57 protein-coding genes and 1 tRNA gene (2 of these 58 cut by a window edge) are annotated in these 57,671 nt (G+C 39.5%); 51 read left to right on the forward strand and 7 right to left on the reverse strand.

Annotated elements, in window-relative coordinates; all coding sequences use genetic code 11:
* The 19 genes from PYW30_RS01475 to PYW30_RS01565 form a co-directional block, all read left to right on the forward strand.
* On the forward strand, positions 1 to 675 hold the 3' portion of the coding sequence (locus PYW30_RS01475) for a head maturation protease, ClpP-related (RefSeq protein ID WP_042217539.1). It extends 30 nt beyond the left edge of the window; 675 of the gene's 705 nt are visible here — the last part of the coding sequence; its start codon lies beyond the left edge, outside the window; the stop codon is at positions 673 to 675.
* 12 nt (positions 676 to 687) lie between these two features.
* On the forward strand, positions 688 to 1,941 hold the full coding sequence (locus PYW30_RS01480) for a phage major capsid protein (protein WP_042217537.1): 1,254 nt from the start codon (positions 688 to 690) through the stop codon (positions 1,939 to 1,941).
* A gap of 10 nt (positions 1,942 to 1,951) precedes the next feature.
* Positions 1,952 to 2,287, forward strand: a complete 336-nt coding sequence (locus tag PYW30_RS01485; RefSeq protein WP_042217535.1) for a head-tail connector protein — start codon at positions 1,952 to 1,954, stop codon at positions 2,285 to 2,287.
* A complete protein-coding gene (locus tag PYW30_RS01490) occupies positions 2,280 to 2,627 on the forward strand; it encodes a phage head closure protein (RefSeq protein WP_042217533.1) in 348 nt (115 codons plus the stop codon). The genes PYW30_RS01485 and PYW30_RS01490 overlap by 8 nt, the downstream gene beginning before the upstream one ends.
* Positions 2,628 to 2,629: 2 nt before the next feature.
* Entirely contained in the window at positions 2,630 to 3,040 is a 411-nt protein-coding gene (locus PYW30_RS01495) for a phage tail protein (RefSeq protein ID WP_042217532.1), read from the forward strand.
* Entirely contained in the window at positions 3,040 to 3,423 is a 384-nt protein-coding gene (locus tag PYW30_RS01500; RefSeq protein ID WP_042217530.1) for a DUF806 family protein, read from the forward strand. The genes PYW30_RS01495 and PYW30_RS01500 overlap by 1 nt, the downstream gene beginning before the upstream one ends.
* A gap of 1 nt (position 3,424) precedes the next feature.
* Complete coding sequence (locus PYW30_RS01505) at positions 3,425 to 4,081, forward strand: phage tail protein (protein WP_042217529.1); 657 nt, start codon at positions 3,425 to 3,427, stop codon at positions 4,079 to 4,081.
* A gap of 24 nt (positions 4,082 to 4,105) precedes the next feature.
* The gene (locus PYW30_RS01510; RefSeq protein WP_042217527.1) at positions 4,106 to 4,519 is read left to right on the forward strand and encodes a phage tail tube assembly chaperone; all 414 of its coding nucleotides are present in this window, start codon (positions 4,106 to 4,108) and stop codon (positions 4,517 to 4,519) included.
* A 206-nt stretch (positions 4,520 to 4,725) separates the two neighbouring features.
* Positions 4,726 to 8,598 carry a tape measure protein gene (locus PYW30_RS01515; RefSeq protein ID WP_052370169.1) on the forward strand — a complete coding sequence of 1,291 codons (3,873 nt, stop codon included), beginning with the start codon at positions 4,726 to 4,728 and terminating at the stop codon, positions 8,596 to 8,598.
* Between the two features lie 20 nt (positions 8,599 to 8,618).
* A complete protein-coding gene (locus PYW30_RS01520) occupies positions 8,619 to 8,849 on the forward strand; it encodes a Thoeris anti-defense Tad2 family protein (RefSeq protein WP_042217525.1) in 231 nt (76 codons plus the stop codon).
* A gap of 372 nt (positions 8,850 to 9,221) precedes the next feature.
* Positions 9,222 to 10,058 (forward strand): phage tail domain-containing protein, encoded by an 837-nt coding sequence (locus PYW30_RS01525; RefSeq protein WP_042217524.1) that lies wholly within the window; start codon positions 9,222 to 9,224, stop codon positions 10,056 to 10,058.
* On the forward strand, positions 10,051 to 11,553 hold the full coding sequence (locus PYW30_RS01530) for a phage tail protein (RefSeq protein WP_042217521.1): 1,503 nt from the start codon (positions 10,051 to 10,053) through the stop codon (positions 11,551 to 11,553). The genes PYW30_RS01525 and PYW30_RS01530 overlap by 8 nt, the downstream gene beginning before the upstream one ends.
* Entirely contained in the window at positions 11,550 to 12,587 is a 1,038-nt protein-coding gene (locus tag PYW30_RS01535; protein ID WP_052370168.1) for an SGNH/GDSL hydrolase family protein, read from the forward strand. Before PYW30_RS01530 ends, PYW30_RS01535 begins: the two co-directional genes overlap by 4 nt.
* Before the next feature lie 10 nt (positions 12,588 to 12,597).
* Positions 12,598 to 13,257: a phage baseplate upper protein gene (locus PYW30_RS01540; RefSeq protein WP_042217520.1), complete on the forward strand. Its 660-nt coding sequence runs from the start codon at positions 12,598 to 12,600 to the stop codon at positions 13,255 to 13,257.
* A gap of 13 nt (positions 13,258 to 13,270) precedes the next feature.
* Positions 13,271 to 13,810, forward strand: a complete 540-nt coding sequence (locus PYW30_RS01545) for a hypothetical protein (RefSeq protein WP_052370167.1) — start codon at positions 13,271 to 13,273, stop codon at positions 13,808 to 13,810.
* Between the two features lie 21 nt (positions 13,811 to 13,831).
* Positions 13,832 to 14,098: a hypothetical protein gene (locus PYW30_RS01550; RefSeq protein ID WP_042217518.1), complete on the forward strand. Its 267-nt coding sequence runs from the start codon at positions 13,832 to 13,834 to the stop codon at positions 14,096 to 14,098.
* A gap of 19 nt (positions 14,099 to 14,117) precedes the next feature.
* Complete coding sequence (locus tag PYW30_RS01555; RefSeq protein ID WP_042217517.1) at positions 14,118 to 15,173, forward strand: LysM peptidoglycan-binding domain-containing protein; 1,056 nt, start codon at positions 14,118 to 14,120, stop codon at positions 15,171 to 15,173.
* A gap of 760 nt (positions 15,174 to 15,933) precedes the next feature.
* Positions 15,934 to 16,938 carry a DUF4868 domain-containing protein gene (locus PYW30_RS01560; protein WP_042217515.1) on the forward strand — a complete coding sequence of 335 codons (1,005 nt, stop codon included), beginning with the start codon at positions 15,934 to 15,936 and terminating at the stop codon, positions 16,936 to 16,938.
* A gap of 43 nt (positions 16,939 to 16,981) precedes the next feature.
* Positions 16,982 to 17,608: a KwaA family protein gene (locus PYW30_RS01565; RefSeq protein WP_143467445.1), complete on the forward strand. Its 627-nt coding sequence runs from the start codon at positions 16,982 to 16,984 to the stop codon at positions 17,606 to 17,608.
* Between the two features lie 367 nt (positions 17,609 to 17,975).
* Here the strand turns inward: PYW30_RS01565 and PYW30_RS01570 are convergent, their stop codons facing one another.
* From PYW30_RS01570 to yycF, 3 genes are read right to left on the reverse strand one after another with little or no spacing between them, the layout of a single operon-like run.
* Entirely contained in the window at positions 17,976 to 18,788 is an 813-nt protein-coding gene (locus PYW30_RS01570) for an MBL fold metallo-hydrolase (protein ID WP_003133892.1), read from the reverse strand.
* Positions 18,785 to 20,203 (reverse strand): ATP-binding protein, encoded by a 1,419-nt coding sequence (locus PYW30_RS01575; RefSeq protein WP_042217511.1) that lies wholly within the window; start codon positions 20,201 to 20,203, stop codon positions 18,785 to 18,787. Before PYW30_RS01575 ends, PYW30_RS01570 begins: the two co-directional genes overlap by 4 nt.
* Positions 20,196 to 20,897, reverse strand: a complete 702-nt coding sequence (gene yycF / locus PYW30_RS01580) for a response regulator YycF (RefSeq protein WP_003133894.1) — start codon at positions 20,895 to 20,897, stop codon at positions 20,196 to 20,198. Before yycF ends, PYW30_RS01575 begins: the two co-directional genes overlap by 8 nt.
* Positions 20,898 to 21,107: 210 nt before the next feature.
* Between yycF and tmk the strand changes: the two genes are divergently transcribed.
* The 6 genes from tmk (at position 21,108) to PYW30_RS01610 (ending at position 25,613) form a co-directional block, all read left to right on the forward strand.
* On the forward strand, positions 21,108 to 21,737 hold the full coding sequence (tmk, locus tag PYW30_RS01585; RefSeq protein ID WP_042217509.1) for a dTMP kinase: 630 nt from the start codon (positions 21,108 to 21,110) through the stop codon (positions 21,735 to 21,737).
* A 25-nt stretch (positions 21,738 to 21,762) separates the two neighbouring features.
* Positions 21,763 to 22,626, forward strand: a complete 864-nt coding sequence (locus PYW30_RS01590; RefSeq protein ID WP_042217507.1) for a DNA polymerase III subunit delta' — start codon at positions 21,763 to 21,765, stop codon at positions 22,624 to 22,626.
* Between the two features lie 12 nt (positions 22,627 to 22,638).
* Entirely contained in the window at positions 22,639 to 23,412 is a 774-nt protein-coding gene (ricT, locus tag PYW30_RS01595) for a PSP1 domain-containing protein (protein WP_003133900.1), read from the forward strand.
* Between the two features lie 24 nt (positions 23,413 to 23,436).
* A complete protein-coding gene (locus PYW30_RS01600; protein ID WP_016171014.1) occupies positions 23,437 to 23,778 on the forward strand; it encodes a DNA replication initiation control protein YabA in 342 nt (113 codons plus the stop codon).
* Positions 23,775 to 24,641, forward strand: coding sequence for a 16S rRNA (cytidine(1402)-2'-O)-methyltransferase (rsmI, locus tag PYW30_RS01605; protein ID WP_042217504.1), 867 nt, complete (start codon positions 23,775 to 23,777; stop codon positions 24,639 to 24,641). The genes PYW30_RS01600 and rsmI overlap by 4 nt, the downstream gene beginning before the upstream one ends.
* 129 nt (positions 24,642 to 24,770) lie before the next feature.
* Entirely contained in the window at positions 24,771 to 25,613 is an 843-nt protein-coding gene (locus PYW30_RS01610; RefSeq protein WP_003133905.1) for a transporter substrate-binding domain-containing protein, read from the forward strand.
* A 30-nt stretch (positions 25,614 to 25,643) separates the two neighbouring features.
* On the opposite strand, the gene PYW30_RS01615 is transcribed toward PYW30_RS01610, so the two are convergent.
* Positions 25,644 to 25,823 (reverse strand): hypothetical protein, encoded by a 180-nt coding sequence (locus tag PYW30_RS01615; protein WP_016171013.1) that lies wholly within the window; start codon positions 25,821 to 25,823, stop codon positions 25,644 to 25,646.
* 164 nt (positions 25,824 to 25,987) lie between these two features.
* Between PYW30_RS01615 and mvk the strand changes: the two genes are divergently transcribed.
* A complete protein-coding gene (gene mvk / locus PYW30_RS01620; protein ID WP_042217500.1) occupies positions 25,988 to 26,920 on the forward strand; it encodes a mevalonate kinase in 933 nt (310 codons plus the stop codon).
* Positions 26,921 to 27,024: 104 nt separating this feature from the next.
* Here the strand turns inward: mvk and PYW30_RS01625 are convergent, their stop codons facing one another.
* Entirely contained in the window at positions 27,025 to 27,249 is a 225-nt protein-coding gene (locus PYW30_RS01625; RefSeq protein WP_080719661.1) for a tyrosine-type recombinase/integrase, read from the reverse strand.
* A 206-nt stretch (positions 27,250 to 27,455) separates the two neighbouring features.
* Between PYW30_RS01625 and PYW30_RS01630 the strand changes: the two genes are divergently transcribed.
* The 21 genes from PYW30_RS01630 (at position 27,456) to PYW30_RS01730 (ending at position 48,746) form a co-directional block, all read left to right on the forward strand.
* A complete protein-coding gene (locus tag PYW30_RS01630; protein ID WP_042217498.1) occupies positions 27,456 to 28,766 on the forward strand; it encodes a hypothetical protein in 1,311 nt (436 codons plus the stop codon).
* Between the two features lie 117 nt (positions 28,767 to 28,883).
* Positions 28,884 to 29,432 carry a hypothetical protein gene (locus PYW30_RS01635; RefSeq protein WP_042217496.1) on the forward strand — a complete coding sequence of 183 codons (549 nt, stop codon included), beginning with the start codon at positions 28,884 to 28,886 and terminating at the stop codon, positions 29,430 to 29,432.
* A gap of 423 nt (positions 29,433 to 29,855) precedes the next feature.
* Complete coding sequence (locus PYW30_RS01640) at positions 29,856 to 30,269, forward strand: universal stress protein (protein ID WP_017370470.1); 414 nt, start codon at positions 29,856 to 29,858, stop codon at positions 30,267 to 30,269.
* A gap of 262 nt (positions 30,270 to 30,531) precedes the next feature.
* Positions 30,532 to 30,681 carry an adenine methyltransferase gene (locus PYW30_RS01645; protein WP_131485535.1) on the forward strand — a complete coding sequence of 50 codons (150 nt, stop codon included), beginning with the start codon at positions 30,532 to 30,534 and terminating at the stop codon, positions 30,679 to 30,681.
* A 151-nt stretch (positions 30,682 to 30,832) separates the two neighbouring features.
* Positions 30,833 to 32,434 (forward strand): hypothetical protein, encoded by a 1,602-nt coding sequence (locus PYW30_RS01650; protein WP_042217478.1) that lies wholly within the window; start codon positions 30,833 to 30,835, stop codon positions 32,432 to 32,434.
* 324 nt (positions 32,435 to 32,758) lie between these two features.
* A complete protein-coding gene (gene mvaD, locus PYW30_RS01655) occupies positions 32,759 to 33,706 on the forward strand; it encodes a diphosphomevalonate decarboxylase (protein ID WP_042217476.1) in 948 nt (315 codons plus the stop codon).
* Entirely contained in the window at positions 33,693 to 34,634 is a 942-nt protein-coding gene (locus PYW30_RS01660; protein ID WP_042217473.1) for a mevalonate kinase family protein, read from the forward strand. The genes mvaD and PYW30_RS01660 overlap by 14 nt, the downstream gene beginning before the upstream one ends.
* Entirely contained in the window at positions 34,627 to 35,682 is a 1,056-nt protein-coding gene (gene fni / locus PYW30_RS01665; RefSeq protein ID WP_042217471.1) for a type 2 isopentenyl-diphosphate Delta-isomerase, read from the forward strand. The genes PYW30_RS01660 and fni overlap by 8 nt, the downstream gene beginning before the upstream one ends.
* Before the next feature lie 52 nt (positions 35,683 to 35,734).
* Positions 35,735 to 36,343 (forward strand): superoxide dismutase, encoded by a 609-nt coding sequence (locus PYW30_RS01670; RefSeq protein ID WP_014024256.1) that lies wholly within the window; start codon positions 35,735 to 35,737, stop codon positions 36,341 to 36,343.
* A 117-nt stretch (positions 36,344 to 36,460) separates the two neighbouring features.
* The gene (locus tag PYW30_RS01675; RefSeq protein ID WP_003133916.1) at positions 36,461 to 37,801 is read left to right on the forward strand and encodes a DEAD/DEAH box helicase; all 1,341 of its coding nucleotides are present in this window, start codon (positions 36,461 to 36,463) and stop codon (positions 37,799 to 37,801) included.
* The gene (locus PYW30_RS01680) at positions 37,801 to 38,385 is read left to right on the forward strand and encodes a YdcF family protein (protein ID WP_042217467.1); all 585 of its coding nucleotides are present in this window, start codon (positions 37,801 to 37,803) and stop codon (positions 38,383 to 38,385) included. Before PYW30_RS01675 ends, PYW30_RS01680 begins: the two co-directional genes overlap by 1 nt.
* Before the next feature lie 19 nt (positions 38,386 to 38,404).
* The gene (locus PYW30_RS01685) at positions 38,405 to 39,145 is read left to right on the forward strand and encodes a MurR/RpiR family transcriptional regulator (protein ID WP_014024258.1); all 741 of its coding nucleotides are present in this window, start codon (positions 38,405 to 38,407) and stop codon (positions 39,143 to 39,145) included.
* 213 nt (positions 39,146 to 39,358) lie between these two features.
* Positions 39,359 to 39,685: a PTS sugar transporter subunit IIB gene (locus PYW30_RS01690; RefSeq protein ID WP_003133922.1), complete on the forward strand. Its 327-nt coding sequence runs from the start codon at positions 39,359 to 39,361 to the stop codon at positions 39,683 to 39,685.
* A 24-nt stretch (positions 39,686 to 39,709) separates the two neighbouring features.
* A complete protein-coding gene (locus tag PYW30_RS01695) occupies positions 39,710 to 41,050 on the forward strand; it encodes a PTS sugar transporter subunit IIC (protein WP_014024259.1) in 1,341 nt (446 codons plus the stop codon).
* Between the two features lie 198 nt (positions 41,051 to 41,248).
* Entirely contained in the window at positions 41,249 to 42,751 is a 1,503-nt protein-coding gene (locus PYW30_RS01700) for a 6-phospho-beta-glucosidase (protein WP_003133925.1), read from the forward strand.
* Positions 42,751 to 44,187, forward strand: coding sequence for a glycoside hydrolase family 1 protein (locus tag PYW30_RS01705; protein ID WP_042217464.1), 1,437 nt, complete (start codon positions 42,751 to 42,753; stop codon positions 44,185 to 44,187). The genes PYW30_RS01700 and PYW30_RS01705 overlap by 1 nt, the downstream gene beginning before the upstream one ends.
* A gap of 91 nt (positions 44,188 to 44,278) precedes the next feature.
* Positions 44,279 to 44,599: a PTS sugar transporter subunit IIB gene (locus PYW30_RS01710; RefSeq protein ID WP_003133928.1), complete on the forward strand. Its 321-nt coding sequence runs from the start codon at positions 44,279 to 44,281 to the stop codon at positions 44,597 to 44,599.
* A gap of 34 nt (positions 44,600 to 44,633) precedes the next feature.
* Positions 44,634 to 44,966, forward strand: coding sequence for a PTS lactose/cellobiose transporter subunit IIA (locus PYW30_RS01715; RefSeq protein ID WP_014024262.1), 333 nt, complete (start codon positions 44,634 to 44,636; stop codon positions 44,964 to 44,966).
* A 141-nt stretch (positions 44,967 to 45,107) separates the two neighbouring features.
* A tRNA-Cys gene (locus PYW30_RS01720) sits at positions 45,108 to 45,178 on the forward strand.
* Positions 45,179 to 45,588: 410 nt separating this feature from the next.
* Positions 45,589 to 46,701 (forward strand): glycoside hydrolase family protein, encoded by a 1,113-nt coding sequence (locus tag PYW30_RS01725; protein ID WP_042217461.1) that lies wholly within the window; start codon positions 45,589 to 45,591, stop codon positions 46,699 to 46,701.
* Positions 46,702 to 47,000: 299 nt separating this feature from the next.
* Positions 47,001 to 48,746, forward strand: a complete 1,746-nt coding sequence (locus PYW30_RS01730; protein WP_042217459.1) for an ABC transporter ATP-binding protein — start codon at positions 47,001 to 47,003, stop codon at positions 48,744 to 48,746.
* Positions 48,747 to 48,790: 44 nt separating this feature from the next.
* On the opposite strand, the gene PYW30_RS01735 is transcribed toward PYW30_RS01730, so the two are convergent.
* Both PYW30_RS01735 and PYW30_RS01740 read right to left on the reverse strand, forming a co-directional pair.
* Positions 48,791 to 50,932, reverse strand: a complete 2,142-nt coding sequence (locus tag PYW30_RS01735) for a transglycosylase domain-containing protein (protein WP_042217457.1) — start codon at positions 50,930 to 50,932, stop codon at positions 48,791 to 48,793.
* Entirely contained in the window at positions 50,932 to 52,053 is a 1,122-nt protein-coding gene (locus tag PYW30_RS01740; protein ID WP_042217456.1) for a PASTA domain-containing protein, read from the reverse strand. Before PYW30_RS01740 ends, PYW30_RS01735 begins: the two co-directional genes overlap by 1 nt.
* Positions 52,054 to 52,162: 109 nt before the next feature.
* Here PYW30_RS01740 and ligA point away from each other — a divergent pair, with 109 nt between their 5' ends.
* From ligA to nifJ, 4 genes are all read left to right on the forward strand, one after another.
* Positions 52,163 to 54,124 carry an NAD-dependent DNA ligase LigA gene (gene ligA / locus PYW30_RS01745; protein ID WP_180752994.1) on the forward strand — a complete coding sequence of 654 codons (1,962 nt, stop codon included), beginning with the start codon at positions 52,163 to 52,165 and terminating at the stop codon, positions 54,122 to 54,124.
* Positions 54,121 to 55,122: a diacylglycerol kinase gene (locus tag PYW30_RS01750; protein ID WP_042217451.1), complete on the forward strand. Its 1,002-nt coding sequence runs from the start codon at positions 54,121 to 54,123 to the stop codon at positions 55,120 to 55,122. Before ligA ends, PYW30_RS01750 begins: the two co-directional genes overlap by 4 nt.
* A 113-nt stretch (positions 55,123 to 55,235) precedes the next feature.
* On the forward strand, positions 55,236 to 56,372 hold the full coding sequence (locus PYW30_RS01755; RefSeq protein ID WP_042217449.1) for an ABC transporter ATP-binding protein: 1,137 nt from the start codon (positions 55,236 to 55,238) through the stop codon (positions 56,370 to 56,372).
* A 254-nt stretch (positions 56,373 to 56,626) separates the two neighbouring features.
* Positions 56,627 to 57,671: the beginning of a pyruvate:ferredoxin (flavodoxin) oxidoreductase gene (gene nifJ / locus PYW30_RS01760; RefSeq protein WP_096822668.1), read on the forward strand. It continues 2,603 nt past the right edge of the window; the window shows 1,045 of its 3,648 coding nt (coding positions 1–1,045); its start codon is at positions 56,627 to 56,629; the stop codon falls past the right edge of the window.

A 57,671-nucleotide genomic window follows, 5' to 3' on the forward strand; every position in this document is an offset into this window, starting at 1 on the left:
GTCGATAATAGCTACGGCATGATGTATGATTGGTTTGGTCTTGACTATACGAGCCCCTCGAAAGTGAATAGTGTTCTAGCAAACGCCCAAGATGAAGAAATTGTTTTGAATGTTGCTTCTAATGGTGGAGATGTGTTTGCAGCTTCCGAAATATATACAGTGCTCAAAGCATCGGGAAAGACTATTACCGTAAATATTCAAGGCATCGCCGCCTCGGCAGCTTCGGTCATTGCGATGGCTGGAGAAGTTGTCAATATTTCACCTACTGCTCAAATCATGATTCACAAAGCATGGACACAACTTGCTGGGAATGCGGATGATTTAGAGCACGAAACACAAGTCCTAGATGGCATTGACGAATCTATTGCCATGGCCTATGCCTTAAAAACAGGCATTCCTCAACCGGAATTATTACAGCTGATGTCTAATGAAACTTGGCTCACTGCACAAGATGCCGTGGACAAAGGATTTGCGGACAATATCATGTTTGTAGATCAAAATAAGTCAGTCTTTACAAATTCTCATAGTCATTTGCCAAGCGCTGATAAACTTAATGAATTTATGAATTTCATAAATTTTAAAAATCGGAATAACCCTCCGAAAGAAGCACTGATTAAAGAAAACAAAGCAGCCGATTTACGTTCTCGTAAGTTGGCTATTTTATTAGAAAAATAAAGGAGACTCAAAATGGGAGTTAAATTAACAGTCAATCAATTGAACGAAGCATGGATTGCTTCTGGAGACAAAGTCACAGACTATAATGACCAACTGAACATGGCGCTTAATGATGACAATTTCTCGGCAGAAGCGATGACAGAACTTAAAAACAAACGTGATAATGAAAAAGTTCGCCGCGATGCATTGAAAGAACAACTTATTGAGGCACAAGCTGAACAAGTTGTGAATATGCGTGATGAGGAACGAAAACCTCTTACAAATAAAGAAAAAAATCTTAAAGACCAATTCATCTCAGATTTTAAAGCGATGATTGTTGGAGATCCTAAGGTGGTTAATTTAGTGACTTCATCGACAGATGAGTCAGGGAACGCGATTGGATTGACTATTCCTCAAGATATCCAAACTACCATCAACACTCTGAAGCGTCAATATGACCAGTTAGAGCAATATGTGAAAGTTGAGGGCGTCAGTACACAAACAGGTTCTCGTGTTTATGAAAAATGGTCTGATGTGACAGAGCTTTCTGACCTCGATGATGAAACAGCAGTGATTGGTGATAATGACGATCCTAAATTGACACTCATCAAATACGCCATCCATCGCTACTCTGGAATTACAACTGCGACCAACTCTCTTTTGAAGGATAGTGCAGACAATCTCTTAGCTTGGCTTTCCAGCTGGATTGCCAAAAAAGTCGTTGTTACACGTAATAAACAAATCATTAAAGCAATGGAAGCAGTGCCTAGCAAGGTCACGCTGAAAACTTTCGATGACATCATTACGATGATTAACACAGCTGTAGACCCAGCGATCAAAGGGACGTCATTTATCATGACGAACACGTCCGGCATGAATGAGTTAGCGCTTGTGAAAAATGCCATTGGTGATTATCTTCTTCAACCAGACCCTAAACAGCCAGACCAATATTTAATCAAAGGCAAACGAATCGTGGCAATTTCAGACCGTTGGTTACCTAGTGCTGGAACTGAGAAAGCACCAGTGTACCCACTCTATTATGGTGATTTGAAAGAAGCGGTAACCTTGTTTGACCGTGAGAATCTTTCTCTATTGTCTACAAACATCGGTGGTGGAGCATTTGAAAAAGACCAAACTAAAATCCGAGTGATTGACCGTTTTGATGTTCAAGCGACAGATTCAGAAGCTTGGGTTGCTGGTTCATTCACTAAAATTGCAGACCAAAGCGGAAATCTCACTCCTCCAAGTGCTCCAACTACAAGCGTAGCGGAATCAAAAACTAAATAAGGGGTGACAGATGAGTGGTAATCAAGAACTTCTAGAAAGATTCAAAACGTCATTGAGGGTCGATCTGGACAATGACGATGATTTGATTTTATCTTATATTGAAGCGGCGGCGTCATTTGTAACAAATGCGATTACAGAGCATCAAGATGAGATTGATTTTTTCTCTCTTCCAACCGTCAAACCCCTTTATGAAACAGCGGTTCTTGCTTTATCCGGCGCTTATTACACCTATCGGGTGGCGCTTGTGGATGTTCAGCACTTTAACGTCGATTTAGTATTGAACAGTATTATTGGTCAACTCAGAGGGAAATTTGACTGCTACAAATACGGAGACGGTGATGAATAGAACTAAACTTTTTAGCGACTTTAATAAGCGCATTACCATTGGTACTATAGAGAGCGTCCCAAATAAAAATACGGGGGACAACGACGCCGATTTCGTCCCTCAATTTAGTTTGTGGGCGAAAGTTCAAAGACGCACGGCGAATCAGTCGAACACGATTTATGGTACGGCATTAGAAGATAGCTTAGTGCTTGCGGTACGTCATGATGACCGCCTCTCAAAAGCGCTTAAAGTGCAATATTCAGGCGATGTCTACGATATCGTCATTCATAATAAAGATGAAAGCAATAACTATTTACTCTATGATTACCTCACCGTACGTCTCTTCAAAAAGAAAGGGTGACTATGGATTTCAATACACAAATCGAGTCGTGGCTGGAAGGCGTCAAGTCATTGAGTCCATCAACTCAAGTCAGAGCTAAGATGACCAAAGCACAAGCAGAGGTTTTTAAGGAAGAGTTAACGAAGGTCACTAAAGAGAAGCACTATTCTACCCACAACGACCAAAAGAGTGGTCATATGGCTGACAACATCGATTTTGTAAATGGAGAAATTGATGGTACGTTTACTGGGAATTCAGTGGTAGGTTGGAATAATGCCTATCATGCGAGAAATGCCCGACGCTTGAACGATGGGACGAAAAAATATCCCGCTGACCATTTTGTGGATGAGGTCAGGGAATCCCCCGAAGTCCAAGAAAAAATGATGCGGGCACAACAGGAGGTCTATGAAAAGCAAGTGAAAGGTGAGAATTAATGGAGATGCCTACTTATCAGGCTGTTTCCTTGCTCGAAGAACAAGGCTATACTTGGTTAGACCATATCTATCAAGGGTCTGTTCCAGCAGAGGAAGTCAACGATACCAGTCACACCGTGGCAGTCGTCACAGAAACCATCAGTCGTCCGACAGACTACGCCAACAACACTTTTAAAGGGTGGGAAATGGGTGTGGAAGTCCAAATTTTCTATGCCCAAAAGTTTCAGCACCCCCTTTGCGATGTTGAAATCGAGTTGGCAACTGTTTTTAAAAAAGAAGGATGGCTGATTTCACAATCAAAAGCACACAAAAAAGACCCAGATACAGGTCAAATAACAAAGGTCTTTTATTTCAAAAAAAAATTAATTTTAAAGGAGCATTAAAATGGCAGGTTCAGTAAGCTACAACGGTATTAACTATATCACCGTGGGTCTCATCGATGATGAGGGGAAAATCATTAAAGGGGCAGACGGAGTAAGCGCAGATGGAATTTTAAAAATCGACGGTGATGGTCAAGGCTCAACAACCGCGAATATTACAGGTTTAGAGGCCGAAGGGACGGCAAAATACGCCAACAATGTCGTCAAACGTATTTCTCATGGTGCTCAAAGCCCCAAGGTGGCTTTAACCATGCTCGATATGCCTTTTGACGTGGCTCAAAAATTGAAAGGGTACGAGTCTGATGGAAAAGGTGGATATGTCTTGACGAGTGGTAAAAAGCCCCACGTTGCCTTACTCATTTGTTCCACAGGTTATGACGGCGAGTTTTACTACGATTGTTTCGCCAATGGGGAACTGACAGAGCCTGGTAAAAATCACGCCACCAATACGGAGTCAGAAGCTGAGTATGATGCAACTTTCACTTATCAAGCCCTTGCGCCGATTGCGGACGGTGTTTTCTTAGACCAAAAAGGCGTTAAACGGATGTTCAAAATGTACAACTCAAGCGATGCAGGATTTTCAGAAGATGCCATGTTGGCAGAAGTCTTTGGAGGGTACACCAAGGCAGCACCGAAAAGCGCATCCCTTGCCAAAAAATAAGTAGAATAGAAGGAACTTACGACAATGATTAAAATCAATACCAAACCCTTGGGACTCTCAAAAAGCATCAACCTCAAAGCGACCGTAGGCTTAAAACAAGAAGCGAACCGTCTCATGATTCAATTGATTCAACTTTCAAGCCCTTCCCAAAATGTCAGTGATGAGATCGAAGACCCGATTGAACAAATCCAAAAGGCCGATGAAGTCATTGAGGGCATCCTTCAGTTCATTCAAAAAGCCCTTCGATTAACGGATAAACAAATCGATGACATTAAATATTCCATTGACGAAGAAGAACTGGGGCAATTCATGGCCTACCTTGTTCAACGTTTCAATGGTTACTCAGACGAACAAATTCGTTTATCTTTGTCTGTAGAGCAACAAGGGTCAATAATTGACGACCCAAAAAAAGAATTGCCCGACAAAGGGCAGAATTAAAAGCCCTCAAGGATGAAAATGAGGACATCGACTATTTAAAACAACAACTGCTTATTCACTCTGGCTTGACACCAAGCCAATTGGATGGGGAAGATTATTTTGAGTTGCTGGATGTGTTGAAGTCCAAAGCCCAAAAAGATAGAACCATGGATGCCTCAGAGGCACACCGACGCTTGAGAAACATGAGTGCGTAGAAAGGGGAAAACATGAAAATACAAAACGAGATGGCCACCAAAATTGCCATTGATACTGTGTCAGCGAATAATAGTCTTCAAGGCTTGACTAAAGCTGTTTCCTCTGCGACACAAGCATGGAAAGCTCAAGAAATCGCTTTGAAAAACAGCGGCGACCAGTTGGGCGCTTCCAAAGCGAAGTTTGAAGGCTTGGGCAATGCCATTGAAGCTCAAAAAAAGAAAATCGATGAACTTCGAAATAGACAAGAAGGACTCAACACTCAAAATAAGAAAGATGCCGAGACCTATCTTGACCTTCAGAAAAAAATAGATACTGCGACAAAACAGTTGAATAGTTATGTCGCACAACAAGACAAAGCAAAACAATCGGTCGCCTATTACAGTAGCGGGCTTGCAGACCTAAAAAAATCTTACGAGCAAAACAAGCAATTATCAGAGAGTTTTGTGACTCGTTTGAAGGCTGAAGGCAAAGAAGTTGAAGCGAACAAGGTTCGTTTGTCTGGATTACAAGATTCGTTTTCTAACTTGTCACATCAATACAAGATTCAGGAAGAAGAACTTAACAAAATCGTTGATGTATCGGGTAAAAGTAGTGAGGCTTATCTCAAACAAAAGACGCGATTAAATGAAACCGCCACTGCTATAGCCAAGACAAACTCTGAAATGAAAGAACTTTCAGAACAGATGTCTAGGCCTCACCCTAATTTCTTGTCGGGTATCCGAAATAAAATCGATGGGGTCAACGAGAGTGCCACAAAAACCAATCATCTTTTCGGTAAAATTCTCGGTGCTGAGTTAATTAGTCGTGCAGCAATCGCAGGAATTCAGAGTTTGACCGCACGGCTTGGGGATGCCATTCATTCAGGGGTCGAATTTACACAGACCCAACAAGTCATGAAGGCGGCTTGGGACACTCTCACGAATGACGTGACGAAGTCTGACCAGATGGTCAAAAGTATCAATGATATTTCCATCGCGACTGGACGTTCACGCGACATCGTTAATGAGTTAGATCAAGGCTTCTATCACCTCCATTCGAACAAGGAAGAGGCTGACAATCTGACGAAATCCATGCTCAATATGGGGGATGCGGTCGGTTTGACAGATGACCAACTGACGACCGTGACCCAAGACATGGTTCATGGTCTTTCTCAAGGGAAACTCAACCTGAAAGAGTTGAATCAGTTGAGCATGTACTTTCCGATGTTTTCAGAGCAATTGCTTGAATATGAGCAAAAAGTCACAGGAAACAGCCAATTAACCATGTCTCAGCTTAGAGATATGGCGAGTGCGGGTAAAATTACTGGAGAGACGGTTGAGAAGTTATTCAATCAACTCGGGCAAGACAAATATGGTAAAGCGGCAGAGAATATGCTTTCTACCATGACGGGGATGAAACGAACGATTAATGCTCAAGTTCCCGCTTTGATTAGCGCTTTTGAAAAGCCAATACTGACAGCACAGAATCCTTTCTACGGCGCTATTTCTAAGTGGGTCTCTGATAAGAAAACCCAATCGGAATTCGAAAAAGTTGGAGATGCCTCCAGTAAAGGAATTAAAACAATTACTGATGCGTTTTCAAAAGTGTTCAAAATTAAAGACGGTACGCAATTTCTAGACCAAGTCTTGGACAAATTGGCTCAAAAGGTCACGATATTTAGTGATTCAATTGCCAAACATGCGCCAGATATTGTCTCTTTTTTTAAATCTACCCAATCCATCAGCTCAACGAGTTTGAAAATCTTTGTCCAAGTGTTGAAGGATTTAGAACCTGTTTTAGCTGTGGTTGGTGGCTTTGCCAAGTCGAATCCTAAATTATTCGCTCAGTTAAGCTTAGGGATAATGGTTAGTTCCAAAGCCCTCTCTGGTTTGAGTCTTGCTTTTCGCGGGCTTGATTCGGCCGCTAAAATGGGTTCTGGTGCGATGAAAGTGTTTAGTAAAGGGATAGGAAGTTCGGGCAGTGGTTTAAAAGGGTTCTTAGGGCTCATCAAGCCAAATCCTGTCTTTCTATTTACGGCCGCCATTGTCGCAGCCGGTGTTGCTTTTGTCCTCGCTTATAACAAAATCAAGCCCTTTAGAGACATGGTCAATAAGCTGTTGGCTTCCATCAAAGCATTTGGAGAAAAAGCGTATAAGTCCTATCTTAAGCCTTGTATTGACGCTATCATGAAAACCTTTAATTCATGGGGTAAATCCATGAATAGTTTTTGGTCAAAAAACGGTCGTCCCTTAGAACTTGCGATTGGCAATTTTTCAAAAGTGGTTAAAGTTGCCTTACTTCCAGTGACTGTTAGCCTTGGTGCATTGGGAGGCATCTTCCATTCTGTCTTTTCTGGAATGGTAAGAGAGACAAAAATTTCATTTGACACCATCAAAGGTGTTTTCTCAGGTGCTTTTAAAGTCATTGGTGGTCTGCTTGAAATATTCATTGGCGTCTTTACCGGAAACTGGCAAAAAGCAGGAAAAGGCGCAGAAGATGCCATGAGTGGCATGGGTAAAATTATTGGCAGTCTGCTTCAAGGGTTTGAAAAAACATTTGGGAACCTTGCCAAAACCATCGGAGAAGCGGTCGTCAACGGGATTATCGGTGGCATTAACGCAGGGATTGGCGCGATTGACGATGTCATCCATCTCTTTGGCGGTTCTAAAGAGGCGATTGGTAAGATAAAACCTGTTAAATTTGCGACAGGTACAAGAAGGCCGATAAAAGAAGATACCTTAGCCATGCTTAATGATGGGGGTGATAGTCCGGAAACAGGGAACAGAGAGATTGCTTTCTTGCCCAATGGACAACTCTTCATGCCTCAAAAACGAAATTGGGTGGGTGTCTTACCTCGCGGAACTGAAGTTGCCTCCGCAAGTGAAAGCAAAGCTTTACTTTCATCTGGTCTGGTGACTCCCTTTGCCAAGGGTACGGGATTTATTGAAAATATCGAATCTTTTGGTGCAAAAGCGCTTGATGGCATGAAAGATAAGTTAGAGGGAATAACCTCCGCTCTCACCCATCCTCTTCGTTTTTTGAATGGCATCTTCTCGCATGTCGCACATTTTAAAGGGACGAAAGAAGTTGTTTCCATCGGAACGTCACTTGGTCAGGGGTTCTTGCAAAATATTGTCCATCCTTTTGTTTCTCTTTTCAGTTCCTTGAAAAAGAAAGAAGAAAGTTCTCAAAGCGCCCCTTCGGGTTCAGGCGTTGAACGTTGGCGTGGTCAGGTGGAACAAGCCCTCAGAATGGTTGGTCTTCCCGATACTCCAACAATGGTCAATGCTTGGCTCAAGCAGATTCAAACCGAGTCTGGCGGGAATGAAAAAGCGGTTCAAGGTGGCTATACCGATATTAACACCCTTACGGGAGATTTAGCCAAAGGGCTCTTACAAACGATTTCAGCCACTTTCAATGCCTACAAATTCCCAGGTCATGGCAACATTTTTAACGGTTTTGATAACATGTTAGCTGCGATGTCTTACGCGAAATCACGTTATGGCTCCTCTTTGCTGGGTGTTATCGGGCACGGGCACGGCTACGAAAACGGGGGACTCATTTCACAACATGGGCTCTATGAAATCGCAGAGGGTAATAAGCGTGAAATGGTAATCCCCATGGATATGACCAAACGCTCACGAGCGCATCAACTACTCGGCGAAGTCGTCTCAGAGTTTTCATCAGACAGAGCGACTCCTTCACAAACATCGAGCGCTCACTCAAACGCAAGTGATTTAGCGGTATTAACTGAAAAGTTTGACACCGTGATAGGTCTTTTCGGTCAGTTGTTGGGCTTGAATCAAGAACAATTGAAAGCCATTGAACATTCAGGATTTGACAAAAACAAACTGTACCGGCAACAAGCGTTAGATGTTGCCATAAGAAGCCATCAAAGTCTATGAAAGACAACAAGGAGAAGAGAATGAATATTATTGAAGCGACAAAAAAATCGGCAGAGACGAACAAAGCCATCTACCGAAAATCAATGCCAAACTGGCTATATTTCCCGACTGATAGTGATGGTTGTTGTATCCTTTTTGATTTAGATAAGGACAAAGAGTACTCCCAGAGTGGTATTCGTTGGAATCCTAAAAAGTCTGACCTAATCGCTGACGATTGGGAAATTAGCTCAGACCTAACTGTTTTTCAATGAGTTTTTTTAGTACAGAAACTACGACGTTACTTGTGAATGAGATTTTACGAGAGCAGAGGTTAAGCAAAATAATTTAAATATAAGGAGAATAAGATGTCTGATAAAGAAGAAAAAATAAATTCTACAAAACTAGAAGAATGCAGTAAATTGGCTAAAAGAGAGAAGGTTTAAAATGCAATTCTTGTTTTTGCTTACAACTCATTAAATGACGAAAAAATTAAAAATAATCCTTCAATGGTTTCCGCCATATCAGAGTTACTTGATTTTGTTACATGGAAATTTTATTGAGATTTTGATTCCAAGAAACGGATTGCTCTAATTTCTTTACCAGAAATAACTGTTACTTGAACATATACATAGAAAGGAGTCCCATTGAAAGACAAGTTTTACATTAAGATTGGGGCACAGGAGGAAGTAGACATCACAAGTCTTATTCCCTCGCTTGAATACCTGGGAGAGACAACTTTCCCAGTCTTTCTCAATCAATACCAACAAAATACTGGGCAAGACGGCCAAGTTTGGCTTGAAAGTCAGTTAGACAAGCGTGTTATCAACGTCAATTTTCTATTTAACTTCGGAACATGGGAAGACTTCACGCTGATAAGCCATTCGATTTATCGCTTGTTTGCGCAAGGTCAGTTGATACGGATTCGCTCAAGTGTCGAACCAGCCCTTGTTAAGTGGGTTGTACCGACGACCTTTGAAATTAAGCCTGTGAGTGAGGGGAGTCATGACGCGACCTTTACGATTCCCTTTGACCATCCAAGTGGCTATAAAGTTTCTCTTTATCGGTCAGATGCATTTTTTACAAGCAATGATGAGAATCTGTGGCAGTTTGGCATGGGGCTTCCTCTTGATGAAAAAATCGGCTATCGTTTCACAAGCAATCGTTTCAAAGTTTATAATCCTAGTGATGTTCGAATTGACCCCTATGTCAAAAAACACGACTTGAAACTGTTGCTCAAATTTAAAGGAAGTCAAGTGAAAATCATCAATCAAACGAATCATAGTACATGGAGTTATCTTCAATCGTCCAATGGGAAGGATGACATCATCCTTGACGGGATACAGACCAGTGTCAATGGCAGTCCCGCCAGTGAAAAAACAGACTATGGCAATATTATATTAGATCAAGGTTGGAATGATATTTCTGTCACTGGTGCAACAGAAATTGACCTGACCTTTAGTTTCCCTTTTCTCTATGTTTGATTCTGAAAAAGTGTTAATCAAAGGTCTACATGGCACCAATGTAGAGCCCTTGAATAGTATTTTGAATGCCAGTTTTAAACTGACATGGGAACAGAATTCCTCTTATCAACTTGAGTTTAGTGCTTATGATGACGGTTCTGTTAGCTTTGAACTTATTGATGCAGAGAGTAGTGTTTTTTTCAAAGGACAGGAGTATATCGTTAAACAATGTATTCCTGATTTCAATGGAAGCGTTCCTTTGAAACAAATTGTCGCCACACATGTTTATAACGAAGTAGAAAGAATCCGCCAAAGAAAAATAAATACAGGAGCGCATACCTATTCTGTAGAAGATGTCCTTCAGTTCTATCTGTCTCACAACACTTTGGGCTTTACCTACCAAGTGATTGGAACATTTGACAAAATGACCATCAGTGATTTAGGCAATAGCAGTGGGAAAGACATGTTAAGTAAGTTGGTCAGTACATGGCCTTCCTGTGTTATCTACCCGGATAATCGCTGTATTCGCGTCTATGCCTCTTCGTCATGGCTAAAAGACATGGGGGGGAGGATTGATTATTTGAACAGTAGTCGTGAGATTCAGTTGACCTATGATTCGACGAATATTATCAATCAAATCATGGTCTATGGTAAAACCAAAGATACGGGAAGCGATAAGCCGAACTACTATTTTACTCCTCACTTGGTTAAAGATGAATCCTCTATTGCAAAATGGGGGTTACGTGAAGGTGAAGACTTAAGAGACGAACGCTTCACGGATGCAAAAAGTATGGACAATTATGCAAAAACCCAATTGTCCCCTGAGCCATCATTAAGTATTTCTATCCAAAGTGAGGTTAGGGATGAACCCGTAGCTGGTGAGCAAATGAGACTCGAAGTGAGAAATAAGGGATTTGTGACTCATGTTCAAGTGGTAGGGTACGTCTGGTTTCCCTTTGATGAGAGTCAAGTGACAGAAATTACCTTGAACAACACGGCGGGCACTATTTTGGATTATCAACACTTTTCAAAAAACGAATTGAATGATAGTCTGCGACGCCAAAAAAACTTAGAATATCAATTGTCTTCAGTGAGCGAACAGGCAAATCAAGCTTTCAATTCTAGGTTCTCTGGTTTACCAATTAAAAATACCGAAGCACCTCTTCCAAGTTTCACTTTGCTTGTCCCGGAGGACAATCCAGACATGGGTCTTACAGAAGGTCAAACTTTCTATGTTTCCACCCATGCCTCAGTGGTCGATGGTTTGGATGACTTTGTGCGAGAGAAGAGTGTTCAATCTGTCAATGGTCAAACTGGACAAGTGACGCTGAGTGCCCATGATATTGGCGCATTAGATGTTACGGAATCCGCAGAAAGTGCTAAAAAATTAGAGAATCCCGTAAAAATTAATGGGGTTCTTTTTGATGGAACAAAAGACATTACGATTCCTCTTGTCGACCAGTTTGAGAAAAGACTCAAGGTACTGGAGGAAACTTTGAATAAGGAGAAAACATGACAAAACTTAATGAATCGTTACCCAATGGCGGGAGTGCTCTGCGAGATGCGCTCAACGGTAATTTCCATATGCTTAACGAAGTGATTGATTTTAAAGATCAACAGAGTTTGAATGACTTAGTTGCACAAATTTGTGTTGCCTATTTGGAAACTTATAATGAGGAACTCCATCAAGAAATAAGAGCCATTATTACACCAGATTTGTCGCCGCTTGAGATTACGCAAGAAGTACTGGATTTTAGGAAAGATTCTCAGGGGATTGAACAATCTTCCATGTCCAAACGTTTGATGTCAGAGATCAACTATATTGTAAGCAAATACCTAGTGTCTTCTGATATTTGGAAAAAACCAATCGCCGTAGATGATGCAGGAAGAATAACCACTAACTATTTATCGCTGTCCTCTGTAAAGACGTCTAAGAAAATCGGTATCATTGGCGATAGTGTTGCAAGAGGTTATTTGTCTAAGTGCAACTTCGGGGATATATTCAAAAAAGAGTCTGGGGCAGAAGTTACAAACACAGCTATAAATGGTGCTTTCATGACAGATAACGAGGAGAATAGTATCTATAGTCAATCCAAAAAAATAAGTGGGTGTGACCTTTTCATTATCCAAGGTACAGATGATGACTGGTTGGGCAATATTCCAGTTGGTACAAAGTATGATGATGAAAAAACATCCTATATTGGCGCTTTTTATAAAGTGGTGGAGAATGTACGTTCCTTAAACCCCAATGCTAAAATTTTAGTGATGACAGCGACCCTGCAAGCGCCAATCTCTAATGGCAAGATGATCCGTACTGACCAATGGAAGAACACCTTGAACAACAATTTGCACGACTATATGGATGCTCAAAAAATAGCCTGTAATGATTTAGGGCTGCCCTATGCGGATTTTATGCGTCCAGATTTAATGGAGCCCATGAATCCAGCCTTCAGAAAGAAAATGATGCCTGAAGGTTTACACCCTAACGAAATCGGGCATCAGATGATTGCTCAAGAGTTGGCAAAACAAATCTATTACTATTACGGATAAGGAAAAGAATATGGCAAATCAAGAACTATGCTTTGAGATTACAAAGCAAGAACAGTTACAGCTCCCTCAACAATTTGTAACAGGACGCTTAGGGGAGGGCGGATTAAAGGCAGTCACCGTCAAGGTCTTGTCGAATCAACTCCCTTATGACTTAACCGGGCTTTCGGGTAAGTTTCTAGGGATGAAGGCAGACGGCAATCGTATTATTGATGATTCTGGATTTTTGATTCTTGACGCTCACCAAGGTGTTTTTCGATATATCTTTCCACAAGAGGCTTTTACTTTTGAGGGGGCTTATCAAGAAGCTTTCTTCAAACTCTACCGAGGCGATCAATGCGAAACGACCTTGTCGCTTGAGATTAATGTTCTGGCGAATAAGATTGAAATGGGAATCAATAGCAGTGAGTATATCAGTGATTATGAACAACTCATCAAAGCCTTGAATGAAAAAACAGAGGAGTTTTTAGAGGCTTTAACAGCGAAGGAAAATAACTTTGAATCTCAGGTCAAAGTCATTCAGGGACAAGTCCAAAATATACAAGACGCCATCAACAATCTAGAAGAAAAAATAAAGTCTGATGATTTGGTTACAAGTAAAATGTTAGAGGATGCCTTGGCACCCTACGACATGATGGTTTCTTATGACCCAAATCAAAGCACCCTTGTATGAAAGGAAAATTACAATGATTAATAACGAGTATATCGATCAGTATACACATAAGGATGGCTGTAATAGCTTCCCTAAAACATTGGTTAAAGCCATTGTGGACGCACAAGAACAACTGGTTCTCAATGGAGGCGACCAGCTTAATTTAAGGGGACTGAAAAACTTTGCGGACGGTTTACAAGTTGGAGGTGAGGCTGTTTTAACAGACGCCTTTTTGACAGAAGACCCAAAAATAGAGGGTACTTTAACTGTGCGTGGATTAGTGAACACAAGTGATTTACCCTGGACAACACTTGGGACTGGGGCGATGTATAAAAAAGTCGGCAATCGGGTAACTGTTGCTTTTGATTATACCCCTGCCACTAATGCTAATTTTAATATGGGAACCTTGCCTGAGGGTTTAAGGCCAACACACGATTTGATGTTTATCGTTCCTGGTTTCAGCTCTAGCGCCATAATCAATAACCATCTTCAAATCAATGCGGCAGGAACGTGTACAATTTTGTATGCGATAGCTGAACAACTCTATCGTTTTCAAGTGAGTTTTGAACTTTAATGTTGTGAAAGGGGGAGAAATATGGCTAATGAAGAAGGCGTCAATGTTACTCAATTGTTTATTGAAATTAAAGAGCAGTTAGCCAGACTTGAAACCAGTATTAAAGACTTACCCACAACCTCTCGTCGTGCGGAAGAAGCTTTGAAACTCGCTCAAGAAAATAAGGATGCTATTCAAAAGTTACAAGAAGGTCGTAAATGGCTTTTGCGTATCAGCCTGTCCTCCGTTGTTCTTCCCTTATTGCTTTATTTCTTTGAGCACTATTTTTATATCTTTTTCAAAAGATAGCGAAGGAGAATTTTAGAAAATGAAAAAACTTATTAAAGGGGCAACGCTTGCGATTCTAGTTATAACAAGCTTTGGCGCAACGCGTCAAGCCTTTGCGGCAGTGGGTGAGCAAGGCGTGGACTGGTCGCATTACAATGGCTATCAAGGGAACTTTGGTTATGCCAGCGACCAATTCTCAATTTCTCAAATTGGGGGGACTTACGGTGGCTACTATGTGGATCAGTTGACTTATAATAGTCAGGTTCAAAATACATTGGAACAAGGTAAGCGAGCACATAGTTATATTTATTATGAAGTGGGTAATTCGATTCCGATTGCAAAGGGGGCGCTTGACCGTTACTTGCCAAAAATTGCCACACCTAAAGGCTCTATTGTCGCTCTTGATTATGAAAGTGGGGCGAGTGGAAGTAAGCAGGCGAACACAGATGCTATTCTTTATGGAATGCGACGTGTGAAAGAAGCAGGATATACACCAATGTATTACAGCTACAAGCCTTACACAATAGCAAATGTGGACTACAAACGAATTATTAAAGAGTTTCCTGGATCACTTTGGATTGCGGAATATCCAAACTATGAAGTAACTCCAACTCCAAACTGGAATTTCTTCCCAAGTATGGATGATATTGGCATTTTCCAATTTACCTCAACTTATGTTGCAGGGGGATTAGACGGTAATATTGACCTTACAGGCATCACGGATAAGGGTTATGATGGAAAAGTACCAGACCCAGCACCGACACCAAACCCAACTCCAACACCAAGCCCAAGTAAAAAAACACACATCGTTCAATATGGCGACACATTGAGCAGCATTGCTTACAATTGGGGCACAAGCTGGCAAGAATTGGCACGTCAGAACGCTTTGAGTAATCCTAACCTTATTTATGCTGGTCAAGCAATCAGCTACTCAGGGGGCTCAAATGCGGCAGCAGGCGGAGTTTATACCGTACAATACGGAGATAACCTCTCCGTTATTGCACAACGTTTAGGAACAACTGTGCAGCACCTTGTTTCAAGTAATGGAATTCAAAACCCTAACTTGATTTATGCAGGACAAACTCTAAATTATTAATATAAATTTACCCCTAGCCATAACGGTTAGGGGTGTTTTTTGTTGTGATCAGTTTACAATGTCTGAAAGAGTTGATATAATTACTTTGCCCATAAATAGGGTATTCATCTAAGGCGCCTGCTTTATGTAGGCGTTTTAATATTTGTCCCTTATATTATTAGGTGCACTATATGCGATTTGTTATAATATGACTATAGACCTTAAGCCTCCGTGACCCTCGCCATTGTGTTCACTTTAGGAGGTTTTTTTATTTTACATTATCGCTTGCCAAAGTTTAATTATTTCTGGTATACTGATGCATATAAGCGAATTTCTTTTTATTTCTTTCTAAACAAATTCTCTATTTTAAAAGATGTGGACTTATATAAATACTCATTTTAGACCAAATCATGAGTAAATACCCCTTTCGCGCCTGTGTTTGTGCAGGCGCTTTAATGTGCTATAATAAATGTATCAGGCATAAACCATTTACCAGAATTACATATGCCTGAGGAGAACTCCCTTATAAGGTCTGAGGGAGTTTTATGCTATAATAGATATGGCAAAAATAAAACAGTTTATAGTCTTTTGATCTATTAGTCCACGTCTTGCCAACGTGGCTTTTTTTGATATAATAATATTAGCTTCGTTTTGACCAAATCAGAAGCCATCTTTTTCTAAACACTTGCATTAAGCAGGTGTTTTTTTGTTTTTCTTAGCTCCCGGTTCCGTGACGGGGAGTTTTTTTGCTATAATTGAAGTACTAGAGAGGTAGGATAAAATGGTAAAGCAAGAAGAAATTATTGAAGAATTAAAACCTATTAGAATGGCATTGCATGGCGATTTAAGTTATGAGGTGAATTTCTACTTTGAATATACGGATAGTGGAAAAACGATTGATGATTTCAGATATGCCTTGGCAACTACTGATGAAAAAACACGGAAATCTATGTTGGAAAGATTGAGTGCAACTTTTTCAGAAAGTGCTATTTCCCAGTATAATCTTAATGAATTTGATATTCTTCGTAATGATGAGAACACATTTTACTATATTGACAAAGATAAATTTGATAATGCTAAAAAAGTGATAGAAAATCTAGAATCAGAAGCTTTTACTCCGGAAGATGATTTATCCGTTCTTGGCTCAAATCTCTCAAAAGTAAAGGGAGCTATTGTTGAGATAAAAATAAAAGGTACACTCCCATTTTATTTATTTACAAAAGTAGAAACTTTTAACGGATTCAAAAAAGGAAAATATCCGCTTTCTTTAGGAAATATTGATAAGAATGGAGTTAGAGACTTGACAGATTCTAAAACAATATTTGGTATTAGAGATTATATTGGTTTCTACTATCATAATGGACACTTTATCATAAATTCCAAAGTTGATGCGGAGCGAATGTTATTCTTATCAAGTGAGTATAAAAAGCGAGCACTTGAGACAGTATCGGACCTCATCCAATTTAGATCAGTACTTGTAAATATTGAAACTTTGAAAGACAGTTTGGGTGGCAAAGGTGGTCATGTTTTGTCAAGGATGTTAATGCGAGTTTCCGTTGAAAGTCTCAAGGAAAAATTTAAGACAGCAGAAGCTAAGAAAAAGGCTCTAGATGATTTACAGGAGATTGTAAGTGATGAACGATTTGTAGATGATTTTGGCGAGATTGAAATAAATCTTGATTCTCTAGAAATTAGATATACAGAAGAAAATAAATTCCAATTTGTATCATTGATAACTGATAGAGCAGCAGAGACTTTATTTTTAGGGAAAAAGGTGATGGATTAAAATGTGGATTTATGTGATGAGTTTGTTTGTTTTTCTATTTGCAATGATTCAAATTTTATCTTGGAAAATTTCATTATTCTTCGTTTCATTTTCTCCACTATTTGTGATTTTATCTATTAAAGCATTTTTAGAATTATATTCAAAAAATATCGAGAATAAAAAGTTATCGGAAGAAATAGTCAATATTGTAATTAAATATTTTGTGGAACTTTCTCAAAATTTCTTCTGGCTTGTTGTTCTAATCCTATCTATTATGCCTCCTGTCATATTTTTGATACGGATGGGAATATCAATTGTCAGAAAAGGGAATCAGGTTAGCCTTGAAATTAGTGAGCCTTCTCAATTGGATGATGGAATAGTGAGTTATGTGATGACTTATATTGTTCCGCTCACTTCTTTAAGTTTTAGTGCAAGCCTTTCAGAATACATAAGCAATATACTATTATTTTTGATTATCATGGTGTTGTATGTTCGCATGAATTTGGTTTATCTGAACCCTGTTTTAATAATTCTTGGTTTTAACATCTTCAAGGCTACAATAAATGGAAGTGAGCGTTATATATTAACGAGAAATAGTTTTCCGCAATTTGGAAGTCTTTCAAAAAGAACAAGTGTGGCAATGCTAAAATTGAATAACAACTTTTACTTTATTCGAAAAATACATGAGTGAATATCTGTCAGCTCAAGGCGACTTTTTGTTAAATTATCAAAATATGCTACAATAAATATCTGTTCTTAATAGGTGAATCTCTATGATAATAGAGATTTTTGTGTTATACCCTAAGTACATAATCTCATAATTTCAATTTCCCCCTGCGCTCGTAGGGATTTTTTAGTGGGCAAAAAATGGGCAAAAAGTACGTAAAGTTACGAAATTGTATGTGAAATATATTTTTGATATATTACGTAAAAGCACAGTATTATCGGTTTTTGTGCATAATATGTATACTAGTGTAACGAGGGTATTAAATGGGTGGCATGATGTAAAAATAAAAAAGACACGAGCTCGTGTCTTTTTTTATTGCTGTAAATACTGTCTAAATATCATAGAGTTTACTTGCATGCTCGTGGCTGGTATCAATAATGTGAACGTCACGTTTAGTATCCACATCATGCTGCGCCAGAAAGCCGTCCATGGTCATATGCGCAAGCTCTTGGATATTATTATTCAGGCTAAGGTGACCCAGGAAGATACGCTTTGTTTTATTTCCTAAAACATTAAAAGCAGCTTCGGCACCGTCTTCGTTAGATAAATGGCCTTGGTCGCTGAGAATACGTTGTTTTGTTTTCCAAGGGTACCCCCCCATGCGGAGGATCTCAATATCATGATTACTTTCCATAAGGTAGCCGTCGGCATTTTCGATTGTACCGCGCATACGGTCACTTACATAGCCGGTATCTGTAAGTAATACAAAGGATTTGTTATCCTTCATAAAACGATAAAATTGGGGTGCGATAGCATCATGGCTCACACCAAAACTTTCGACATCGATATCACCAAAAGTTTTAGTTTTGCCCATTTCAAAGATATGTTTTTGTTCAGTCGCAATTTTTCCTAGTGAGTTTTTACTCTCTAGTTCTTGCCAGGTTAACTCATTGGCGTAAAGTTGAATGCCATGTTTTCGGGCAAGAACACCAATTCCTTTGATATGGTCGCTGTGCTCATGAGTAATCAGGAGTGCATCGACATCTTTGATGTCTCGGTCAATCTCTCCTAATAAACTCTCGATTTTTTTTCCAGATAATCCAGCATCCACAAGAATTTTCTTTTCAGGAGTTTCCAAATAAAAAGAATTTCCAGTGCTTCCGGATGCTAAAATTGAATATTTAAATGCTGATTCAGTGCTCATTCAGCAAAATCCTCCCAGTCGTTATTTTCTTGATTAATTTCATCACTGTAAGGGAAAGACAGGGTGAAAGTTGAACCAGTTTTACCATCAGAAGTGACTACTATATCACCTTTGTGGAGTTTCATAATATCATAGGCAATAGATAACCCTAAGCCCGTACCGCCGATTTGGCTATTTCTTGAAGCATTATCGACACGATAAAAACGGTCAAAAACTTTGGCTAAAGCAGGTTTTGGAATTCCTATGCCTTGATCGGCAATAGAAGTAAATGCTTTGTTGTCTTCACACCAAACGCTTACGGTAATTGTTCCTCCTTTTGGAGAGTACTTAAAGGCATTATTGATGATATTGTCAATAACCTGCGAAAGCTTATCGGTATCGATTTCAAGCCAAATCTCTTGTTGAGGTATTTGACGAATAATTCTAAAGTTAGTGTAATTTTTTTCGATGATTTGATCAAAACGATCCAGGATATAGTTGATAAAGTCGACGTAGTTGATAATTTCAGTGTGAAGTTTAACCTTATCTTGATCCATACGAGAGAGTTCCAAAAGCTCCCCGATCATTCGAATCATTCGATCTGTTTCGTTAAGCGAAACGTCCACGAAGTGACTGGCAACTTCGGTGTCAGCCAGTGCTCCATCATTGAGCGCTTCTAAGTAGGCTTTGACAGAAGTTAGCGGTGTACGCAACTCATGCGAGACATTGGACACAAAAAGTCGGCGATCTCTTTCTGTTTTTTCTTGTTCTGTTGTATCATGCAAGACAGCAATAATCCCAGAAATATACCCAGATTCACTGCGGAAGAGCATAAAGTTTACGCGAAGAATAACAGCCGTGTCTTCAGAATTGATGGCATTGAGTGTGAGTTCAGGCTCTTTTTGTAGTAAATCATGAAAAGAATATTTGTCGGAGATATTTAGAACATCAATCAAATCTTTACCAATGATTGCCTCGCTTGATTGATCAAGTAGATTCAGTGCTGCGTGATTAGCAAGATTTATCTTCCCGTGCCTATCCGTGGTGATGACCCCATCGGCAAGATAGGTCAAGATACTCTCTAGTTGGTTACGCTGGTTTTCTAAATGTTCTTGCCGATCCTCAATTTCATGTCCAAGTAATAACAATTTATTATAAGCTACTGAAAGCTCATTATTTTCCTTAGAAATTTGGCGGTTTTCATAGTTATTATTTAAAAAATTGTCCACCTGATGAGAGATCTTATTGGCCGTTTGCGCCAAGCGACTGAGATACCAAATAAGAAGACTTAAGGTAATCAGATAAAAGATGAAAAACTGTAAGAGCGCAGTAGTGTGTGTAAGGAAGTAAGGACTATTTACTATCTCAAAAATGCCAAAAAGAAGTAGATGAATCACTACTCCTTTAAGTACTATTGAATTAAAAAATTTATTCATGAGGTTCGCTCATATAGTATCCAACACCACGACGTGTAGATACGTATTGAGGGCGGCTTGGAGTATCTTCAACTTTTTCGCGAAGACGACGAACTGTGACGTCAACAGTACGAACATCACCGAAGTAATCGTAGCCCCAAACAGTTTCAAGCAATGTTTCACGTGTGATAACTTCACCGAGATGTTGTGCAAGATAATAGAGCAATTCAAATTCGCGGTGTGTCAAGTCAAGCTGTGTTTCATTTTTATATGCGGCATAATGTGTCGGGTTGATACGTAAGTTACCAATTACCAATTCTTTTTTAGAATCTTTTGGTTGTTCAACAGGAACATTTGTCATGCGGCGTAAATTTGATTTAATACGAGCAAGTAATTCACGGTTTGAAAATGGTTTTGTGATGTAATCATCTGCACCGAGTTCAAGGCCGATAACTTTATCAAACTCTGTATCTTTGGCAGAAACCATCAAAATAGGGACTTCAGAAGTTTTACGAATTTGACGTGTAACTTCAAGACCATCAATTTTTGGAAGCATCAAATCAAGATAGATAAGATCGGGTTTTTCTGATTCAAAGAGTTCAAGAGCTTCTTCACCATCAAAAGCAGTGACTACTTCATACCCTTCTTTGACGAGGTTAAATTTTACAATATCAGAAATTGGTTTTTCGTCGTCAACAACAAGAATTTTTTTCATGATAATCCTTTCGCTTAGATGTGTATAATATTAATTGCTTTTCTCATTATACAATTATTACAGTAGTATAGCAAGGTAAAGCCTTCCATAATATAGAGTTTTTACAAAAGTGAAATCATTTGTAAAATAAGAAACTTATATAGTAAACAATATTTATAAAAGAACTTTTTTCCCATATTTTTTCTTTTTATTTTTGCTATAATAGAAGATATGAATGGAATATTAATTAGTTTGGAAGGGCCAGATGGGGCCGGTAAAACGACTGTTTTACAAAGAATTCTTCCAGAATTAGAAAAATCGTCTTATAAAATCCTTTCGACACGTGAACCTGGTGGCGTGCGTGTTGCAGAAGAGATTCGAAATATAATTTTAAGCACAGAAAATACAGAAATTGACAGTAAGACAGAGCTGATGCTGTTTGCTGCGGCACGTCGCCTACATATGCAAACAAAAATGCTTCCCGCACTTGCTGCAGGAGAAATGGTAATTGTTGACCGTTTCATTGATTCGTCGGTGGCTTATCAAGGTTACGGACGTGAACTTGGTGTTGAACCTGTAAACTGGCTTAACGAATTTGCAACAGACGGTCTTAAACCAGATTTGACATTATATTTCGATATTGATACAGATGTTGCACTTGAACGAATTATGAAAAATAGAGCGGATGAAGTCAATAGACTTGATTTAGAACGTGCCGAAATGCATCGTAAAGTCAGACAGGGTTACTTAGAAATAGTGAAGCAGGAGCCTGAGCGCTTTGTCACTATTGATGCCAGTCAAGAACTTGACAAAGTTGTTGCAGACACGTTAACAGTCATCAAAAAGAAATTTTGTTTGTAATAAAATTTCAAACTAAGGAGTTTTCATGAAAATTGCAGATATTCAACCCGCACTTTTTGAACGCTTTAAGCATATTTTACGTGTGAATAAACTGAGCCATGCTTATCTCTTTAGTGGAGGATTTGGTAGTTTTGATATGGCTATTTGGCTTAGTCAGGCCATTTTTTGTGAAAATTTACAGGACAATTTACCTTGTGAGAATTGCCGTCACTGTCGTTTAGTTGCTAGGGATGAATTTAGCGATTTACACATCATTCGTCCTGAAGGTCAAACGATAAAAACAGGACAAATTCGAGATTTATCGGAAGTTTTTAGTCAGTCCGGATTTGAAGGGGCTCAGAAAGTGGTCATTATCACGGAAGCTGAAAAAATGCACAGTAATGCAGCCAATGCTTTGCTTAAATCAATTGAAGAACCTGATAATGCCACACATGTCTTTTTGCTCACAGAAAACGATAATCTCATTTTACCCACCATTAAATCACGGGCACAAGTTTTTAGCTTTCCCAAAAATAGTGCCTATATGCAAGAAATTTTGGAACAAAATGGTGTCTTAAAAACACAAGCAGAACTCCTGAGCCGAATTTGTAACTCGGTAGAAGAAGCCCAAGATTTAAGTGGCGCCACTTGGTTTAATGATACCTTGAAGAAACTCCAACAATTGCTGAAATTAGTGAAGACGGATCAACGGGAAGCTTTTCTTTACCTGACAAATGTCTCGGAAAATATTGAGGATAAGGAAAAACAAAGTTTAGTTTTTTCCCTGCTCTTAGAGCTTTTTAATCAAGAAATGATGCCCGACTGGGTTCAAAAAACCTTTCAAGCAGAAAAAATGTGGAAAAGCAATGTGCGCTTTGGCTCTTGTTTGGAATATATAGTCCTGAAATAGGAAGAAGATAATATGATTTACGAAGTAGAGTTTACACATGGAGAACAAAATACCTTTGTAAGTGGTCATGAAACATTTGCACCGAGAACGCAAGTCATTATTCAAAACGAAAAGGGCAAGACCTATGGCCGGATAATGAAGCAGCTGCCACAAGATAAAAATGTTGATACATCTGGAGAAATTGTTCGCGCAGCAACAGAAGAAGATGAAGAATTGATTCAGACAACAGAGCTGCTCTCGCAACAAGCCTGCGCGAAGATTCGCCAGATTGTTGCGGATTGCGGGATTGACATGAAGGTTACAAATGCAGCTTATAATTTAAACCAAAGTCAGCTTTTTGTATCCTTTACATCGGAAAATAGAGTGGATTTTCGAGCTTTGCTTAAAGAATTAGCAGCGACTTTTCGTACGCGAATCGAACTTCGTCAGATTGGAGCGCGTGATGCTGCAAAAATGTATGGTGGCGTTGGGCCTTGTGGACGACCGCTTTGTTGTTCGGAGTTTATTTACGAATTTCCTAATGTCTCGATTAAGATGGCAAAAAATCAGTCGCTCTCTTTGAAACAAAGTAAACTGAATGGCCTTTGTGGTCGTTTGATGTGTTGTCTGTCTTATGAAGATGAATTTTACAGGGAAGCGCGTAAAAATTTCCCTGATTTTGGGGAACATATTACAACTGCAGATGGTGAGGGGAAAGTTATTGGACTTAATATTTTGAATAACAAAGTTAAACTTCGCTTAGATCATACAATAAAAGAGTTTGATATTGCAGAGATAAATCTTTAAGAAGAATTGACATAGAGGTAAGTTATGGGGGAAATGATGATCGATAAAAATGAGATTTATGTGCAACTTGGGCTACTGGAGGAAAGTTTGGCTTATACACTGGGCCAAATTTCAACGGTACGCGATGCTTTGGATGAATCTTTAAAAGAAAATGCCACAATTCGCATGGAAAATGAAAAATTACGCGAACGTTTGGCGCATATTGAGAAAAAAGAAGAAAAAGCCAGCTCAAAATCAAAAGATGAGCCTAATCCAAATTTGATTCAGATTTTTAATGAGGGCTTTCATGTATGTCACCTCCACTACGCAGAACGTTTGCAAGATGGTGAAAACTGCTTAGACTGCTTGGAGCTTTTGTACAGATGATAAATATACAAAGCAGTTTTAAAGGTGAAAAAAGTGCAGGCACGCTTTACTTGGTACCAACGCCTATTGGTAATATGCAGGATATGACTTTACGAGCTTTAGAAACCTTGCGTAATGTGGATTTGGTAGCAAGTGAGGATACACGTAACACGCAAAAATTACTTAATCATTTTGAAATCAAGGTGGCTCAGGAATCTTTTCATGAGCATAATTCCTTTGACAAAATTCCGAAGCTTTTAGATTTTCTTATGTCAGGGAAATCGCTAGCACAGGTCTCTGATGCGGGGATGCCTTCAATATCTGATCCAGGTCATGATTTAGTTGTGGAAGCCATTAAGCGAAATATTGATGTGATTGCTCTACCAGGGGCTTCAGCTGGAATAACAGCGCTTATCGCTTCGGGCTTAATCCCACAACCCCATATTTTTTATGGCTTTTTACCTCGTAAAAAAGGAGAGCAAAAAAAGTTCTTGGAAACTAAGCTGGCTTATCCTGAAACGCAAATTTTTTATGAGTCTCCTTATCGTGTTGCAGATACTTTAGAAAATATGGCTCAGGTATATGGGGACCGAGAGGTTACCCTAGTCCGTGAATTAACAAAAATTTATGAAGAATACCGTCGAGGTAAAATTTCTGAAATTTTACTTTCTTTAAAAGAGCAGCCGATTAAGGGAGAATGCTTGCTTATTGTTGCTGGCTTCGATGGTGAAGTTGAAGATACTGTGGAAGATAAAACCACACCATTAGAAGCTGTTCAGCTTCTTGTTGCATCGGGAATAAAGCCTAATGCTGCCATCAAGCAAGTGGCGAAAGAACGGGAGTTGGTACGTCAAGAGCTTTATGCCCAGTATCATGATTTATAAAATGAAAGAACAACTTAAGGTTGTTTTTTTATTTTGTTCATGTAGAAGTTTTTTTATAAGCATAGAAAAAAGGAAATTGTGTAGATTATGTTAAAATCAAAGCGTAAGTAAAAAGGAAGTGGAGATATAATGAAAATAAATAAAGTTATAACCTTATTGGCTTTGAGTGCAGCTGGCGTTACTCTGCTAGCAGCGTGCTCAAAATCAAATAAAAGTACAACCGCAGGCCAAGAAAAAACAACCACAGTGAATGTGGCAATCTCTGGCTCATCAAATCCTTACGAATATACGAAGGATGGGCAGTTGACAGGTTATGAATATGATATTCTCAAAAAAGCAGATGAAAATTTGCCTCAATATAAATTTGACTTTAAGACATATGATGACAGTGCTATTCTTGCAGCTTTAGATGCAGGACGCGCAGATATTGGTGTGAATATTTATGGTAAAACTAAGGCGCGTGAGGAAAAGTATCTCTTTAGTTTTCCTACCACGCAAGGCATTAATGCGATTTTCTCTAATGATAAAGATAAAATCACAACCATCGAAGGCCTTGTAGGAAAGAAAACTGAGATTCCAACAGGAACCAACTATGGCGATATTATGGATCAGTGGAACAGTGCGCATCCTGATAAAAAAATTACCGTCGATTATTCAAAACGTGGGCTGGCAGAACGATTACAAGCACTTTCTGATGGACAAATGGACTTTATCTTTGCTTCAAAATCTGCAGCGGAAAATCTCGTCAAAGAACATGCTGTAACAGGTGTATCCGATACAGTACCTACAGACCTTGAAAAATATCCTGAATTCAAGACTTACACTTACTATATCCTTGACAATAGTCAAACTCAGCTTCAAAAAGATCTTAACCAAGAGATTAAAAAGATGGCTGAAGATGGCTACTTGAAAGAACTTTCTCAAAAATATTTTGGGGGAGACCAAGTTCCCGGAATGGAACAATACAAATAAAAAAGTGCGAGAAGCACTTTTTATTTGCATTTAACAATGTCCATCAACGTTTTCATTAATCCAATACTGTTCTTGTTCATCAAAGATTCTGAGATGAGGATTTTTATGGATAAAATCTAGAATCACTTTCCTGCTTAAACCACTGTATTTAACTGCAGCATCGACAGTGACAATATCCATTTTTTCAATTGCTTTGCGTAAATTGTCCATGTATTTATTATAACTTTTTTGACACAATACGAGAAAAGAAAGGACAGATTTATCCTATTTATCTAGATATTCGGGGTAAAAAAAGAATTGCTACTTGATTTTCACTCTCAAATTTTATAAAATTGTCAAGTACCTTTGCGTACTCTAATGGAGAATTTATAGTTATGACTACAAATAAAATGGGCACAGGAACCGCTCATTCCAAATTAATTTTGATTGGAGAGCATTCGGTTGTTTATGGGCAGCCTGCAATTGCGTTACCTGTTACTATTCTGAAGACAACCGTTACAATTTCTTCTATCAAATACGGACAATATATTGAAAATAATGAATCACGACGCAGATTGGATGTGTTAGGAGACGAATTTGAGGGGGTCCGCCAACTCATCCTACGTCTTTTGGAAAAATTTAATTCCGTAAAACTTCCATTTTCTCTGGAAATTGATTCGAATATCCCTTTGGGACGGGGATTGGGAGCATCAGCCGCTCTAGCAACAGCAATCACACGTGCTTTTTATGATTTTTTTGATGCAGAGCTAACAGATGAAATACTCTTATCTTTTGCTAACTTCTCGGAGAATATTACACACGGCCGCTCATCAGGAATCGATGTCGCAACCGTCAATTCGGAGTTGCCGCTTTGGTTTATTAAAGGCCAAACAGCTGAATCTTTTGATATCAATCTATCGGGTTATCTGGTTATTGGAGATTCAGGTGTACACGGCTTTACCAGTCAAGCGATTAGCATAGTCAGAGAAAAATTATCAGAGAATAAAGCCAAAGCTCAAGGCCATATTGAAAAGTTAGGCCAACTCTCAAAAGCTTCAAAAGATTTTCTCATGACAAATAAGTTAAAAGACTTGGGGCAAGTCATGAACCAAGCGCATGAGAATCTTTCTTCACTCGGTGTTTCACACCCACGCTTAGACACCTTAGTGGATACAGCGCTGAGAAATGGTGCGCTGGGAGCCAAGCTTACAGGCTCAGGTCTAGGTGGGGTAATGGTCGCTCTAGCAGCTAATGAAAAAGATGCGATCCGCATTAGTCAAAAGCTCTTGAAAAATGGTGCCAAGAACACGTGGATTTACTCTGTTTAAAAATGAAACGATAACTTAAACCCTCGAAGTCATTGACTTTATGAGGGTTTTTGTTTTGCCCTAAAATCAATTAACAGAGCTTTTACTCAGAAATTAGCATATTTTTAGAATAATTCTAACTCTTGTTTTTTCTTCACAGGTTCTAAGTGGGAGTACAGGTTCGTTGTCATTCGTAAATTTGAATGCCCTAACCTTTGCTGTATGACTTTATAGCTCAGGCCAACATTTAAACATAAGCTTGCATGAGGATGTCTAAAGCTATGGAAAGATAACACAGTAAGTCGAGCAGAAGCCTCATAGGCTTTTAAGCGATGAGTGAAACCGGGGATTACCTAAAGTAAAAATTGGAACGGAAAGAATATATCCACGCGATCCATTTATTAATTGGATAGGTCAAAATTGGAAGAAATTTAAGTAAAATAGTTTGAAATAAAATGATGATTCTATTATTTAAGGTGCAGAGCTTATAACAATAATGAAGCTCATTAATAAAATGATATAATATTTATAAAATAATGGCTTGAAAAGGAAGTGTATGGGCAACAAAATTCAAGATAACAATACAATCAATGAATTAGACAAAATGATTAAAACTTCAAAAGTGTTGGCACCTTTTTTTAAACTATTCAAAATAGATACAGGTATTGATATAAAAAGTATAGAAAAACAATTTGGTGAACTAAGAACATTAAATGATGATTTTAATACATATTACCATGAAAAAGGATGGATTTCTCATGAATCACTTAATATAGATGTTCTGAAGTTTTGTGTTAGGGTAGCCAAAGAAGGAGATATTGATCGCGGAGAAGATGCTCTAATAGAATATTATGAAGGTGAATTAAAAAACTTTGAGAAATATTCTTATAGGAAACATTTTTATGATAGACAAGAGTTGTTAAACCTTGCAATAGAAGATTATTTTGCTGAAAGATACCATTCTTCTATACCAATAGCCCTATTAAGTGCTGATGGAATAATAAATGATGTTGAACCAACAGGATTGTTTGCGAAAGAAACTGACTTAGAGGTTTGGGATAGTATATCTGGACACGGGAGTGGTTTAAAGTCCTTGATTTCATTATTAAGTAAAAATCGTAAAAAAACTAGTACGGAGCCGATTTATCTTCCATATAGGAATGGTATTTTGCATGGGAGAGATATAAATTATTATAATAAGACAGTTGCAATTAAATCTTTTGCATTATTGATATATTTAGCGGATTGGATAAGAGAAAAATATAGTGAAGCTGAAAGGATAAGAAAAAAAGAAGAAATTGACTCAACAAGTTTAAAAGATATAATTAAAAGTATTTCTGAAACTAGTAAGAAGCAAAGAAAATCAGAAGAATTATTAAAAAAATGGAAACCTAGAGTTTTTGAGTCTATCCCCCAAAACTTTGAAGATAACACACCAGAGCAAAAAGTCTTTGAATTTTTAGAATGTATTAGAAATAAAAATTATGGTACACCAGTTTCTATGTACCCATCAACAATATATAAAACATTGTCAATAAAAACTAAAGCGGGATTTCTTAGAGAAGAATTTCAAAATATTGTAATAAAAAATTATTCAGTAATTAAAATAGAGGACACAGCAGGAGCAGTAACCCTTGTCACAGTTAATATTAATTATGAATATGGAGACAACTCGAATGAAGAAGTTTTTGAATTTCGGACCCTGTATGAAGTTGATGGAGAGATAGAGAATAGACTTGCTTTGAACGGAGAGTGGAAGATAGCGAACTTAGAAAGACTGAGTTATCATTTGAAGTATTTGAAAAAAAAAATGATAAAAAATATGTATTATAAGTCCTGTTCATGTTATCAATTTTGCGCAAGGTGATATAATTTTTAACAACATTTTTACCTACTTTAGAAAATAAAAGTAAGTTTTTTTATATTGATTAGTTTGATTTGAATCATTAAGTGAGTTTATAAAAAGGGTTTTTAGGAGAAAAAAATGGAAATTTTAACTACTGTTTTGCAACTGTTTATACTGGCGACTTTATGGGTGGCAGGTTTGTTTTTAAAAGATGTGCCATCCTTATTTAGAGCCCTGAAACTTGAAAAAACACGAGGAAATACTGAAAAAGATATTCAAAGAGAGTCTTTTTTTAGACAAATAAAAGGAGATGAGCTGGCTAAAACCTTAAATTATTGGACAAATGTCGTGCTTGATATGAAGTCTTTTATTTCGAAAGTTGATAGTAAAAAGGGGGCTCAGGATATAATAGCCATGCAAAAAAATGTGTTTATGTATGGATCTGAGAAAACAGTTATTATATTATCAGAAATGATGCAATATTTTTATACTAGAGAAGATGATGATGAAGGTTATAGAGCAATGACATTTGTAGCTTTTCTTATATGTAGTTTGAAGTATGATTTTACAGGATATGAAATAGATCCGATAACTATATTGAAAATTAAAATAACTGATATCGATATTGAGAAACTCTCAAGAGAGAAAAAATATGTCGAAACAGTATTGGACAAGTATGATTTATAAATATTCCAAATAATTGATACATAAATGCTTTTCTCTTTCAATAAATTTATTGTTAATAGATTAGAAAAAAGCATATCCTTTATAGTAATTAAATTACATTACATGGTCTCACTTTTTCGTATGGCGGTGCAATTTTTTAACAGAGTTTCAAAGCTTTGTTAGATTATTTTATATTGAAGTAAACTATTGAGGTATTGAACTTACTTCGACAAATTAGATTGGATTATCCTATATTTTAGCAAATTGATAACACATGGATTTACTCTGTTTAAAAATGAAACGATAAAAAACTTAAGTGTATAAGTCACTTAAGGTTTTTTTATTTCACGACATCATCGTGATCGCTTATTTTTAATGCATGCTGCTTTTATTTATTATTAGAAAGCATTATAATATAGGCAAAGCAAGGAAGGAGAAATCTTGATGAATTACAAAAATATTTTGGTTCCCATTGACGGTTCAGACAACTCATACAAAGCACTCCGAGAGGCCATGGAAATCGCGCGTTTAAACGATGTGACACTTTCGGTCTTAACCGTCCAAGATGACGGGAAGTTATACGGACATGCTTTGCCGATCCTTAAGCACAATTATACAAAAGCTTCCGAGATGATTCTGCAAGAAGCAGTGGATATCGTGAAGGACAATGTCAAAGTTCAAACTTTCGTGGTGGTAGGTATTCCTAAGAAGCAAATTGTTGAATTTGCAACGGAGCAGAAGTGTGACCTCATCGTGATGGGGGCTACAGGTTCTAATTACTTTGAACGTATGACTTTGGGTTCTACAACAGCTTATGTTGTTAATCATGCACCCTGTAATGTTACAGTTGTGAAGTAATTATTGCACCGGAGATTCTCTTTTCTTCTTTTACGATATATATAAAATATAATCACCTTATCAGGTGTGCCCTCAAGTGAATACAAGTAAAAAGTTCCAACACTGTAAAAAGCTGTTGGAACTTTTTTTGTTTCCCAACGTAAAAACTCTCACACAAATGAAACTCTAATGAAATCATTTTGACATCAAAACTACAAATGTTAGAATTAAATAAGAAACATTCTTAGATATATGTAATAAAAGACTTGACGAGGGAAATGCTATGACTTATAATCAGACAGCACAGCACAGCACAGCACAGCACAGCACAGCACAGCACAGCACAGCACAGCACAGCACAGCACAGCACAGCACAGCACAGCACAGCACAGCACAGCACAGCACAGCACAGCACAGCACAGCACAGCGGTAGAAGACCGTCTTTTTCAACTTGCCCCAAAACGCTCTGGACCACTGGAGCGTTTTTTCCGTCCTCTGACCCTTAGAGCTGAGGGTCAGGTTAAAAGAAGTAAAGATACAAAAAGAATCATAAAGAAAGACAAAGAAAGGGAAAAGGTATTATTATGACACCAGAAAAGAAACGTAAACTACGGAACATCGCCATCCTCTCCTTGCTTGGCTTAATCGGCGTTACTTTCGCTTTTCAAGCCTTCAACCAGCAGGCCATCAATGACCGCTTGCGGGAGAATATCCCCGGTGGGCGAGTCCATGACTACTACAACCGAAACACAGAAAACAAAGATGTCTTTGTTGAAAACTTTGGCACTGTTCCCCTCATGGCCCGGGTGCGTCTCTCGGAATTCTTGGAATCACGTTCCCCTGGAGAGACAGCATTTACCCCATTAGTCGCAGGGACGACGCGTGAGAATATAGACAGCTGGACCACTTGGATCCCAAGTGCCAACAACACAGGTCAACGTGAAAGCAGCCATGCTTCAAATGCCTTCAATCGTTATTCTAACCTCATCTTGGGCTGGTCCCGCCCAGGGCAAAGTGCCCCATGGTTCATGCCTACCTTCAACCACAATAACCTAGACCTCAGTACAGCTGCTGCAGGCCATGCCCGGGACTATATCGCAGGCTCAGGGGCAACCGACGCGACAACCGATGGCACCACCCATCCTGAGGATGGTACAGATGCTTATTGGTCAAGTGGGGATACTTATGATAACAGTGGGGGGACCTGGCCTGGGGAAACCGTTACACATCAAGCCATACAAAACCTCCCACAAGACCGTGCCCCAATGACTATCGCACAATGGGCTAACCTCCCTAATTATGAAAAAGTGGGGAACTTCTGGGTGATTGACCACCAAACGGGATGGGCTTACTGGGCCAACCGCCTGCGGGCCGGGGAGGCTACCTCTTACCTGCTTGATGCCGCAGAAATGACAGCAGAAGCAGATACCATTCCAGGCGAATATTATTATGGTATCCATGTGGATAGTCAGTTGATTAGTCCGGACCGTACAGAGGAGTTTTTAGCTACAGATTCTGAAGGTGCCCACCATGCGGACTTGCCCGATTTTCTTGATGCAGTGCGTAACTGGGAAAATCACCCTTGGTCTATCAATTTGAACCTCATGGAACCAGGTACTATCTTCACTATGGATGGGGAACAATATCGTTACCTTGAAGACATGGGGAACGATAATCATCTGATTATTCGGGATGAGCCTATCCGTGACACAAGCTTTGTTCAGCAAAATACAGTTCTAACGAACTTCTATAATACCCTTACTGAAGAAGTCCGCGCGCTTGTTCAACCTGTGTCTATACCAGCAGTAGTACCAGGCATTTCATTAGCCACAGTTGTGCCTTGGGAAGGAGAGGAACGTTGGATACCTGCGGAGTGGGAAGATGCTCGTTTTAATGATGTCAGAAATGATAGAACAGCTGTGAACGGTGCTGGCACTCCACAAGCATTTGCGCTTTCTTTCGCTGATGTTGTCCACCTGTCAACCGAAACAGGGCCGTTCCCATCCTTTGTACAGCGTGTGGCTGCACATACCAGTTGGTGGTGGACGCGTACCCCTGCTACTACCCCCAATGCTTGGGCTTTGGGTTGGACCCCTGTTGGTCGGCTGAATGACTTTGTTGCTGTGACCCATCATTCTGTCAATGGAGGAGTTCGTCCTGCCCTAATAATAAGTCAATCGAACTAAAGCAAATAAAAGATTAGGAAAACAAATTCCTAATCTTTTTTATTTTATACCAATCGTATAGTCACCATCCATAGCTTCATCTTTACCAAGCAAGTAGAGGTAGCGACCTGGCTAAAGAAGTAATGGTTTGAGTTTTTTCTTATACATAAAGGCAACCTGAGTTCTGCGCGCAATAAGAAAATTCAACTTAATAACGTTACCTTATCAAGAGTTCTTATGAAGACTTTATGCTGTGGAGAAGGAGATTTCAAAAACGACAAATGGCTAAATTATGCCACCTTTGTTATAATAGGAGAGATTAACCGACAAGAGGAAAAAATATAAATGAATGATTTTACTGTTAGAGCACATACGAATATTGCCTTGATTAAATATTGGGGGAAGGCGGATGTGGCGCTGAATATTCCTACGACAAGTTCTTTATCGATGACTTTGGATCAATTTTATACCACGACATCTGTTGCCTTTGCTGATCAGGATCAACTGATTTTAAATGGTGTAGACACTGATGCCACCCGTGTGCATCAATTTTTAGAAATGCTACGTGCCAAACATGGTTCTTTTCCAGGCGTTTTAGTCACTTCTGAAAATCATGTACCAACTGCTGCAGGACTTGCTTCCTCAGCTTCAAGCTTTGCCGCATTGACAGGTGCAATGTTTGGTCTTCTCGAATTGCCAGCCGATTTGACAGAAATGTCACGGATTGCACGTCGTGGCTCTGGTTCAGCTTCGCGTTCAGTCTTTGGTAACTTTGCTGTTTGGAACAAGGGAGAAGATGACGCTTCCTCCTATGCTGAGAGCTTTTATGATGAGGATATCCACTTGTCTATGATTGTTGCTGAAATATCAAGCGCTCAAAAGAAAATGTCTTCAACACGCGGTATGCAACTTGCTCAGACAGCTCCGACCTACAGCGCTTGGGTGGAAAAATCAGCACGTCAACTTGAAGAAATGAAAAGTGCGATTCGTCAGGCAGATATTGAAAAGATTGGTCTGATCGCAGAAGATAATGCCTTGGGTATGCATGAACAGAACCGTCTCTGTGTTGAACCTTTTGATTACTTTACTGAAGACACTCAACGGATCATTGCCTTTACGCAAGACTGCTATAAAGCAGGACTCTTGGCTTTTGTCACCATTGATGCCGGACCAAATGTAAAAATTATTACGGACCGAGCAACAGAAAAAGTACTTTTAGCAAAATTACGGGAAAATTTCCAAGATATTACTTTTGATATTGCACATGCGGGGGGCGGACTTGAGTACTTATAAAATAGATGTGCCTGCAAAACTCTTTATTGCGGGAGAATATGCGGTCACTCGTCCAGGAGGTTTGGCTCTGGTAACCAGTCTTGAGAGTGATTTCCAAATGGTGATTTCAGAAGCAGAGGGCCAAAGTCTTTTGGAAACGAATGTAGCTATGCCTGCTCATACCTTCTCCGTAAAGGAAATGAAGCCTGAACACAGTGGACCTTGGAATTTTGTCATGACGGCTATCGAATACGTGAGTAAAGAAGTTGAATTGTCCCGGGAATTTCACTTGGAAATCAAGAGCGGACTGGGTTTTGGTGAAAACAAGAAGGGCTATGGCTCCTCGGCTTGTGTCGTTGTCGGTGTGGTGAATGCACTCAATCTTTTTTTTCAGCTCCATCTCCCCTTGAAAAAACGCTTTGAAATTGCAGCTCAAGCACATTATGATGTGCAAGGAAGCGGTTCTCGTGGCGATGTGGCTGCGATTATGTATGGCGGCAGCATTTTCTATGAAAATCATCAGCGTGTCCTACCTTTAACGATTCCTTGGCAGCCTTATGTTGTCCAAACAGCTCAATCTGCTAAGACGGTAGAAAAATTGAAACATCAACTTTCTGATGCATTTTATGCTAAAAGTGATGAACTTGTTATTGAAATAAGCACAGCCATTGATATGCAGGATTTCGCTCTTTTTAAAGAAAAGCTCCTCGAAAATCAACTTTTGCTTATCGAGAACCAAGCAGACGGCTATATGACCGATCAACTGGCTTTAGCTCTGAATATTGTGAATAGCCAACCCGAATTTGCTGGAAAGATTTCAGGCGCGGGCTTTGGCGAAAATATTATTCTTTTTGCGGAGCATGAAGACAAGATATCCGATTTAAGGAGTGCCCTTGAAGCAGAAGGAATGAAGCTTGAGAAAATAAGAATAGGAAAACAAAATGAGTAAAGAAATCCACGGACATCGCAAGGATGAACACTTATCACTTGGCTTAAAGTACTGGCGCGAAGGTCGAAATCGCTCAGAGTTTTCTGCTGCATTACGGATTGTTCCCAATGGCTTACCAGAAATTTCTACACAGGAAGTGGACTTATCGGTTACCCTCTTGGAACACAAGTTTGACTTTCCTTTTTACATAGAAGCGATGACGGGGGGATCCAAAAAAGGTGATAAGGTTAACTTAGAGTTAGCGGAGATCGCAGCTCATCACCATATAGCAATGGCCGTTGGCTCGCAGTCGATTGCTTTGAAGTATCCCGAATTGGCGGAAGGTTTCCGTCACGTGCGTCAACATAATCCAAAGGGGTTCATTTTTGCAAACATGGGGGCAGGGCACTCTTTAGAAAACGCCCAAAAAGCAGTCGAAATGCTCTCTGCTGATGCTTTAGAGATTCATATCAACACGGGACAAGAGTTGGTCATGAAGGACAGTGAAGGAGATCGCTCTTTTTACTGGCTTGAAAATATTAATCGCATCGCTGAAAATTTAGATGTTCCCGTTGTCGTCAAGGAAGTCGGCTTTGGTATGAGCCAAAAAATGTTCAAGCAGCTGAGCCAAACAGCGATCTCTGGCATTAATGTTGGCGGTAAAGGTGGAACAAATTTTGCATGGATTGAGAGTGGACGGGGGCACAGCACCTTAAACTTAAACGATTTTGGCTTCACAGGACCTGAGAGCCTCATTGAAGCTCAATTGGCGCAAAATACTAAACCACTGATTGCTACGGGAGGTATTGCATCAGCTACAGATATCTTGCATGCTCAACTTTTGGGTGCGCCTTTAGCCAGCTCTGCTGGGCATGTTTTATCTGTCCTACACACCCAGGGGCCTGAAGCCTTGGATGAAATGTTTAGCCATTGGAAAGATGATTTAACAAAGCTTTATACTTTGGTTGGAGCACGGGAGTATGAAGATTTAACAGGTGTTGAATTTATCTATGACCGAGATTTGAAGTATTTCCGTGAAGAACGAAAAGATAAGCAGATAATTTTGTAAACGGTTCTTATTTCTTTATAATAATAGTATATTAAAATTTAAGGAGAATATTATGGCTTATACACTTCCAGAATTACCTTACGCATATGACGCTTTGGAACCTTTCTTTGATGAAGAAACAATGCACTTGCACCATGACAAACATCACCAAACATACGTAAATAATCTTAATGCAGCGATTGAAAAACACCCAGAATTCTTTGATAAAACTGTTGAAGAATTAGTGGCTTATTTGGACCGTTTGCCAGAAGACATTCGTGTTGCAGTACGTAACAACGGTGGAGGACACTTGAACCACACAATGTTCTGGGAATGGCTCGCTCCAAATGCAGGTGGTGCACCAACAGGTGATATCGCTGCAGCAATCGATGAAGCTTTTGGTTCATTTGACGACTTCAAAGCTGAATTTAAAGCAGCTGCTACAGGACGTTTCGGTTCAGGTTGGGCTTGGTTAGTTCTTGATTACGGTAAACTTAAAGTTGTTTCCACAGCAAACCAAGATAACCCAATTTCTGATGGCCAAATTCCAGTGCTTGGTCTTGACGTTTGGGAACATGCTTATTATTTGAAATATCATAATGTTCGTCCAGATTATATCGAAGCTTTCTTTAACTTGATTAACTGGGATAAAGTAAACGAACTTTACGCTAAAGCTAAATAATATAAAAAGGGCACCTTCGAGGTGCTTTTTTTGCTTTTCCGCTCTTTTTAAGAAGAATTAGAATTAAAAAGGCGCAGCCTGTTTTATAAATGCACTATTCATGCTATAATAGGAGCTATGAAATTTACAGAATTTAACTTTAAGAATTATATCAATGAAACGCTTGAGGCAATCAAGTTTGTTTCACCGACCCCCGTTCAGGAAAAACTGATTCCTGTCGTTTTATCAGGCCGTGATTTGGTAGGGGAATCAAAAACAGGTTCAGGGAAGACACATACTTTCTTACTCCCTATTTTCCAACAATTGAATACAGATCTTGATGAAGTCCAAGCCGTAATCACGGCACCCTCTCGTGAGCTTGCCACGCAGATTTATCATGCTGCTCAGGAATTTGTCAAATTTAACGATGCTATCCGCGTGGTCAACTATGTGGGCGGAACAGATAAAGCGCGTCAAATTAAAAAACTTGAGTCTTCTCAACCCCATATCGTGATTGGTACACCAGGGCGTATTCAAGATTTGCTTAAATCAGGAGCTTTGATTATTCACACAGCCTCTATTTTTGTAGTGGATGAAGCAGACATGACTTTGGATATGGGCTTCTTGACAGATGTGGACAAAATTGCAGCGAGCTTTGGTAAAAAGGTACAGATGTTGGTCTTCTCTGCAACTATTCCACAAAAGTTACAGCCTTTCCTTAAAAAATATTTGAATAATCCTGTGATGGAAAAAATTGCGAATAAAACCGTAATTTCAGACACGATTGAAAACTGGTTGATCTCAACTAAAGGTGCATCACATAACCAAATTTTATTGCAACTTTCGAAGGTAACCAATCCTTATATGGCAATGATTTTTGCCAATACAAAGGGACGCGTGGATGATATTCATCATTTCTTAGTCAGCAATGGTGTCAAGGCCGCGAAAATTCATGGCGATATCCCACCACGTGAACGTAAACGTATCATGGCAAGCATCAAGAACTTAGATTATCAGTTTGTTGTAGCAACGGATATTGCAGCACGTGGGATTGATATTGAAGGTGTAAGTCATATCATCAACGATGAACTTCCTCGTGATCTTTCCTTCTTTGTCCACCGTGTAGGGCGCTCAGGACGTAACGGTTTGTCCGGAACGGCGATTACACTTTACAGTCCATCTGATGATTCAGCCATTCGTGAAATTGAAAAAATGGGTGTGACTTTCCAACCTAAAGCTGTGAAAAATGGTGAGATCGTTGATTCTTATGATCGTGATCGCCGTGAAAAACGTACAGCAAAGACAGGAGAATTGTCTAACAAAATGCGTGGTCAATTGGCTAAGAGTAAGAAAAAAGTCAAACCAGGCTATAAACGTGCCTTGAAATGGGCGATTGAAGAAGAAAATACGAAAAAACGTCGTGCAGAGCATAATAAAAATGCACGTAAGCAACGTGAAGCCCGCAAACAAAAATTCTAATGAAAAAATTCTTTCGAGTTTTAGGGGTAATCTTTGCTTTGGGAATGGCCTATGGCCTTTTCTGTTTCTTTTTGATACGGAGTGATGCCGGTCATCGAGAAGAGACAGCACAAGATTTTAAGACGATACTCGTCTTAGGCAGTAATATTGAGCCAGATGGTCAGCCTGCCTCTATGACGAAGAATCGTCTTGATACTGCTTTGACACTTGCTAAGAACAATCCTCAAGCTCGAGTCATTGTCACAGGTTATCAAAGTTCCGCTTCTCCTGTATCTGAGGCTGAGGGAATGGCCACATATCTCAAAGCACATGGTTTAAACTCTGACCGAATCATTGAAGAAAAGAAAGCGCGAAATACTGTCGAGAATTTCGCGTTTTCTAAAAAGTATGTGCAAGGGAAGACACTGATTGTGACGAGCGACTTTCACCTTTATCGTAGCCTTTATTTGGCTTCCAAAGGAGGCTATGAAAATGTGCAAGGTTATGCAGCGGTGAGTCATACCTCTGCTTTACAAACTGTAAGCAATTATGCTAGAGAGTGTTTAGCTCTGGGTTACTATTTGATCAAATATACACTATTTTAAGTTATATAAAGGAGTTTTTATGTTTCAACCTGAACAAATAAGCAAGCTTAATGAGCTCGAAACCTTGGTCCTTGATTTTATCATCAAATCTCCAGATAAGGTTCAAAAAGCAACGATTCGGAGCTTGGCTAGCCAGCTTCATGTTTCTACGACAACAATCGTAAGAATGAGTACAAAGTTGGGCTTTAATGGTTGGGCAGAATTAAAATTCTTTCTTAAAAATCAAAGCAAACCTAAAACGGCGGAAGAGCAGCATTATGACAATATGCTAGAATTTGATATGTTTTTACGCCGTATGAATTCTGAAAGTTATCAAAAGCGACTGACCGAAGCTGCTAAGATGATTGCTAAAGCAGATTATACCGTTTTTATGGGGATTGGAAATTCCGGGTCTTTAGCGGATTATGCCTGTAAATATTTTGTGAATGCAGGTTTGCGTGCCTTTGTTATTAATGATCCTTTTCAAGCTATCCAAATCAATGGTACGGGCAATGTTATTGCGTTGATTTTATCGGCCTCAGGAGAAACGATTCAAATTATTAATAAAGAATTGGAATTCAAGCAAGAAGGCGCACAAATTATTTCATTAACAAACAATGAAGACAGTACAGTGGGTCGGCTGGCTGACTTACAACTTTTCTATAATCTCACACCAGAATGGTCTAAACTTTATCCGCTAGGAAATTTAACGACTCAACTTCCTGTTGTTGCAGTTCTTGAAGTTCTGGCTCATAAAACACTCCATTTTTTAGAGGATTAGTACCGGATTTGTTCCAAAATGTGAAACATGTTTTAAAAAACTTGCAATTTTTGCAAGTTTTTTTGTATTTATTTCAAAATTTAAAGAGATAAATCCTTAATTTAAGCCATTTGTTTCTTGTTTCAATACAGGAAAAGCGTTTCATTTTTTTGTTTGAAAGCCTTTTCAGAAAACGCTATAATATTCTTGAGCTCAAAAGAATAAGGAGAAAAAATGGCAGAAAAGGTTATTGCACTGGCATGTGCAGCAGGTATGTCAACATCATTGCTGGTAACGAAGATGCAACAAGCAGCAAAAGAAGCTGGAAAAGATTATGAAATTTTTGCTAAGTCAGTAGCAGAGATTGATAACATGTTAGCAGGTTCTGGTTCGAACAAACCAGATGTCCTCTTATTGGGACCCCAGGTTTCTTATATGAAAGCAGAGGTTACCAAAAAAGCAAATGCTGCAGGCGTTCCTTGTGATGTAATTAAAATGCAAGACTATGGCATGATGAATGGCAAAAATGTGGTTGCGGCTGCAGATGCCCTAATGAAATAAAAATAAAATTTTTGGAGTAAAAATATGAATAAATTTATCAACGAGAAATTGATGCCTCCGATGATGAAATTTTTGAACACAAAAGCCGTTACAGCAATTAAAAACGGTATGTTGTATCCAATACCTTTCATTATTATTGGAGCAATCTTCCTCATCTTAGCAAACTTCCCCCAACAAAATGTTGCGGACTGGATTTCACAAATTGGTTGGGCCCCTATTTTTAACCAAGCCTATGCTGCTTCATTTGGTATTATGGCCCTCTTTGCAGCCTTCGGTATTGCTTATTCTTGGGTGAAGAGTGAAGGCTATGAAGGTGCCTCTGCTGGTTTGACTTCTATTATTGTCATGGTTATGCTTCAACCAAGCACTATTTCAACTGTGACTAAAATTGCTGACGGTTCTGCTGTCGTGGGAGAATACCAAGTCAATGGTGTCATCGATGCAGCTTGGCTTGGCGGGAAAGGAATGATCCTCGCCATGCTTGCTGGTTTATTGGTCGGTTGGTCTTACTCATGGTTCATGAAAAAAGATATCCGTATTAAACTACCTGAACAAGTCCCTGCAAATGTATCAGATTCCTTTGGTGCTCTAGTGCCCGCTTTCGTTATTACTTTTGTAGCAATGCTGATCTACGCTTTATCTGTATTGACAACAGATCAAACACCGATTGAATGGATTTATACTTTAATTCAAACACCGTTGCAACATGCTACAGATGGGCCGCTTGGTGTCTTCTTAATTGCATTCTTACCTGTATTTATCTGGTGGTTTGGGGTACATGGAGCCACAGTTATTGGTGGGATCATGACACCGTTACTCTTGGCTAACAACGCCGATAACCTCAAGTTGTTCCAAGAAGGGAATTTATCACTTGATCACGGTGCCCATATTGTTACGCAAGCCTTCATGGATCAGTTTATTACGGTTACGGGTTCAGGAATGACTTTTGGTTTCGTTATCTTTATGATTTATCGTGCACGTTCGGTGCAAATGAAAACTATTGGTAAGTTAACATTGGCGCCAGCCTTCTTCAATATCAATGAGCCTGTCCTCTTTGGTATGCCGATTGTCTTAAACCCAATCTTAGCTTTCCCATTCTTGATTGCACCACTCGTTTCAGGATTTGGAACTTATGCAGCTATTGCACTGGGCATTATCCCGCCGTTTAACGGGATCTTCGTCCCATGGACAACACCACCTATTCTTTCAGGTTTGATTGTTGGGGGATGGCAAGGTGCAGCATGGCAAGCCTTGATGATTTTTGTGACAGGTGCGATATACTGGCCATTTGCTAAAAAATATGATGCAATTCTTGTACAACAAGAAAAAGAAGCATATGAGGCAGAGCAAGCTGAACAAGCATAACAGTGAGAAGAGATTAAGCGCTGGCTTAATCTCTCTTGTATAAATGTAAGCTCAATAACTCTTGAGGAGCTTATGTTTGTAGAGGAGAACGGAGTGTCTAGAAAAAGGGGGATTTTAAGAATTAAAGGGCGCACAAGTTCAAATCTTGTAAAAGATTTAAAGTTAAATCAATAGAATTAGAGGAAAGAGAGAAGAAAAATGACTTTAAGAAAAGATTTCCTATGGGGCGGTGCTGTTGCTGCTCACCAACTTGAAGGTGGCTGGAATGCAGGAGGCAAAGGGGTTTCTGTGGCCGATGTTATGACTGCTGGAGCAAACGGAGTTGAGCGCCGAATTACAGATGGTGTCTTACCCGGTGAAAATTATCCTAACCATGAAGCCATTGACTTCTACCATCGCTATAAAGAGGATGTCAAACTTTTTGCAGAGTTAGGTGTAAATTGTTTCCGTACATCCATTGCTTGGACCCGTATTTTTCCTAATGGAGATGAACGTGAGCCTAATGAAGAAGGGCTTCAGTTTTACGATGATTTGTTTGATGAATGTTTGAAAAACGGGATTGAGCCCGTCATCACGCTTTCACATTTTGAAATGCCTTATCATTTGGTTACCGAGTATGGTGGCTGGCGTAATCGCCGTTTGATTGACTTTTTTGTAAGATTTGCTGAAGTAGTCATGACCCGCTATAAAGATAAAGTTAAATACTGGATGACATTTAATGAGATAAATAATCAGGCAAATTTTGATATGGATTTTGCACCATTTACGAACTCTGGGTTGAAGTTTGTAGAGGGTGAGAACCGTGAAAAGATTATGTATCAAGCGGCACACTATGAATTAGTTGCTTCTGCTAAAGTTGTGGATCTCGGACATAAAATTAACCCTGATTTCGAAATTGGTTGCATGATTGCGATGTGTCCTATTTATCCTGCAACATGTAAACCTGAAGATATGATGGCAGCACAGGTTGCCATGCAACGTCGTTTATGGTTTACCGATGTACATGCGCGCGGACATTACCCAAGCTATATGCTTAAATATTTTGAACGCAAGGCTTTTGATTTAGATATTACTCCAGAAGATATTGAAGATTTATCCAAAGGAGAAGTAGATTATATCGGCTTTAGTTATTATATGAGTTTTGCTATTAAAGATCAGGCGGAAAAGCTTGATCCAAGTCTTAAGCTCAATTATATGCCAAGTACAGCGGAAAAAATGGAAAATCAAGAAAATCTGGGAGCGCCAACTTTTGATTATATTGAAAACCGAGATTTGGTAAAAAATCAATATGTCAAAGCATCAGAATGGGGGTGGCAAATTGACCCACTAGGTCTGCGTTATAGCATGAACTGGTTCAATGAGCGTTATGAAAAACCACTTTTTATTGTAGAAAATGGTTTTGGTGCTGTGGATAAAGTCGAAGAAGATGGGCGCATTCATGATCCATACCGTGTGGAATATCTGAAAGCACACATTGAAGCAATGAAAGATGCTGTGGAATACGATGGCGTAGATTTGATGGGCTACACACCATGGGGCTTTATTGATCTCGTTTCTGCAGGGACTGGAGAGATGAAAAAACGCTACGGTTTTATCTATGTAGATAAAGACAATGAAGGAAATGGCAGCTTGGAACGCTCGAAGAAGGATTCATTTGAGTGGTACAGTCAAGTTATTGCATCGAACGGAGAGAAATTATAATGGAACATAAAAAACTGAAAGCTTTCCCCGATAACTTTTTATGGGGCTCGGCCTCGGCAGCTTACCAGGTTGAAGGTGCGCATGACGAGGATGGAAAAGGTCCATCGGTTTGGGATAATTTTGTTCGTATACCAGGGAAAACGTTTAAGGAAACAACAGGAGATATTGCTGTTGATCACTACCATCGCTACAAAGAAGATGTAGCGCTTATGGCTGAAATGGGCTTGAAGTCTTATCGTTTTTCAATTGCTTGGACCCGTATTTTTCCTGAAGGACGCGGCGAAATTAATTCACAAGGCTTACAATTCTATATGGATTTGGTTGATGAGTTGATTGCCAATCATATCGAACCGGTAGTGACTCTCTATCATTGGGATTTACCACAAGCTCTTGAAGAAGAATATCAAGGTTGGGAAAGTCGGCAGATTATTGAGGATTTTGTCCATTATGCGCAAACATTATTTACAGCTTTTAAAGGAAAAGTGAAATATTGGGTGTCCTTGAATGAACAAAACATCTTTACACAGCATGGCTGGATCCTGGCCACGCACCCACCTGGTAAGGTAGATATGAAGCTGTTCTATCAAGTCAATCACCATGCAAATTTGGCTAATGCAGCTGTAATCAACGCTTTTCATGAAATGGATATGCCCGGTCAAATTGGTCCTTCCTTTGCTTACACCCCAAACTACGCGATTGATTCTGACCCGCTTAATGTCTTGGCAGCTGAAAACGCAGAGGAAATGTTTGCCCATTTTTGGATGGACGTCTATTGCTACGGCGAATATCCTATTGTAGCTTTGAATTATCTTAAAGAAAATGATCTGATGTTTGAAACCGAAGAAGGCGATTTTGAACTCTTAAAATCAGCTCGACCAGACTTTTTAGGGATTAATTATTATCAAACGGCTGCCAATGCTTGGAATCCACGCGAAGGTGGAGTAACACTTGGTAAAATGAACACGACTGGAGTCAAAGGTTCAGGAGGAGACCAAGGCATTCCGGGTTTGTACAAACGAGTAACTAATCCTGCCGTTGAACGTACAAACTGGGATTGGGAAATTGATCCAATGGGACTGCGTATCGCATTACGTCGAATTGCCAGCCGTTACCGCATGCCTGTGATGATTACGGAAAATGGTCTAGGAGAATACGACAAGCTTGAGGCAGGACAAATTCATGATGATTACCGTATCAAGTATCTGGAAAGTCATGTGAAAGCTATAAAAGAAGCGTTAACGGATGGCGTTCAAGTGATTGGTTATCATACATGGTCTTACACTGACTTACTCAGTTGGTTGAACGGTTATCAGAAACGCTATGGCTTTGTGTATGTTGATCAGGATGAAAGTATGGAAGGAAGCCTGAAACGAATTCCTAAGGATTCTTACTATTGGTATCAAGCACTCATTAAAGAGAATGGGGACAGTATCTAAAGTCTCTCTCTGTCTATATGAAAACACTTGCAAAATATTGATGAAAGCGGTATACTTAAGACTATAAAAAGAAAAAGAAGGAAAAATAATTATGGCTGATAAAATAATCGCTTTAGCTTGCGCAGCAGGCATGTCAACATCACTTTTGGTTTCTAAAATGCAAAAAGCAGCAGCGGATAAAGGATTGGATTACGAAATTTTCGCAAAATCAACAGCAGACATCGATAACATGCTTGCTGCTACCCCTAAACCAGATGTCCTTCTCCTAGGCCCTCAAGTAGGCTTCATGAAGGCAGAGGTACAAAAGAAAGCACAAGCTGCTGATGTACCAATGGATGTAATCAAAATGCAAGACTACGGTATGATGCGCGGTGATAAAGTCCTTGAAGCAGCAGAAGCTTTAATGAAATAAAAGAAGTAAAGACGACGAAATAAAAGGGGAAGTAATGAACGAAGAAAGAATGGAAATTGTGATGGGAATCATCATGCATGGTGGAAATGCTAAAGGCTTAGCCTTTCAAGCAATCCAACAAGCAAAAGATGGAGATTTTGAAGCAGCAGAAAAATCGCTTCAGGAGTCGAACCAAGAGTTGCTCCAAGCCCATGATGTTCAAACAGATATGCTGACAAAAGAAGCACAAGGTATCCATACAGAAATCGATCTCTATATGGTACATGCGCAAGACCATCTGATGAACGCAATTACCTTCAAAGATTTGGCTACAGAAATTATTAGCCAAGAAAAACGTATTCAAGCTTTAGAAAAAGCAGCAAATTAATTGCGATAATACTTTGAGAAAAAAGAAAAGTTCTAAGAGGAAATGCTTAGGGCTTTTCATTTTGCCTTGTGGAGTAAAATCTGAGAAACTGTAAAAGTTCTTGCTTTTATCCTTAAATTTCGATATAATGATTAATGTTGTGGCGGCATAGCCAAGTGGTAAGGCATGGCTCTGCAAAAGCCTGATCGTCGGTTCAAATCCGTCTGCCGCCTTTCACAATAGATTGTATAATATAAAAAAACTGCTGAATTCAGCAGTTTTTTTTTGTTTTTACCTAAAACAATTTAAAATTAGGGCTTACAATTATAAATGTGATCGGCATTAAAGGAAAACTTGATAACCATCTTCAAGCAGAAAATTTCGAATTATAGAGGGTGTGATTTTCCAACCTGAAACAAATCAAAATTCGGTCATATAATTAAATAGGGCTTCAAAATGGCAAGTCTGTATGAGACTGTTGGTTCGATTCCAACATGAAGTTATTCCTAAAAAATGCAGCTGTTTATTATTTTAGGCAAGGTAAAATATGTATTGACGAATATCTATGGCTTACCAAAATTATTAAGATGTCCGCTTTAATATTAAAAAATATTGAACGTACATCGATCAGAAGGAGGGTCAAATGGAAAACATTGTGGACTATTCCAACCGAGTAAACGGAAAAAAGGTTGGAGCAGGTCAATGTGGTGACTTGATGAAAGACTGGTTCATCACAGAAACGGGCAGACAACAACTTGCGAATGATCTGGATGAATGGGGTTATTTTCCGGGAACGGACGCCTATACATCATGGAACGTAGCAACACAAACAAATTGGGCTGCTATTGGATTTGATGTGATTAATACACCATTATTTAGCCAATTGCGTGCCGGAGATATTTTCTTTATTAGCACAAGTAAAGTTCCAGGGAGTGGGCACACAGGTATTGTTGTGTCCACTGCAGGAAATAATGTAACAACACTTGAACAAAATATTTTGAACGCACAGTATGCTCAACTCCTGCCGGGAGAAAATTCATGGAGTTGGTATGGCTTTGATAAGATTGTTCGTCCGAAAGGTGGGGCACCTTCACCTGGAGATGGTGGTAAAGCAACATCTACAGGCACAAATGGTTTAAACCTTATTAAACAATTTGAAGGATGCCGTCTTACAGCTTATGATATTGGTGATGGAAAAATTACTATTGGATGGGGCCATGCGGAAAATAAAGGCAATACTAATTTAGTTGCTGGTGTGACCACATGGACCCAAGCTCAAGCAGATAAACAACTTGTTACAGATTTAAAAGTGTATGAGAATGCAATTAATAGTTACTTTACTCGCACATTTAATCAAAATCAATTTGATGCAATGGCAAGTTTTACTTATAATCTTGGAGCGGGTATTTTCGCACAAGATGGGTGGGAAAAAAATGCTTCAAACAGTTATATTACTGCATCATTCCCAAACTATATTAATAAAGGCTCTGCATTTGAAGAGGGCTTGAAAAAACGCCGACAAGCAGAAGTAAACTTATTTAACACACCAGTATCTGGTGGATCAGAAACAAATAAAGGAGAAGAAGAAATGTTTATCATAGAAACAGAAAAAAATAATTATTTTATTACAGATGGAAAATTCACTTGGATTTCAAACCCAGGGACACTTAATAATTTAAAACAAGGCCTCAAATGTCCTGTTATCAAAATGAAAGATGATGAAATGCGCAGCATGTTTAATAAACTTAAAGGGTAAAAGATAGTGTAAAAGGGCAAAATTTACTGTGTTAAAGCTACCAGAATTGGTGGCTTTTTTAATATCTAAAAAAGGAAGCTATTGAAGCAGATTATAGCCAGAAAGCAGGTGGATTTACTGGACCATAAATTCTAATGGTTACCATTTTAATACTTACTGTAGCTAAAACATTAACCTTAAGGGTTGGTTTTTTTATTTCAAAATAATTAGTTTTATCGTTAACAAAACTAATTAAAAGTTTTATAATCGTTTTTGTTAGTTTGGTTGAAATGAAAACTAAGTAATTAAAGGAGATAAAAATGGAAAAAGAAATAAAAGCCAATAAAATAAAAAGTAAGGATTTTCTAAAACTGATTGCAAAGAGTAAACCGAAATACTCCTACTTTGCTGTTGGGATGTTGTCAGGCATTGTGGGAGCGGTACTCCAGCTCATTGTACCGCAAATGATACAGCCACTTATTTCAGGATTTGCACAAGGAATTGATTATGGTCTTTTAGGTAATGTAGTTCTGGTTTATATCCTTTCGGCCTTACTTGGTGCTATCGGTGCCTCAGTGCTTGGTTTTTTTGGAGAAAATGTAGTAAAAAGATTACGTTTAACAGTGTGGAATAAGATGGTTCACCTTCCTGTGAAGTACTTTGATGAAGTCAAAACAGGAGAGATTGGAAGCCGCTTGGTTAATGATACGACACAAGTGAAAGATCTTTTAGCAAATACTGTACCTCAAACTTTAACAAGCCTTTTGCTACTTGTGGGTTCAATTTTTATGATGTTTCGTATGGATTGGCAAATGACCGTAGCAATGGTGATAGCTGTTCCTATTGCGACGTTGATTATCATGCCCCTGGCCACTTTTGGTCGAAAATTCGGGATTCAGCGGCAAGATGCTCTTGCAGGATTTTCTGGCACAGCAAGTGAAGTGCTTAGTGAAATTCGTTTGGTCAAATCTTCCAATGCGGAAGTACAAGCGACACAGTCCGCGGAAAAAAACATCAACAAACTTTATAAAATCGGGCTTCGTGAAGCAATTTTTGATGGATCCATGCAACCAATCATGATGTTGTTAATGATGTCAACCATCTTCGGGTTGCTGCTCTACGGCATTCATCGTGTGGCCGTGGGAGCAATGACGATGGCTACTTTGATGAGCTTCTTAATGTATCTTATGAACATGATTGGATCTGTTCCTACTCTAGCGCTTTTCTTTACCGCAAGTTCTAAAGCTTCAGGAGCCACAGCACGTCTGAATGAAGTTTTAGAAGAAGAACAAGAGCAGTTAAGTCTAGGAGAAAATCTAGATATTGAAGGCCAAGTTTTACGTGCGGAAAATATTAGTTTCTCCTATGATGACTCTGAAGAAATATTGAAAAATATTACTTTTGAAGCCAAACCAAATACTATTGTTGCCTTTGCAGGTCCTTCTGGAGGTGGGAAATCAACCATTTTCTCTATTTTGGAACGCTTCTATAAACCAACAGGAGGAAAGTTAACAATGGGACATCATGATATTGAAAGCTTAGCCCTCAAAGATTGGCGGAGCCAAATTGGATTTGTTTCACAAGATTCAGCGATTATGGCAGGAACAATCCGCGACAATTTGACCTATGGTTTGGACGGTACATACAGTGATGCACAACTATGGGAAGTGCTAGACTTGGCTTTTGCACGAGGTTTCGTCGAAAATATGCCCGATAAATTAGACACACAAGTAGGGGAACGCGGCGTGAAGATATCAGGTGGACAACGTCAGCGTTTGGCTATTGCGCGCGCCTTCTTGCGTAATCCAAAAATTCTCATGCTCGATGAAGCCACAGCTAGTCTAGATTCAGAATCTGAAGCAATGGTTCAAAAAGCTTTGGATAGTCTGATGAAAGGCAGAACAACCTTAGTCATCGCCCATCGCTTATCCACAATTGTAGATGCAGATAACATTTACTTTATTGAAAAGGGAGCAATTACAGGAGCAGGTAAACACAGCGCTCTTGTAAAATCACACCCACTTTATGCACAGTATGTTCAAGAACAACTTACTGTTGCATCATAAATAAAAAAAGCTGCATACAAGCAGCTTTTTTTACTACGAAGACCTTAGTTTTTAGCACCATATACGGAGCCAGCATCTAAGAGTTTATCTTGACGATGCAGTTGATAAAATTCTTCTAAACCAGGAGTAACACTTGGAGCAACAGCATCAAAGGTTTTGGCTTGCTGGATAGCTTGGGGCGTTGGTGGCTCAGTAAGCTGAGGCAGTTCTGGTAAGAGAGGTTCATGGGACATGGCTGTACCTGAGTAACTAAATGGCGGCACATTTCTGCCTTGATTCATGTATCTGATCGTGTTGTTCAAAAGATAGACACGCATGTTGTTTTCTTGTTCAATGGGCGCAGCTGGGACATAATATTTCCCACTCATATCTGGGCTTCCGACCCATACAGCGGTTGAAACTCCCGTAGAAGTAGCAGCCATCCAAGCATCAGGAGCTCCTTGACTACGTGCAGGTTCTGTGGCAGTATCGGGGAAATTGGAGAGGCCAGACTTAGTAGCGAAAGCATTCGGCCATTGCGGCTGTGCAGCTAAAGGCTCGGAACCATTCGGCTGTGTAACATTTTGCATGAGATTAACGAGGGAACGAGCTGTTGAAGAACTCATGGCACGTTGTGATTCAGGCTGAGTAAGCGGCAGTTCTTGACCATTTACAGTGACAGAGGCCACAGCAGTAGGTGTAACGCGTACGCCATCATTACCAATCGCAGAATAGGCAGATGCAGACTGTAAAGATGACAAATTGTAGTCAATAGACATGGATTCTTGGTCATATTTGACAGAAGCAATACCAAGTGGCTGCATAATGCTGTTTTTTTGCTCGTTATTGGTCATGTTAAAGGTTTGAAGGGCTGCAGAGTTCAAAGAGTTACCAAGGGCAAAACCGACAGGGACAGGACCATAATTATTCCCACCGTAATTCATCAGGGGTGTGCCGTCAGCGTATGTTGTAGCATTACCATTCAAGGTACTGTTTTCATTAATATAGCCATATTCAAGAGCGGGTGCATAATCGAGTAAGGGTTTGATTGTTGAACCTGAAGAACGTCCAGAGGAAATTGGCAATTGTGGATTGTCCGAATTTGTATTTAAAGCTAAGATATGACCTGTTTGGGTATCCACCACTGATATTGCAGTTAAAGTCCCTTCTGGCAGGTTATTACGTGGAATATTTGAGACATCGGGTGCGGTATGATTTGCTACGCTCTCTAGATAATCGAGATGTCCTTTCGTCGCATATGTTTTGACAACAACCTTAGCGTTTCTTGGTAAAGCAATCTGGCCGAGCTCTTTTTGTACCTGAGCAATATAGGCTTGGTAAGCATGTGGGATACCTTGTGTATAACTTGGCTTAAGTGTCAGCTCTTTTTTCACTGCTTCAGCGCTGTCCTTGTATTCTTGCTCAGAGATGATTTTGTTGGACTTCATCACCGAAAGAACAGTCAATGCGCGTTGTTTCCCTGCGCCTTCAAAATCTTGAACATAAGTTGAAGGTGCTTGACCGAGCCCCGCTAAATAAGCAATTTGAGCAATATACAGGGGCGTTTTCTCTGAGGTGAGCATTGGTGTCGAGAAAAGATTGTTCCAAGCAGCACCAGGACCAATGGTTTCAGGTGTCAAACGCAAGGAGTCCAGATAACTGGTGAGAATTTCTTCTCGAGAATAGCGTTCAGCAAGGCTATGTGCATCAATCAATTCGACAATTTTTCGAGTCAATGATTTATCGGCAGTAAAACCACCATGTGCAATATTTTTTGCCAATTGTTGATCAAGAGTTGAGCCGCCACGTGCACCGTTTGCGAGATGTAATTTCGTAAGTACTTCTGATAAGACCGCATTAGCCACTCCTTTGATAGAATAGCCCTTGGTTTTACGGGAATAGAAGTCGCTATCTTCCACGGCGACCAAAGCTTTTGTGTAAAGTTCAGGGATATTTTTATCTTTTCCTGAGAGTTGCGCTGGAATGTATTTATAGATATTTGAAGAATCTTGAAGGGCTTCGCCATTAATATCCGTAATAGTAAAGGATTGGGAGATGGCTTGTGGGGAAGGCTTAAGCTCGATCGTATGTGCCAAGTGTGATTCTTTATCGAGGAGATAGACAGCTCCTGCAGCACCGACAGCGCCTACAAATAAGAAGAGCAGAAAAAGAACAGCAAGGGTACGAAGAATTATTTTTTTAGCCATTATTCATCTCCTTTCTTTTTAGCTTTGGTGGCCTCTTTTTTGGAGGTCTCTGTTTTTTCTTTGTCTTTTTTGGCAGAATCGGCAGAAGCTTTCTTTTCTTCAGTTTTCTTTTGCGTTTGAACCTTGATTGTCTCACCTTTTAGAATACGATCGTACTGAGAAGGGTCAGGATTTTGTTTAGTGACAGTCGCTGTGTCTTTGTCCTCATTGTTTGATTCCACTTCAATTTTATAATTGGTGCCTGCTTGTTTTCTTATGGCCGCAAGGGTTTGACCTTTGAGATTAGGCAGTTCTACGCTTGAATTTTTCAATTGTTCTGATTTTTCGACTTTTTGTTGAAAGTCTGTTAATTCTTTGATGCGCGCCTCCACGGTTTCCTTCTGGCTGAGATAAGCATTTACCTTGTTAAAGACCGGGAGAAAGTCTGCCATGAGTGAATTATTGGTAGAAATTTTATCAAATTGAAGCTGGGATATTGCTGTGTAGTTATTGGTATAGTTAACAAACTGTGTAAAGTTATTGAGGATGGCATTTGCATCATTGAGCGCTTGAACAGAAGCAGAAATCGTTGATTTGGAAACAGCATTATTATCTTCAATATAAGACTGAATGCTCTTTTCAGTTTGCTGCGTCAATTGGTTTGCATCTTGAATAAACTGAGGCAACTCTTCAGCTTTTAAAGTTTTGGTTTCTGCTTGGAGCTGATCAATGGACCGATTAAGACGGGCATTCTCATAAGTTTGAGAAAGTTGCTTCATCTGCTCATCACTTGCACCCAGCGCTTGTTGGAGTTCTTCCTGATTTTGCGAAAACTGAGTTTCAGGAAGTTCGCCATTGACGATACTATTGACACGTTTTTCATTCTCTCCGAGTTTTTCTGCCAGTTCACTGGAAGCATTGCTCAGATAGACGTCAAGTGCGTTGTTTTTTAGTTTTTTGATATAGTCGTTATCCTCGGGTAGGATATTCGTGGTTTCGACAATCTCTTTTTGGGACATTGACTGGAAAACAGGATAATCACGAAAAAGTATCTGTCGGCCAAGAATACCAGATGTTATGATGATGATACTGAACAAGACCGTCAGTACAATCACAACCTTTTTAAAAATATTTTTCTTCATTAAAAACCTCATAAAAATTAAGCTTAGCATAAGCTATTGAACTTCTCCATTATAACAACTTTCTTTCTCAGAGGAAACCGAAAAATATGATAAAATTATTAGTATGAATATCGAGTCAAAGATCAAAGATTTAACGGAGCTATTAAATAAGTATGCTCACGAGTACTATACCTTGGATATGCCCTCGGTTGAAGATGCGGAGTATGATCGCCTTTATCGTGAGTTAGAAACCCTAGAACACGATAACCCACATTTGGTACGGGCTGATTCGCCGACCCATCGTACAGGCGATGTCGTACTCTCAGGATTTGAAAAATATACCCATGAATATAATCTCTACAGCCTAGCAGATGCTTTTTCGCGTGAAGAGCTGGAAGATTTCGATGAACGTGTACGTAAAGTCATTCCAAAGCCTGAATACATTTGTGAGTTAAAAATTGATGGCCTCTCACTTTCTCTGAAATACACAGCTGGTCAACTTGTCGTAGCTGCGACTCGTGGAGATGGGAGTGTAGGGGAAAACATTACAGAAAATGTTAAACGAATCAAAGATGTCCCTCTGGTATTAAAAGAACCTATTAATATTGTGGTGCGTGGTGAAGCTTATTTGCCACGTAAAAATTTCGTCAAACTCAATAAGGAACGTGAACTTGAAGGTAAACCTTCCTTTGCCAACCCCCGTAATGCAGCAGCCGGCACTTTACGACAGTTGGATACGAAAGAGGTGACTAGGCGTGGTTTGGCAACCTTCCTTTATCAAGAAGCGAGTCCTGCGACAAATGATACTCAAGAAGAAGTTTTGGAGTACTTAGAAAAGCTAGGACTTGTCGTCAATAAAGAACGTGTTTTTGCACGAAATATTGATGAAGTCTGGACCTTTATTGAGCGCGTGGCCGCTCTTCGGGATGACTTGGACTATGATATTGATGGTGTGGTCATCAAAGTTAATAATCTGGCAGAACAAGAGGAACTAGGCTTTACAGTCAAGGCACCCCGGTGGGCAATCGCTTATAAATTTCCAGCCGAACTGGCAGAAACGGAAATCCTCTCTGTGGATTGGACAGTGGGACGTACAGGGGTTGTTACACCAACAGCAAATATGGTTCCTGTGACCTTAGCGCAGACTACAGTATCACGCGCTACCTTGCATAATGTTGATTACATCAAGGAGAAGGATATCCGTCTTAAAGACAAAGTCATGATCTATAAGGCAGGGGATATTATTCCAGCAGTTCAACGTGTTTTGTTTGAGAAACGTCCAGCAGATTCTGTAGAAATGGAAATCCCTCAATATTGTCCGGAATGTTCAACTGAGCTTTTGCATTTTGAAGATGAAGTCGCTTTACGTTGTATCAATCCGCTTTGTCCAGCACAAAATCGTGAAAAACTCATTCACTTTGCCAGTCGTGGTGCAATGAATATTTCTGGTTTAGGTCAATCGATAGTGACGCAACTTTTCAAAAATAACTTAATTAAAGATGTGGCAGATATCTATAAGCTGCAGTTTGACGAATTAGTGGCCCTTGATAAAATTCAAGAAAAGTCGGCAACCAAGTTATTAAATGCAATTCAAGCTTCAAAAGAAAATTCCGCTGAAAAACTCCTTTTTGGTTTGGGCATTCGCCATGTCGGATCGAAAGCTGCCAAATTATTAATGGAGCGTTTTGGTAATCTTCGTGCCTTGTCGCAAGCAAGCTTAGAAGAAATTGCCGAAATTCCAAGCCTGGGCTCAGTTATTGCCAAAGCTGTAACCACTTATTTTGCAACAGAGGGTGCACAAGTTTTGCTTCAAGAATTGGCAGAAGCAGGAGTCAACTTCGACTATCTTGGCCTTAAGCCGAAGACAGACAGTGTATTATCAGGGAAAACTGTTGTTTTAACAGGGAAATTAACAGCCATGACACGAACAGAGGCAAAAGAAAAACTGGAAGCTTTAGGCGCAAATGTCTCAGGTTCAGTTTCTAAAAAGACAGATTTAGTTATAGCTGGAGCAGATGCTGGGTCAAAACTGGCTAAAGCACAGGATTTAGGTATAGAAGTTTGGTCAGAAGAGGAGTTGCTGAATTTATGAAAGCAAGATTGATTTACAATCCAAGCAGTGGGCAAGAAATCATTAAAAAAAATGTCGCGGACATTTTGGATAAGTTAGAAACTTTCGGCTATGAAGCCTCTGCTTTTCAGACGACTCCAGAACCACAATCTGCTCAAAACGAAGCTGCACGCGCTACTGAAGCAGGTTTTGATCTCATTGTCGCAGCTGGTGGTGATGGCACCATCAACGAAATAGTAAGTGGTATGTCTCCATTTGATAAAAGGCCTAAATTAGCCATTATCCCCACAGGGACAACCAATGATTTTGCACGCGCACTTAAAATTCCACGGAATAAGCCCTTAGCAGCTGTTGAAATGATCGGTAAGAATCAGACCTTGAATATTGATGTGGGCCAAGTGAATGATGCCGAGTATTTTATTAATATTGCTGCTGGTGGAAGCTTAACAGAGCTGACTTATAGTGTCCCAAGCCGTTTGAAAACAGCTTTTGGTTACTTGGCTTATCTTGCCAAAGGCGTTGATTTGCTGCCACAAATTCGTAAACGCAAAGTCAAGGTTACGCATGACGATGGTGTGTTTGAAGGTGAGATTTCCATGTTCTTTGCGGCATTGACTAACTCTGTTGGAGGATTTGAAAAAATTGCTCCAGATGCCAAACTAGATGATGGGCTCTTTACCCTTATTTTGGTGAAGACAGATAATTTGTTCGAATTACTTGCTTTGATTTCCATGGTGATTAAGGGCAGTCACGTGGATGATGTAAATATTGAATATTTGAAATCAAGCCAAATTAAAGTCGAACCACTCACAGATAAAAAAATGATGATCAATGTGGATGGCGAGTATGGAGGCGATGCTCCAGTAACTTTCAGAAATCTCCATGGTCACATCGAAATTTTTGTCAACCTTGACGAAATTAATAATGATCATTATCTGGGAGATGAGGAAGAAGAACTCGAAGCTGTTGCTCAGAAATTTACTGAGGAAGCGGAACAGCTCAAAGAAGAAGTGAAATAAAAATTAAAACTGTACATGATGTACAGTTTTTTTGTGCAGTTTGGACATTGTTTTACGGAAGCGTTTGCATTAGAATGAAGGTAGCTTAAATACAACAAGATTAAGGAGAAGCAATGACAACACTTAAATTAGACAAGGTTTATAAAAAATATCCTAATGCTACACAGTATTCGGTTGAAGATTTTAATTTAGATGTTAAAGACAAAGAATTTATTGTCTTTGTTGGCCCATCAGGTTGCGGGAAATCAACAACTTTACGTATGATTGCCGGACTGGAAGACATCACAGAGGGCGAATTTACCATTGATGGTAAATTGATGAACGATGTTGCCCCTAAAGACCGTGATATAGCCATGGTTTTCCAAAACTATGCCCTTTATCCTCATATGACTGTTTTTGATAATATGGCTTTTGGACTTAAACTGCGTAAGCATAAAAAAGAAGACATTAAGCAACGTGTAGAAAATGCAGCGAAGATTCTTGGGTTGACTGATCTTCTCGATCGTAAACCTGCCGATATGTCTGGTGGACAACGTCAACGTGTGGCTATGGGACGTGCCATCGTTCGGGATGCTAAAGTTTTCCTTATGGATGAGCCTTTGTCAAACTTGGATGCCAAGCTCCGTGTTTCTATGCGTACAGAAATCGCTAAAATTCACCGTCGTATCGGAGCTACAACCATTTATGTCACCCACGACCAAACTGAAGCCATGACGCTCGCAGATCGTATCGTCATTATGAGTTCTACACCGAACGCGGACAAATCAGGAACTGTCGGACGCATTGAACAGATCGGAACACCGCAAGAACTTTACAATGAACCAGCGACAAAATTCGTTGCCGGCTTCATTGGTAGTCCAGCAATGAACTTCTTAAATCTCAAAATTGAAGGCAACAAACTTATCGGTGAAGGCATCAGTTTGACATTGCCAGAAGGCCAGCACAAGCTTCTTAAAGAAAAAGGTTATTCTTCAAAAGAAGTCATCATGGGAATACGTCCAGAAGATATTTCAGCTTCAATCCTTGCAGAGGAAGCTTATCCTGATGCTCAAATCGATGCTGAAGTTACTGTCTCAGAACTTTTGGGTGCTGAAACAATGCTCTATCTTAAGGCAGGAGATGCAGAACTCGTGTCTCGTGTAGAAGCAAGAGACTTCCGTCAGCCTGGCGAAAAAATCACTGTCACACTTAATCTTAATAAAGCACATTTCTTTGATAAAGATACCGAAGTACGTATTACAGAAGCTTAAATCAAATTCTGATTGTGTTTATATCCATAAAAGCAGAGACTTATAATAAGTTTCTGTTTTTCTATACTTTTTTGTCAAAAGTATTTGACACTCATCACTCATGGTGCCTATAGTTAAAAGTGCTAAAATAGAAATAGTCAAAAAATTAAGCGTAAGAGCTCTTGGATTTTCAGGAATGTTTCCACAGAAAAAACAAATGACACCGTTTCTTCTGATGAAAAACCAAATAAATGCTTTTACATAAGGACTTTATCATGAAAAAAACTATGGATGGGAATATGGCAGCTGCACATGTTGCGTATGCTTTCTCTGAAATTGCAATGATTTACCCCATTACGCCAAGTTCACCAATGGCTGATTATACAGATGCTTGGTCGATCTCGGGCCGCAAAAACATTTGGGGACAACCTGTAAAACTGAGCGAGATGCAATCAGAAGCAGGTGCTGCTGGAGCTTTGCATGGTGCCATAAAAGCTGGAGCTCTAGCAACAACCTTTACCTCATCTCAGGGGCTTTTATTGATGTTGCCTAATATGTACAAGATGGCAGGAGAACTTCTTCCTGGGGTTATTCATGTGGCCGCGCGTGCTATTGCAACAGGTGCACTGAATATCTCCGGAGATCATTCGGATGTTATGGCCGCGCGCTCGACAGGTTTTGCCATGTTAGCAGCATCTAGTGTCCAAGAAGTTATGGACTTGTCAGCTGTTTCTCACTTGACAACAATTGAAGCATCAGTGCCTTTTTTAAACTTTTTTGATGGTTTCCGCACCTCACATGAAATTCAAAAAATTGATGTTCTGGATTACGAAGATCTGGCACCACTGATTAACCAAGAAAAATTAAGGGCCTTCCGTCAACGTGCGATGAATCCAGATCACCCCAGCGTGTCAGGAACCAATCAAAACGCTGACATCTATTTCCAACAGCGTGAAACGGTTAATCCTTTTTATGAAGAACTTCCTGCACGCGTGCAAAAATATATGCGGGAAATAAATCACTTGCGTGGTACGGACTATGATTTGGTGGATTACTATGGAGCACCAGATGCCGAAGAAGTTATTGTAAGTATGGGATCTGTTGCAGGAACAGTGAGACAAACTGTTGATTACTTGAATCATCAAGGGCGTAAGGTAGGGTTTTTGAATATCCACCTTTATCGTCCATTTCCATCAGAAAACTTTCTCGAAAAATTACCTAAAACCGTAACTTCACTAGCTGTACTTGATCGGACAAAAGAGGCAGGAAGTAATGCTGAGCCACTTTTACTCGATATTAAAGATCTGCTGTTTGAGCAAA

Origin of the sequence: Lactococcus garvieae subsp. garvieae (genome assembly GCF_029024465.1) — a bacterium.
GTDB lineage: Bacteria > Bacillota > Bacilli > Lactobacillales > Streptococcaceae > Lactococcus > Lactococcus garvieae.

Bases quoted from the DNA above. Each gene is read 5' to 3' on its own strand.
- PYW30_RS01565 (WP_143467445.1), top strand. From the start codon at position 16,982: ATGATTCAAATTTTATCTTGGAAAATTTCATTATTCTTCGTTTCATTT.
- fni (WP_042217471.1), top strand. From the start codon at position 34,627: ATGAGTAAAGAAATCCACGGACATCGCAAGGATGAACACTTATCACTT.
- PYW30_RS01570 (WP_003133892.1), bottom strand. From the start codon at position 18,788: ATGAGCACTGAATCAGCATTTAAATATTCAATTTTAGCATCCGGAAGC.
- PYW30_RS01530 (WP_042217521.1), top strand. From the start codon at position 10,051: ATGTTTGATTCTGAAAAAGTGTTAATCAAAGGTCTACATGGCACCAAT.
- PYW30_RS01685 (WP_014024258.1), top strand. From the start codon at position 38,405: ATGTTTCAACCTGAACAAATAAGCAAGCTTAATGAGCTCGAAACCTTG.
- ricT (WP_003133900.1), top strand. From the start codon at position 22,639: ATGATTTACGAAGTAGAGTTTACACATGGAGAACAAAATACCTTTGTA.
- PYW30_RS01550 (WP_042217518.1), top strand. From the start codon at position 13,832: ATGGCTAATGAAGAAGGCGTCAATGTTACTCAATTGTTTATTGAAATT.
- PYW30_RS01545 (WP_052370167.1), top strand. From the start codon at position 13,271: ATGATTAATAACGAGTATATCGATCAGTATACACATAAGGATGGCTGT.
- PYW30_RS01695 (WP_014024259.1), top strand. From the start codon at position 39,710: ATGAATAAATTTATCAACGAGAAATTGATGCCTCCGATGATGAAATTT.
- PYW30_RS01575 (WP_042217511.1), bottom strand. From the start codon at position 20,203: ATGAATAAATTTTTTAATTCAATAGTACTTAAAGGAGTAGTGATTCAT.
- PYW30_RS01485 (WP_042217535.1), top strand. From the start codon at position 1,952: ATGAGTGGTAATCAAGAACTTCTAGAAAGATTCAAAACGTCATTGAGG.
- PYW30_RS01560 (WP_042217515.1), top strand. From the start codon at position 15,934: ATGGTAAAGCAAGAAGAAATTATTGAAGAATTAAAACCTATTAGAATG.
- PYW30_RS01735 (WP_042217457.1), bottom strand. From the start codon at position 50,932: ATGGCTAAAAAAATAATTCTTCGTACCCTTGCTGTTCTTTTTCTGCTC.
- PYW30_RS01650 (WP_042217478.1), top strand. From the start codon at position 30,833: ATGACACCAGAAAAGAAACGTAAACTACGGAACATCGCCATCCTCTCC.
- PYW30_RS01615 (WP_016171013.1), bottom strand. From the start codon at position 25,823: ATGGACAATTTACGCAAAGCAATTGAAAAAATGGATATTGTCACTGTC.
- PYW30_RS01500 (WP_042217530.1), top strand. From the start codon at position 3,040: ATGGAGATGCCTACTTATCAGGCTGTTTCCTTGCTCGAAGAACAAGGC.
- PYW30_RS01520 (WP_042217525.1), top strand. From the start codon at position 8,619: ATGAATATTATTGAAGCGACAAAAAAATCGGCAGAGACGAACAAAGCC.
- mvk (WP_042217500.1), top strand. From the start codon at position 25,988: ATGACTACAAATAAAATGGGCACAGGAACCGCTCATTCCAAATTAATT.
- PYW30_RS01540 (WP_042217520.1), top strand. From the start codon at position 12,598: ATGGCAAATCAAGAACTATGCTTTGAGATTACAAAGCAAGAACAGTTA.
- PYW30_RS01690 (WP_003133922.1), top strand. From the start codon at position 39,359: ATGGCAGAAAAGGTTATTGCACTGGCATGTGCAGCAGGTATGTCAACA.
- PYW30_RS01705 (WP_042217464.1), top strand. From the start codon at position 42,751: ATGGAACATAAAAAACTGAAAGCTTTCCCCGATAACTTTTTATGGGGC.
- PYW30_RS01675 (WP_003133916.1), top strand. From the start codon at position 36,461: ATGAAATTTACAGAATTTAACTTTAAGAATTATATCAATGAAACGCTT.
- PYW30_RS01505 (WP_042217529.1), top strand. From the start codon at position 3,425: ATGGCAGGTTCAGTAAGCTACAACGGTATTAACTATATCACCGTGGGT.
- PYW30_RS01645 (WP_131485535.1), top strand. From the start codon at position 30,532: ATGACTTATAATCAGACAGCACAGCACAGCACAGCACAGCACAGCACA.
- PYW30_RS01680 (WP_042217467.1), top strand. From the start codon at position 37,801: ATGAAAAAATTCTTTCGAGTTTTAGGGGTAATCTTTGCTTTGGGAATG.
- PYW30_RS01600 (WP_016171014.1), top strand. From the start codon at position 23,437: ATGGGGGAAATGATGATCGATAAAAATGAGATTTATGTGCAACTTGGG.
- PYW30_RS01715 (WP_014024262.1), top strand. From the start codon at position 44,634: ATGAACGAAGAAAGAATGGAAATTGTGATGGGAATCATCATGCATGGT.
- rsmI (WP_042217504.1), top strand. From the start codon at position 23,775: ATGATAAATATACAAAGCAGTTTTAAAGGTGAAAAAAGTGCAGGCACG.
- PYW30_RS01480 (WP_042217537.1), top strand. From the start codon at position 688: ATGGGAGTTAAATTAACAGTCAATCAATTGAACGAAGCATGGATTGCT.
- PYW30_RS01755 (WP_042217449.1), top strand. From the start codon at position 55,236: ATGACAACACTTAAATTAGACAAGGTTTATAAAAAATATCCTAATGCT.
- PYW30_RS01740 (WP_042217456.1), bottom strand. From the start codon at position 52,053: ATGAAGAAAAATATTTTTAAAAAGGTTGTGATTGTACTGACGGTCTTG.
- PYW30_RS01490 (WP_042217533.1), top strand. From the start codon at position 2,280: ATGAATAGAACTAAACTTTTTAGCGACTTTAATAAGCGCATTACCATT.
- PYW30_RS01700 (WP_003133925.1), top strand. From the start codon at position 41,249: ATGACTTTAAGAAAAGATTTCCTATGGGGCGGTGCTGTTGCTGCTCAC.
- PYW30_RS01670 (WP_014024256.1), top strand. From the start codon at position 35,735: ATGGCTTATACACTTCCAGAATTACCTTACGCATATGACGCTTTGGAA.
- PYW30_RS01535 (WP_052370168.1), top strand. From the start codon at position 11,550: ATGACAAAACTTAATGAATCGTTACCCAATGGCGGGAGTGCTCTGCGA.
- PYW30_RS01510 (WP_042217527.1), top strand. From the start codon at position 4,106: ATGATTAAAATCAATACCAAACCCTTGGGACTCTCAAAAAGCATCAAC.
- PYW30_RS01630 (WP_042217498.1), top strand. From the start codon at position 27,456: ATGGGCAACAAAATTCAAGATAACAATACAATCAATGAATTAGACAAA.
- PYW30_RS01590 (WP_042217507.1), top strand. From the start codon at position 21,763: ATGAAAATTGCAGATATTCAACCCGCACTTTTTGAACGCTTTAAGCAT.
- PYW30_RS01730 (WP_042217459.1), top strand. From the start codon at position 47,001: ATGGAAAAAGAAATAAAAGCCAATAAAATAAAAAGTAAGGATTTTCTA.
- PYW30_RS01495 (WP_042217532.1), top strand. From the start codon at position 2,630: ATGGATTTCAATACACAAATCGAGTCGTGGCTGGAAGGCGTCAAGTCA.
- PYW30_RS01710 (WP_003133928.1), top strand. From the start codon at position 44,279: ATGGCTGATAAAATAATCGCTTTAGCTTGCGCAGCAGGCATGTCAACA.
- PYW30_RS01750 (WP_042217451.1), top strand. From the start codon at position 54,121: ATGAAAGCAAGATTGATTTACAATCCAAGCAGTGGGCAAGAAATCATT.
- PYW30_RS01635 (WP_042217496.1), top strand. From the start codon at position 28,884: ATGGAAATTTTAACTACTGTTTTGCAACTGTTTATACTGGCGACTTTA.
- PYW30_RS01555 (WP_042217517.1), top strand. From the start codon at position 14,118: ATGAAAAAACTTATTAAAGGGGCAACGCTTGCGATTCTAGTTATAACA.
- PYW30_RS01725 (WP_042217461.1), top strand. From the start codon at position 45,589: ATGGAAAACATTGTGGACTATTCCAACCGAGTAAACGGAAAAAAGGTT.
- PYW30_RS01640 (WP_017370470.1), top strand. From the start codon at position 29,856: ATGAATTACAAAAATATTTTGGTTCCCATTGACGGTTCAGACAACTCA.
- PYW30_RS01515 (WP_052370169.1), top strand. From the start codon at position 4,726: ATGAAAATACAAAACGAGATGGCCACCAAAATTGCCATTGATACTGTG.
- mvaD (WP_042217476.1), top strand. From the start codon at position 32,759: ATGAATGATTTTACTGTTAGAGCACATACGAATATTGCCTTGATTAAA.
- tmk (WP_042217509.1), top strand. From the start codon at position 21,108: ATGAATGGAATATTAATTAGTTTGGAAGGGCCAGATGGGGCCGGTAAA.
- PYW30_RS01610 (WP_003133905.1), top strand. From the start codon at position 24,771: ATGAAAATAAATAAAGTTATAACCTTATTGGCTTTGAGTGCAGCTGGC.
- yycF (WP_003133894.1), bottom strand. From the start codon at position 20,897: ATGAAAAAAATTCTTGTTGTTGACGACGAAAAACCAATTTCTGATATT.